The sequence below is a fragment of the Bradyrhizobium sp. WSM2254 genome, from assembly GCF_000472645.1.
Taxonomy (GTDB): Bacteria; Pseudomonadota; Alphaproteobacteria; order Rhizobiales; family Xanthobacteraceae; genus Bradyrhizobium; species Bradyrhizobium niftali.
Window position 1 is genome coordinate 169679 of record NZ_AXAB01000001.1, and the last position, 57671, is coordinate 227349.

Sequence of the window (57671 nt, forward strand, 5' to 3'; positions counted from 1 at the left end):
CTCTCCTTCTATGTCGACGAGAACGAGATCCGCGTCATCATCGGCCCCAACGGTGCCGGCAAGACCACCGTGCTCGACCTGATCTGCGGCAAGACCAAGGCAACGTCGGGCTCGATCCAGTTCCGTGGCAAGGAGCTGACGCGGATGAAGGAAAACGAGATCGTCAAGACCGGCGTCGGCCGCAAATTCCAGAACCCCTCGATCTACGACGATCTCACGGTGTTCGAGAATCTCGAGATCTCGTATCCGCGCGGCCGCTCGGTGTTCGGCGCACTGACCTTCACCCGCGACGCCGCCGTGCGCGACCGGGTGCACGAGGTCGCCGAGATGATCTTCCTGAAGGACCGGCTCAACGTGAACGCCGATCTGCTCAGTCACGGCCAGAAGCAATGGCTCGAGATCGGCATGCTGCTGATCCAGGACCCCGACCTCTTGATGCTGGACGAACCCGTCGCCGGCATGAGCGTGTCCGAGCGCGCCAAGACCGCCGAGCTTCTCAACCGCATCATCAAGAACCGTTCGGTGCTGGTGATCGAGCACGACATGAAGTTCGTCGAGGACATCGCGCACAAGGTCACCGTGCTCCACCAGGGCCAGATCCTCTCCGAGGGCACCATGGAGAAGGTGAAGAACGATCCCAAGGTCGTTGAAGTCTATCTCGGTCACTAGGAGCGCGATGATGCTGGCAATTTCCGATCTTCACGTTGCCTACGGCCAGAGCGAGGTGCTGCACGGGCTCAACGTCAGGGTCGCGCCGAACGAGATCGTCGCGATCATGGGCCGCAACGGCATGGGCAAGACCACGCTGATGAAATCGCTGATGGGCATCCTGCCCGCCAAGAGTGGCTCGGTGACCATGGACGGCGCCGAGCTCGGTGGCCTGCCGAGCTACGAGCGGGTGGCCAAGGGCCTCGCCTATGTGCCGCAGGGCCGCATGATCTTCTCCACCATGACGGTGAAGGAGAACATCGAGACCGGCCTCGTCGTCTCCGGCGGGACCGAGGTGCCTGAAGACATCTACGAACTATTCCCGGTGCTGCTGGAGATGAAGGGCCGCCGCGGCGGCAATCTCTCCGGCGGCCAGCAGCAGCAGCTCGCGATCGCGCGCGCACTCGCGACCAAGCCGAAGGTGCTGCTGCTGGATGAGCCGACCGAGGGCATCCAGCCTTCGATCATCAAGGACATGGCGCGCACCCTGAAGCGCATCCGCGACGAGAAGGGCCTGTCGATCGTCGTGTCCGAGCAGGTCCTGAGCTTCGCACTCGATATCGCCGACCGTGTGCTGGTCATCGAGAACGGCGAGATCGTCCGTGACGATCCGCGCGACAGCGTCGATGCCGCGCAGGTCTCCAAATATCTGTCCGTCTAACCAACCGTGTGAAAGGGGAGCATCTCGATGCCAGAGACACTGATCAAGGTCGATCTCACCAAGTCGGCTTACGAAAATGACATGGTGCATAACCGCTGGCACCCCGACATTCCGATCGTGGCCTGGGTCAATCCCGGCGACGATTTCATCATCGAGACCTATGACTGGACCGGCGGCTTCATCAAGAACAACGATTCCGCCGACGACGTGCGCGACATCGACCTCTCGATCGTGCACTTCCTCTCCGGTCCGATCGGCGTCAAGGGCGCCGAGCCCGGCGATCTCCTCGTCGTCGACCTGCTCGATGTCGGCCCGATGAAGGAGAGCCTTTGGGGTTTCAACGGCTTCTTCTCCAAGCAGAACGGCGGCGGCTTCCTCACCGACCATTTCCCGCTGGCGCAGAAGTCGATCTGGGACATCAAGGGCCTCTACACCTCGTCGCGCCACGTGCCCGGCGTGAATTTTGCCGGCCTGATCCATCCCGGCCTGATCGGCTGTCTGCCCGATCCGAAGATGCTGGACATGTGGAACAAGCGCGAGGCCGAGCTGATCTCGACAAATCCGACCCGCGTGCCAGGCCTCGCCAACCCGCCGTTCGCGCCGACCGCCCATGGCGGCCGCGCCAAGGGTGACGTCAAGGCCAAGATCGGCGCCGAAGGCGCGCGCACCGTGCCGCCGCGCGAGCATGGCGGCAATTGCGACATCAAGGACCTGTCGCGCGGATCGAAGATCTACTTCCCGGTCTATGTGCCCGGCGCCGGTCTGTCGATGGGTGACCTGCACTTCAGCCAGGGCGACGGCGAGATCACCTTCTGCGGCGCGATCGAGATGGCCGGCTGGCTGCATCTGAAGGTCGAGGTGATCAAGGACGGGATGGCGAAATACGGCATCAAGAATCCGATCTTCAAGCCGTCGCCGATCACGCCGAACTACAAGGACTATCTGATCTTCGAAGGCATCTCGGTGGATGAAGCCGGCAAGCAGCACTATCTCGACGTCCACATCGCCTATCGCCAGGCCTGCCTCAACGCCATCGAGTATCTGAAGAAGTTCGGCTACTCCGGCGCGCAGGCCTACTCGATCCTCGGCACCGCGCCGTGCCAGGGCCACATCTCCGGCGTGGTCGACGTGCCCAACGCCTGCGCCACGCTGTGGCTGCCGACGGAGATCTTCGACTTCGACGTGATGCCGTCGGCGGCCGGACCCATCAAGCACATCACGGGCGATATCCAGATGCCGATCTCGCCGGACAAATGACACTGCCCTCCCTCTCCCCGTTCTTACGGGGAGAGGGTTGGGGTGAGGGGCTGTCTCCGCACGAACGCCAGCAGTGAGCTTGCGGAGACTTCCCCTCACCCGGAACGCATCTTGCGATGCGTTCCGACCTCTCCCCGCAAGCGGGGCGAGGTGAAGCGGACGCTCCGCCATGACCGAACGCGAAGGGATGCATGATGCCGGTCTATGAATATCTCTGTGACGATTGCGGTCCGTTCAAGGACCTTCGCCCGATGGTGGAATGCGACGATCCGCAAAGCTGTCCGCATTGCGAGGCGATGGCGCCGCGGGTGATCCTGACGGCACCGAATTTCTTCTGCATGCCGGCGGAAAAGCGCAAGGCGCACGCCGTCAACGAGCGCAGCACGCACGCGCCGCAGACGCTCGCGCAATACAAAGCCTCGCACGGTCCCGGCTGCGGCTGCTGCTCCACGGGCAAGACGGTCAAGGACAAGGGCACGGCGGACAAGAACAAGCCCGCGCGGCTGATGACCAAGAGCAAGAGCGGCGCCAAGGGTTTTCCCACCGCGCGCCCCTGGATGATCAGCCACTGACGCCACGCGCCAACATCAAACAAGTAAATTACAGGAGCGTCCAAAATGCTTCACGGTGACATTTCCAGCAGCAACGACACCGTCGGCGTCGCAGTGGTCAACTACAAGATGCCCCGCCTTCACACCAAGGCAGAGGTGCTCGACAACGCCCGCAAGATCGCCGACATGGTGGTGGGCATGAAGGTCGGCCTGCCCGGCATGGACCTCGTGATCTTCCCCGAATATTCCACCCAGGGGATCATGTACGACTCCAAGGAGATGTATGAGACCGCTTCGGCGGTGCCCGGTGAAGAGACCGCGATCTTTGCCGAGGCCTGCCGCAAGGCGAAAGTGTGGGGCGTGTTCTCGCTGACCGGCGAGCGTCACGAGGAGCACCCGCACAAGGCGCCCTACAACACCTTGATCCTGATGAACGACAAGGGCGAGATCGTCCAGAAGTACCGCAAGATCATGCCGTGGGTGCCGATCGAGGGCTGGTATCCCGGCAACTGCACCTACGTCTCCGACGGCCCGAAAGGCCTCAAGGTCAGCCTGATCATCTGCGACGACGGCAACTACCCGGAAATCTGGCGTGACTGCGCCATGAAGGGCGCCGAGCTGATCGTGCGCTGCCAGGGCTACATGTATCCGGCCAAGGAGCAGCAGGTCCTGATCTCCAAGGCCATGGCATGGGCCAACAATGTCTATGTCGCGGTCGCCAATGCCGCCGGCTTCGACGGCGTCTATTCCTATTTCGGCCACTCCGCGATCATCGGCTTCGATGGCCGCACACTCGGCGAGTGCGGCGAAGAGGATTACGGCATCCAGTACGCCCAGCTGTCGAAACATCTGATCCGCGATGCGCGCCGCAATGGCCAGTCGCAGAACCATCTCTACAAGCTGGTCCACCGCGGCTACACCGGCATGATCAATTCCGGCGACAGCCCGCGCGGCATTGCGGCGTGTCCGTATGATTTCTACAAGAATTGGATCGCCGATCCCGAAGGCACGCGCGACATGGTCGAGGCGATGACCCGCTCGACGCCGGGGACCGACGAGTGTCCCATCGACGGCATTCCGAACGAGGCGGGGGCGTCGAATTACTAGCCATCGCCGGCGGCACAGGTTGAGCTCGATGCCTGGATGATCGGCCATGGATGTGAATGGCCGTCCATAAGCGCCGACGTTCCGAGAGGTCTGCGCATGCGCGGAATGGGAATAGTGCCCCGGCAAACCGTGGCGCGGTTGCAACATGGACGGTTGAATCTGTTCAGGTTGCTTTGCCATTGGCGGATTCTCGACGCATACCGGTTCTACCGATCATCCTCATGGCCTAAGTTCCGCGCGGTGCCGCCAGGAGCGCCGTCCGTGAGGGGAAGAGTGTGGAAGTTTGGTTGCGATCGAGCGGGCCGGGTTGCTCGCACCTGAGCACTGTCGCAATTCGCACGGCATTCTGGGTCGGCCTCACCTTGGGGGCATCTGCCGCCATGACCTCCGCCGGAGCGCAGCAATTCTTCAACGGATCGCAGACCACGCCGAACGGTGCCGTCAATGGCGGCGGCGGCGTGTGGGACACGACCACCACCAACTGGACGGATATGTCCGGTTCGACCAGCACCGCTTACGATCCGTCGTCATCCGGCACAATGTTCGGCAGCGGCGGTCCCTCGACGCCGGCCACAGGCGGCACGGTGACGGTAACGCCAGGCGGCGTGCAGCTCACCAGTCTCGTGGGCTTCGATCTCACCGGTGATGGTTCGATCTATACCATCCAGGGCGGCGACCTCAGGCTGGCCCCGGGCGGCACCACGTTCGTCACCAACGATGTCACGGGCAGCGGCGCCCCCTCGGCCGCGATTGCTTCCCGCGTCACGGGCAGCGGCGGCATCTCCGTGCAGGGGCCCGGCATCCTGGCCCTGCTCGGCGCCAACACCTATACCGGCAACACGTTCATCTGCAACTGCGGCTCGCTGCAGCTTGGCGATGCGACCCATACCGCCAGCATCATCGGCGCCGTCACCAACGAGGGCCTGTTCAAGATCGTCAATGCCGACACGTCGGGCATCACGTCGCTGCTCAACGACTTCTCCGGCACGACGACGTTTCTCAACGCGACCTCCGCGAGCGCGATGGTGATCACCAACAGAGGTCAGTTGTATTTCGGCGATCTGGCCGGCGGCGGGTCCGATACCGCGACGGCTGGCCGGGCGACCATCATCAATGATGGCGGTTTGACCAGCTTCTTTGGCCGCACCAACGCGGGCACGGCCAGTATCACCAACCAGAATGGTGGCGGCGTCGCGTTCCTCGAGCAATCTTCGGCCGGCTCGGCGACCATCGTGAACAATGATCTCAGCGGGACTGTGTTTGGTACGCTGAGTGGATCCGACACCGCGACCGCGGGCAACGCGACGATCGTCAACGAGTTCGGCGGCCGGACCAATTTCGGCGCGTTCACCACGGCCGGCAATGCCACCATCATCACCAGGGACGGTGGCAAGACCGAGTTCTTCGACAATTCCACCGGCGGCAATGCGCGGTTCGTCACCACCGGGACAGGCATCGTCGATTTCGGGGTCAGCGTTGGTCCCAACAGTGACGGCCGCATCACGGCCGGCTCGATCGAGGGCAGCGGCTTCTACTATATCGGCGGTGGCAACACCCTCGTCGTCGGTGGCAACAACCGCTCGACCGAGGTTAGCGGTGTCATCGGCGACTACGATCCCTGTAGTTGCGGTCCCGCCGGTCCGGGCTCGCTGGAAAAGGTCGGCAGCGGCACGCTGATCCTCTCAGGCACGAACACCTATACCGGCACCACCACGGTCAATGGCGGCATCCTGCAGGTCGATGGCAATATCTCGCAATCGAGCTTGACCACCGTGAACGCGGGCGGCGCGCTGTTCGGCGCCGGAATCGTCGGCAACACCGTTATCGCCAGCGGTGGCATCTATGCGCCTGGTGACGGTGGCCCCGGCTCGAGCATGCTGGTTCTGGGTGACCTCGCCTTGCAGTCCGGTGCGCTGTACCTCGTGCAGGTCGGCAGCGGAACCACCGCGAGTTTTGCAAACGTTGTTGGCAACGTTACCCTGAATGGCACCGTCGGCGTCTCGCTCTATGCCGGCAGCACCATATTGCCCCACTACAAGATCATGCAGTTTTCCGGCTCGGCTACCGACAACTTTGCCGGCGTTGCCGCGCCCGGTGGTCTCATCGGCACGACCAACGTGGATCCTGGTGGCACCGTCTATCTCAATTTCACGCTCGATTATGGCGCGAAATACGCGCTCAACATCAATCAGAAGAACGTCGCCACGACGCTTCAGAACTTCTTCAACGCCAATGGTTTCCTGCAAGCCGAACTTGCGGGCCTCGGCCCCAACGGCCTGACGCAGGCCTCCGGCGAGTCGGCGACAGGTTCGCAGCAGACGACATTCAACGCGATGAATCTGTTCCTCGGCCTGCTGACCGAAATCTACGGCTCGGGGCGCAGCGGCGCTTCAGGTGCGACGCCATATGCCGATGATGCGAGCGCAAGTGCTTATGCCGCGGCCGGCAAGACCCCGCGTGACAAGAGCGCGCGCGACGCGCTCGCCTCGATCTATCGCAAGGCACCTGCCGCGACTTTCGAGCAGCGCTGGGACGTGTGGGCGGCCGGCTACGGCGGCTCCCAGACGACCGACGGCAATGCCGGCCTCGGCTCGAACAGCACCACCAGCAGCGTCTACGGCACCGCCGTCGGACTCGACTACCGTTTCTCGCCGTCGACCATCGCCGGTTTCGCGCTTGCCGGCGGCGCTACCAGCTTCGGTGTCAACGGCCTCGGCTGGGGCCGCTCCGATCTGTTCCAGGCCGGCGCTTTCGTGCGTCATACCGCCGGACCTGCCTATATCACGGCTGCGCTGGCCTATGGCTGGCAGGATGTGACCACCAATCGCGTCGTCACCGCCGCCGGGTTCGACCAGCTGCGCGCCCAGTTCAATACCAACGCGTTTTCGGGCCGTGTCGAGGGTGGCTATCGCCACGCGATGTCATGGATCGGCGTCACGCCTTATGCGGCTCTCCAGGCCACCATGTTCAGCCTTCCGAGCTATTCGGAGTTCGCTGTGGCCGGCAGCAACGTCTTCGCCCTCAACTACACCGCCAAGGACGTGACCAGCACCCGCACCGAGCTCGGCCTGCGCGCGGACAGGACATTTGCCGCTGCCGGCGGCCTGATGATCCTGCGCGGCCGCGTCGCCTGGGCGCATGACTACAATCCGGATCGTACCGTCGGTGCGGTGTTTCAGACCCTGCCTGGATCGGCTTTCGTCGTGAATGGCGCCGCGCAGGCGCGCGATTCCGCACTGACCACGGCGTCGGTGCAGGTGAACTGGATGAACGGCTGGTCTGCGTCGGCAACCTTCGAGGGCGAGTTTTCGAACGTCACCCGGTCCTACGCCGGCAAGGGCCTCGTGCGCTACGCGTGGTAGGCGCGGCTTATCCTCCCCTCCAGGGGAGGATGAGGAAGAACGTCACTGCTTCTTCTGCGTAGGCTTGCGCGGTGGCCGCGGCGCCACGGGCGTGCCGGCCATCTTGTTGGCGGTCTCGCTGACGTCGAGCAGCGAACGGCGAATGTCCTCGATGTAGCTCGCCGACTTCTTCCTCATGGTGTCGGTCAGCTCGCGCAGCCCCTGTATCTTCTCGAACAGCTCGTCGGCCTTGCCGTCGACGAAGCCGGGCACCACGCCCTCGATCTTCGTGACCGCCTTGTCGAACCCCGCAAAGGCGCTGTCGACCTTGGCCATGACGGAATCGATTTCGCCGCCCTTGCTCCTGAGGTCGGCGCTATAGTTCTCGAATGTGCGAAGCCCTTCCTTGATCGCGGGGGCATTGCTCACGATCGTGCGGTCGACACTGTGCAGGGTGTCGACGATGGATTCGGCGTCGCTGAGATCGGCGGTCAGCACGGGAACGCCGTCCACATCCAGCGGCACCGGCGGCGCGGAAGGCGCCCCCCCGATCAGCGAGATCGCGGCGACGCCGGTCAGGCCCTGGAATTCGATGCCCGCGACGGTGTCCTTGCGGATCGGCGCGGTGTTGTCGAGCATCACTAGCGCCACGACCTTGCGAGGATTGTCCAGCTTGATCGACAGGATCTGGCCGGCGGGCACGCCGTCGAAATTGACCGGCCCGCCGCGGCGCAGGCCGCTGGCGGAACCGCCTTCGAACACCACGCGCAACTGGCTGCGACTCTGGATGGTGCGCCATTTCTGTACGCCGAGCAGGCCGCCGAACGCCACGGCGATCACCGCCAGCGTCGCCGTTCCGATCACCAGATTGCTCGCGCGTGCCATAAGCCTGAGTCTAGGGCCAAAGCGGGGAAGTTGGAAGGAGCCCGGATGCTGCTCCGGCCGCAATGGTACGTAGGGCGGGTTAGCGAAGCGTAACCCGCCACTGCTCTCCGCATTCGCCGTGCAAAATGGCGGATTACGCGGAGCCTGTCATCGGGCCGCGCATAGCGCGGACCCGGTGGCTAATCCGCCCTGCGCGACTACGGCTCTCAATGCCCGGCCGCACGCTTTGCCGCAGCATTGTTCAGTACGATCAGGGCATCGACGGCGACACCCGTCCTGGTGTTGATCAGGAACGGATTGATGTCGATCGAGGCGATCCGGTCGCCGGCATCCGCGATCAGGTTGGACAGGCCGACCAGCGCCTTCACCGCGGAGGCCTCGTGCAAGGCCGGCTTGCCGCGATAGCCGCGCATCTTGATGCCGGCCTTGGTGCGACCGATCAGGAGCCGCGCCTCGGCCTCGTCCAGCGGCGCGCCGGCGAGCGCGACGTCCTTCATCAGCTCGATGTCGATGCCGCCGGTGCCGAACAGCACGACCGGACCCATCTCGGCGTCGAGCGAGGCACCGACCACGAGTTCGAGGTCGGCCTTGACCTGCTGCGCGATCAGGATGCCGTCGAGCCTCGGCTTGCCCTTCAGCCTCTTCACCCGCGCGGTGATGTCGACGAACGCCTTCCTCACCTCGGCCGCATTGTTCAAGTTCAGCACCACGCCGCCGATGTCGGACTTGTGCAGGATCTCGGCGCTGACGACCTTTGCCACGACCGGGAAGCCGATCTGTTTCGCGATCTTCACGGCTTCCACCGCCGTCTGTGCGATCGCTTCCTTCGAGATCGGGATGCCATACGCCTTCAGGAGCTTCTTCGAGGCGACTTCGTCGAGCGCGGCGCCGTTCGCCGATGTCAGCGCCTTTTCGAGCTCGGCACGCGCGGCGGGTTTCGAGCTCGAGACGATGTCGGGGACTTCCTTGCGCAGCTTCGCATAGGCGAGCAGCGACTTGATCGCGGTCACCGCGCGATCCATGCCCTGCATGACCGCGAGATGCGGCAGCGATTTGCGCAAGCTCTTGGTGAACTCGGTGAAGCCGATCGACATCGCGCTGATGTAGATCACGGGCTTTGAGGCCCGGCTCGCCATCTCGTCGACGATGCGCAGGTTGCGCTCGCGCAGCTCGTGCGGCGCCTTTGGGAGCTCGGCATCGACGATGACGATGTCGATATCGGGGTCGTCGATCATCAGCTTGATCGACTTCATGTAGACGGAGGGGTCGACGACCGCGGCAAAGCCGGCGTCGAGCGGGTTGCCGACGATCGATCCGGGCCCGAGCATTTTCGCCAGCTCCGAGCTGACATGCGGGCTGAGCGGCGCGAAGTTCAAACCCTCGGCGTAGAACGCGTCGATCAGCATGCCGCGCTTGCCGCCGGACAGCGTGACCGCGGCGAGCCGGTCGCCTTTGGGCACGGCGGCGTGGACGAAGCATTCGGTGGTCTCGATCAACTCGTCGAGCCCGCCGACCCGGATGACACCTTCACGCGTTGCGATGGCGTCGAACGTCTCGATCGAGCCTGCGAGTGCGCCGGTGTGCGCCATCGCCGCGGCGCGGCCGCCCTCGGATGCGCCGAGCTTGAGCGCGATCACGGGCTTGCTCGCTGCGCGCGCCGCCTTGCAGGCATCGCGAAAGGCCTTGGTGTTGCGCACGCCCTCGAGGTAGACGACGATCACCTTGATGCTCGGATCCTCCGCGAAATAACGCATCAGGTCCGGCGTCTCGAGCCCGGCCTCGTTGCCGGTCGTGACCATGTAGCCGACACCGACGCCACGATCCTCCAGTGCCTGGCGGATCGCCATGACGATGGCGCCGGATTGCCCGGCGATCGCCACCGCGCCCTGCTCCATGGTGACGACACGGTCGTCGATATTGGTGAAGAGCTTTTCGCCGGCGCTTAAGTTGCCGAGGCAATTCGGGCCGGTGACGGCGAGGCCCGTCTCGCGCACCGCCGCTTGCAGTTCGGCGGCGAGCTTCTGGCTCTCGTCATCCTGCAATTCGCTGAAGCCGGAGGTGACGATGGTGGCCGAGCGCGCACCGGCCGCCGCGGCATCGCGGATCACCTGCACGGCGAAGCGCGCAGGCACCAGCACCAGGACATGATCGGGCTTTTCCGGAAGGCTCGCAAAGTCCTTGTAGCAGGGCACACCCCAGATCGTCTCGCGCTTGGCGTTGACCGGATAGAGCCCGCCCTCGAAGCCGTATTTGACCAGATTATTCCAGATGCGCTCGGCATAATTGCCGGGCTTGTCGGTCGCGCCCACCAGCACGATGTTGTGCGGGTGCAGCATGGCATGGATGCCCTTCACGATGTCGCTGGCGTCGGGCGATGGAGACCATGGGCGGGAAGAGAAGGATGCAGCAGACACCTGGGCTTCCATGGCGCAATCCTCAATTTTTATTGTTGTTGCAGCGCGTCGTTCTGTTCGATGGCGGGTTCTGGCGAGGCAATCACGAAGGACGCAATGCCGCCAGACGGAATGGGCAGGGCTTCATGCAGGAAGGCTAGCATCACCCGACTTTGGGCGAAAGTGCGAACGGCTTGCCGACGCGGCAGCCAGCGATCGTCGAGATGGCGCTCGTTCGATCGATGGCATCGACAGGAAGCATCCCGCAGGATGGAGATGGATGAGGGAACCTATTCGTCGGCGCCGATCAAGATCGCGTGCAAGATGTAGCGTTCGGGGCCCGACGTAACGGCGTCGAACGGCCAGCAGGTTGTGAGCACGAGCTCGAAACCCAGCGTCGCGGGATCGATGCCCGACGCGTCGAAACGGACCACGGCCGATGAACCCGCACGATAGCGGAAATGCTTGCCGTCGCGGCGGGTGATCTCGATCACGTCACCCATGGCAACATTCCGCAGGAAACGGAAATGTGTATCGCGATGGGCGGCATAAACGGCAACGCCGCGCTCGCCGGCATCGACCGTTTGCTGGATGTGGCCGGGTCCGAAAGCAAGTGCCTGGCCGCTCGCGCCCTCCAGCACAATGGCGCTGGCACCGATCCGCTTCACCTCGATCCTGGCGACCGGCCAGGTGTCGGCCCATGACCATGGCTTGACCGCCTGGCCCGTCGCAACGCTTCTGTCGAATGCGCGCTCCAAGAGCACCTGCGCGAGCCAGGCCTTGGCGTGGATGTAGGCGCCGTCGCCGAACAGGATGAGGCCGATCAGCGCGAGAACCAGGGGAGAGATGAGGCGGGGCATTCTATCCACGATCGTCATTGCGAGCGAAGCGAAGCAATCCAGATTCTTTCCGCGGAGGCAGTCTGGATTGCTTCGCTGCGCTCGCAATGACAGTAGGAAAAAGGCGCGCGCGGCCGTTGGGTAGGGGACGGGCGGCCGCGCGCGCTAACAGAGGAGTTCGGGGGGCTCCTCTCTCAAGCGGCGTCGGTGAGCAAGGGCCGACGCCGGTTGAACACGAACAGGATCAGGGCGAGCACGATCAGGATCAGACCTGCGATCATCTTCAGCTCGGCCGAGGTGGCGGTCTTGGGCAGGCGGATCGCATCGGGTGCGGCGGGTGTCGGCCGCCTCGCCGCCGGCTGGTTGCGCGCATCGGCATGACGTTCGCGCAGCTGCGTCGGTACCTGCTGCGGCCGTTCGCCGAAGATCTTCTCGAAATCCCAGCCGGCCGGCAGGTTGACCGGCAATTCGCTGAGCTTGAGCGGCGTGCCTTCGGGACGGCTCGGCGTCTTGTCGACCGCGACGAGGCTGGTGAGCCGCGTGACGATCTGATGGTCGAGCGCCAGTGCCAGGATCGCCTTGTCGGCCTCTTCCGGCGTCATCTCGCGCATCGTGCGCGCCACTTCGGCATCGCCGATCTTGCGCTTGGCCCAGAGTTTTGACAGGCCCTTGCCTTCGGCGGCATTTTGCAATGGCAGCGTCACCGACCACGGACGGTCGCCCACGCGTCCCTTGATCTCGAGCGAGCCTGCGAGCTTGTCGAGCCTGGCCGCCAGCACCAGGGGCTCGTCGCGATAGACGTCGGGAATGATCGCCGGCGTAACGTCGGCCGTGGCTTCGGAGAACTTTGCGCTGAGACCGGTCACTGCGGGATTTTCCAGCTTGGCGAACAGGCCGCGCATGCGCTCCTCGACCTGCTCGACGGAGCCGATATGGGTGAAGGCGCCGCGGCCGAGCTCGGAAGCGCGCGTCATCAGATGGGTGTTGGGCGCGGACCCGATGCCGACCATGAACACGCGCGAGCGGCCGCGCATCGCGGTGATCGTCTCGAACAATTGCTGCTCGTTACCGATCGCGCCGTCGGTCAGGAACACGACCTGACGAACCATGCTGGTGTCGCTGAGCTTGTCGGTCAGCGCAGCCCGCATCGCCGGCACCATCTCGGTGCCGCCACGTGCCTGCAACGCGCTGACGAACGAGGTCGCTTCGCCGACATGCGCGGCGTCCGCCGGCACGGAGGCCGGAAACAGCACGTCCATGGTATCGTCGAAGCGGATGACGTTGAAGCGGTCGGCCGGCTGGAGGCGACCGAGTGCGTAGAGCAGGCTCGCCTTGGCCTGGACCATCGAGGTGCCGCCCATCGAGCCGGAATTGTCGATCACGAACACGACCTCGCGCGGCAGCGGCTTCTGCGTCGCCTGCTCGGCGCTGGGGGGCGTGACGAAGGCGAGCAGGTAATCGGCATCGCCGACATGTTCGCGGAACAGGCCGACCGACGGTGCTTTCTGGGCCGCCGGCTTCCACGTCAGTTCGAAATCGCGGTCGGCGGGCACCGCGCCGTCGGCGAGCGTGACGATGCGCGTCGCGTTGTCCGGGCTCTCGGTCTTGACGGTGTGATGGTGGCTCTTGACCTCGCCGAGCGCAAAGCCGGCCTTCAGATGCACCGTGATGCTGGTCGGGTTAACGGGTGCATTCTTGGCGGGATCCAGCACCGTCGGGGAAATACGGTCGGGCACGGGATCGGACGTGGCGCCCCAGCCGGAGCCGTCGTTGCGGAAGTCGACACTCTGCACGATCGGCGCCGGATTGTAGCGCGGCGCGACCACCAGCGGCACGCGCAGCGAATATTCGTTACCGGATTGATGCACGGGCTCTTGATATTCGATCTGCACCAGCACGGTTTCGCCGGGACCGATATTGGCAACCGAGTTGGTGAAGATGTTGGGCCGCTCCTGCTCGGTCAGCGCGGCCTTCTGGCCGGCGCTGCGCGCCTGTTCGTAGATCACGCGCGCCTGCTGCCGCTCCTTGATGTCGCCGACGATGACGCGGTCGCCGACCACCATCTTCATCGTATCGACGGCGCCATTGGTCGCGAGCGGGTAGACATAGGTGGCCTCGACCCAGTCCTTGGTCGGATTGCGAAACGCCTGGGTGACGCGTGTGCGCAGCGTCGGGCCTGATACCGTGATATCGACATCGATGCCGAGACGGATCGCTTCGGTGTAGGCGCCATCTTCCTTCAGGAGGAGGGTGCCGGACCTGGCATCGCCGGGCTGGAGCAGGCTGGCCTGTTCGGCCGTTGCCGACCAACTCGTCCCGAAGCTCACCAGCAGGGCCACGAAGGCGACCAGCATCACCGCGATGCCCTGCGCGAGAAGGAACAATCCGAGCTTGATCAGCCGGCCCAGCAGGGGGTGCTCGTCGTGGTCGGCTGTGTCGTAGGTGTTCATTTGGCCTGCTCCCGAAGGATGTTTGCTGGCTCTCAGCATCCGCCGGGAGGGCCCGATTTCGCGAGCAGAATGATCGGCAATGTTCCGCCGCAGCCGGCCCGGGCGGGCCGCGGCCGGGTGGCCATGTGCGGTTTTGTGCTGGTTTGTCCGCCCTGCTAGAATGGTGCTCCAAAGGCAGGGTTGACGATGCAGATGCAGGCCGACAAGCAGCTTTCGGACGAGCAGAGCCGCGAGATCGCGGAGACCATTCGCGAGGAGCTCGCCAGACGCCGGATCTCCCGGCAGGCGCTGGCCGAACAGGCCAAGCTCAGCCTGTCGACGCTGGAGAAGGTGCTCGGCGGGCGCCGGCCGTTCACGCTGGCGACGACGGTCCGGCTGGAGCAGGCGCTGGGCGTATCGTTGCGCAAGAGCGCCATCGTCGTGACGCCTCCGGCCGCAAACGACGTCGCGCCCGACAGCCTCGGCTCCTATGCGCATCGCGCGGTGACCTGGCTCGAGGATGCCTACATCACGCTACGGCCGTCATTCGGCGACAAGAACGCGATCTTCGCCTACCGCACCGAGATCGTATGGGAGCCGAAAGTCTCGTCGCTGGTCTTCCGCGAGGGCGATCGGACCGATGCCGCCTATGAGCACACCGGCGAGGTCGCGGTGCCGCATCAGTCCGGCTTCATCTATCTCGTCATCATCAAGCACGGCCAGCACCGCGTGATCACGGTATCACGGCCGACGGTCGCCGGCGAGATGTACGGCATCATCTCGACGCTCCGCGCCGGTCCCGGCTCCCAGCTGACGCCGATCGCAGCGCCGATCGCCTATGTGCCGCTCAGGAATGTTCCGAAGCCGTCTTTGGGACGGGTTGCGCCTGATGATGCCAACTATGAGCTGTATCGAAAACACCTGCGCCGCACGGTGGAAGAGCCGTTCGCACTATTCCTGCCGGCATAGGTTCACCCTGGAGATCCGCGGATAAAGAGATGGCGGCCTCGTGGCCGCCATCTGCCATGCACGGACAGTTCGCCAAGAGCTAGCCGCTCGGCTCCGCGCTGATGATGGGGCCGAACAGTTCCCACTGGCCGTTCTTGAACCGCCACATCTTGAGCTGCTCGATCGGCGCGAAGTCGGTCGGCGAGGTGTTGATCTTGATTCCCGGGATCAGCGTATCAGGAGCGAAGTCCTTCAGGCTGGCGGCCTGCTTCATCACGTTCTCGCGGGTGAGATTGTCGCCCGCCTGCTTCAGCACCTGCACCATCGTCTGGGCCGCGGCATAGCCGTAGACCAGATTGGCGTCCGAGATGTTCGCGCCGGGCATGTATTTGTCGATGAAGGCCATGAACTTCTTCATGCCCTCGTCGTCTTTCCACTGCGGATCCGACGCGTCCTTCAGATAGCCGGCCGACAGCACGCCCTCGGAGGCTTCGAGGCCGGCGGGCTTCATCACCGCGCCGATGGACACCGAAACGTCCGTCATCAGGTGCATCGGCTTCCATTCCAGCTCTGCGATCTTCTTGATGGCTTGCGCCGCGAATTTCGGGGTCGAGATGTTCACGAAGACATCCGCGCCGGTGCCCTTGAGCTTGACGATGTGCGAATCGATCGATGGCTCCGAGGTCTCGTAGCTCTCTTCGGCCACGATCAGCTTCGATGCCTTGTCGCCGAACACGTCCTTGATGCCGGCGACGTAGTCCTTGCCGAAATCGTCATTGGCATAGAAGATCGCTACCTTCGCGTCCGGTTTCTCCTTCAGGATGTACTTGGCGAAGATCCGCGCCTCGACGCGATAGCTCGGCTGGAAACCCATGGTCCACGGGAAATTTTGCGGGTCGTTCCACTTGCTGGCGCCGGTGGCGAGGAAGAGCTGCGGGATCTTCTTGGCGTTGTGATATTTCTGCACGGCGGTCTGGGTCGGCGTGCCGAGCGCGTTGAACACCAGGAACACTTCGTCGCTCTCGATCAGCTTGCGGACCTGCTCCACGGTCTTCGGCGGCGAATAGCCGTCGTCATAGGAGATCCAGTTGATCTTGCGGCCGTTGATGCCGCCCTGATCGTTGATCATCTTGAAATAGGCCTCTTCGGTCTTGCCGATCACGCCGTAGGCGGAGGCGGGACCGGAATAGGCCTCGACATTGCCGATCCTGATTTCGGTGTCGGAGGCGCCGGTATCGTATTTCTTCTGCGCATGGGCGCCCTGGACCGAAAGCAATGTCAGGGCCGCTGCCGCGGCGAGCAGGGAGAGTTTCTTGTTCTTCATGGAAATTCCTTGGGTTTCTTGTGGTCTGGGGCAGGCACTTCAAAAAAGAAAAGCGCCCGCAAGGGCGCTTCGATCAGGCGTTGGCGGCTTTCCTGTCGATTTCGGAGGCCGCCGAAAACTCCTTGCGCAAGGTCGGCTTGTGGATCTTGCCCGTGGCGTTGCGCGGCAGCGCGTCGACGAAGCGAATTTGGCGTGGGCATTTGAAGCGCGCGAGATTGGCCGCGCAATGTGCGAAGACGTCGGTCTCCGTCAGCCTTTGTCCCGGCTTGACCGCGACGATGGCAAGGCCCACCTCCCCCCATTGCGGATCGGGAATGCCGATGACGGCGGCTTCGGCGATCGCGCCAAGCTGGTGCAGGACGTTCTCGACCTCGGCCGGATAGACGTTCTCGCCGCCGGAAATGTACATGTCCTTCCAGCGGTCGACGATGTAGTAGAAGCCTTCCTCGTCGACGCGCGTTGCATCGCCGGTGTGCAGCCAGCGGTCGGTAAAGGAGGATTTGTTCGCCTCCGGCCTGTTCCAGTAGCCGGGCGTGATGTTCGGTCCCTTGACCCAGAGCTCGCCAAGCTCGCCGACATCGGCGTCGCTGCCGTCGGGCCGCACGATCCGCACCTCCGTGTGCAGCACCGGCTTGCCGGCGGAGCCGGCCTTGCGCGCCGCATCCTCGCGGTCGAGCACCAGCACGGCCGGCGAGGTCTCGGTCATGCCGTAGCCCTGCTGGAGCGCGACGCCGCGCGCCTCCCAGACCTTCAGCAGCGGCACCGGCATCGGCGCGCCGCCGACACCGCCGACGATCAGCCGGGTCAGGTCAGTCGTCGCGAAGGCGGGATGCTGCGCCATGAACTGGTAGATCGCGGGGACGCCGAAGAACACGTTGATGCCCTGCGCGGAATCGTTGATCAGGCCGAGCGCCGTGCCGGGATCGAAGGCCCGCATGATCATCACGGAGCCGCCGGCATGCAGCACCGGATTGGTGTAGCAATTCAGCCCGCCGGTATGGAACAGCGGCAGCACGGTGAGCAGCACCGAGGACGGCCCGATGCAGGCGGGGCCGCCGAGATTGACGCAATTCCAGAACGTCATGCCGTGGGTGATGGTCGCGCCCTTCGGATGACCTGTGGTGCCTGACGTGTACATGATGGTCGAGACGTCATCGAGCGTGACCTCCTCGATCCGGTCGAGCGGCTTTGCGGCGGCGATGCCGGCCTCGTAGGCGCCGCCGGGACCGAGCAGCAGGCTGGTCGCGACATTGCAGAGTTTGGCAACGCTCAGCGCGGTCTCGGCGAGGTCGGCATCATGGATCATCACCTTCGGCGCACAGTCGGCGGTGATGAACTGGAGCTCGGGAACGGTAAGGCGGGTGTTCAGCGGCACGAAGATCGCCCCTAGCCGCCCGCAGGCGAACTGCACCTCCAGCGTATCGGTCGTGTTCAGCGCCAGCACCGCGACGCGGTCGCCGCGCGAGACCTTCAGCGTGTGGCGCAGGAAGGAGGCGAGACGCGAGACTCTCGCATCCATCTGCGAATAGGTGAAGCGGCGCTCGCTCGCGAGGTCGATGACCGCGACCTTGCCGGGCGTGCGGCGGCCATGATGGGCGATCCAGTCGTAGTAACGTACGGCCAAAAGTTCCTCCTTCGGCGGTCTTGTGCCGCCTGCGCCCCTATTGCCGTGCACCATGCCCGGCGTGGCCCTGGGGCCAGCCGGAGTTTGTGCACCACGTCTTTTTTTGATTTGGAGTTGGCGCGCGAGGGGCGAAAATCGTCTTGCGTTGAGTTGCTAGGTAATGACCTGCTGAATGGCCTTCCCAGGTCAGCCACTCCGCGCAAGTGAGCTGCCCAGGTTCCAGCCATGGTGCATGAGACGAATCCGTCCGCGAGGCGAGAGTGCGATGAAGAGCCCGTTCTATACCGCCGAGCACGACGCCTTCCGCGAAATGATGCGTCGCTTCGTCGAGAAGGAGATCACGCCGTTCGCCCATGAATGGGACGAGGCCGGCGAATTTCCCCGCGCGCTCTATCGCAAGGCGGCGGAGATCGGGCTGTTGGGGCTGGGATTCCCCGAGGAATATGGCGGCATTGCCGCCGACCAGTTCATGAAGATCGTGGCGAGCCAGGAACTGGCGCGGGCCGGCGCCGGCGGCGTCAGCGCCAGCCTGATGAGCCATACCATCGGCTCGCCGCCGATTGCGCGTGCGGCGCGGCCGGAGGTGAAGGCGCGCGTGCTGCCGCAGGTGCTGGCAGGCGAGAAGATCTCCGCGCTCGCGATCACCGAGCCGGGCGGCGGTTCTGATGTCGCGGGCCTCCGCACCAGGGCGCGGCGGGATGGCGATCACTACGTCGTGAGCGGCGAGAAGACCTTCATCACCTCGGGCGTGCGCGCCGACTATCTGACCGTTGCGGTGCGTACCGGCGGCGAGGGTGCCGGCGGCGTCAGCCTGCTCCTGATCGATGGCGACACGCCCGGCCTGTCGCGCACGAAATTGAAGAAGATGGGCTGGTGGGCTTCCGACACCGCGACGCTGCATTTCGACGACTGCCGCGTGCCGGCCGAAAATCTGATCGGCGAGGAGGGTCAGGGCTTCAAGATCATCATGCAGAATTTCAACAGCGAGCGCATGGGCATGGCGGCGAGCTGCACCGCGTTTGCGCGCGTCTGCCTCGACGAGGCGACCGCCTATGCCAAGGAGCGCAAGACCTTCGGCAAGCCGCTCGCCCAGCACCAGGTCATCAGGCACAAGATCGTCGACATGGCGCAGAAGGTGGCGGCGTCGCAGGCGATGCTGGAGATGCTGGCCTGGCGTCTGGAGCAGGGCGAAAGTCCGGTCGCCGAAATCTGCATGATGAAGAACCAGGCAACGCAGACCATGGCGTTCTGCGCCTCGGAAGCCGTGCAGATCTTTGGCGGCGCCGGCTTCATGCGCGGCATCAAGGCCGAGCGCATCTACCGCGAGGTCAAGGTCAACGCCATCGGCGGCGGCACCGAGGAGATCATGAAGGATCTGGCCTCGAGGCAGATGGGGCTGTGATGCACGGTGTCATTCCGGGGCGCGCGCAAGGCGCGCGAGCCCGGAATCCATCGGGCTCCAGACCCCGCAGAGGAATGGATTCCGGGCTCATCGCTTCGCGATGCCCCGGAATGACGAGAGGACAAAATGCTATTCACCGCCGACCACGACGAGATCCGCCGTTCCTTGCAAAAATTCATCGCGGGCGAGATCAATCCTCATGTCGATGAATGGGAAAAGGCCGACATCTTCCCCGCGCACGAGCTGTTCAAGAAGATGGGCAGCCTCGGCTTCCTCGGGTTGAACAAGCCGGTCGAATTCGGCGGCTCTGGGCTCGACTATTCCTATGCGCTGATGATGGCGGAGGAGCTTGGGGCCATCACCTGTGGCGGCGTGCCGATGGCGATCGGGGTGCAGACCGACATGGCGACGCCCGCGCTGGCGCGGTTCGGCTCCAACGAGGTGCGACGGGAATTCCTGGCGCCGTCGATCTCCGGTGACTATGTGGCCTGCATCGGCGTCTCCGAGCCCGGTGCAGGTTCGGACGTTGCCTCGATCAAGACCAACGCACGCTCGGACGGCGACGACTACGTCATCAATGGCGGCAAGATGTGGATCACCAACGGCACCCAGGCCGACTGGATCTGCCTGCTCGCCAACACCGGCGATGGGCCCGTTCACCGCAACAAGTCGCTGATCTGCGTGCCCATGAAGGCCAAGGGCGTCACGGTGGCGCGAAAGCTCGACAAGATGGGGATGCGCTCGTCGGACACGGCGCAGATCTTCTTCGACAATGTCCGCGTCCCCAAGCACAACCGGATCGGCGAGGAGGGCAAGGGCTTTACCTACCAGATGATCCAGTTCCAGGAGGAGCGGCTGTGGGGCGCGGCGGCCTGCCTGAAGGCGCATGAATACATCATCAACGAGACCATTGAGTACACGCGCAACCGCAAGGCTTTTGGCCAGAGCATCCTCGACAACCAGGTCGTGCACTTCAAGCTCGCGGAGATGCAGACCGAGGTCGAACTGTTGCGCGCGCTGATCTATCGCGCCGGCGAGGCGCTGGTGGCGGGCGAGGACGTGACCAGGCTCGCGACCATGGCCAAGCTCAAGGCGGGCCGGCTTGGCCGCGAGCTCACCGACGCCTGCTTGCAATACTGGGGCGGGATGGGCTTTACCAACGAGACGCCGGTCAACCGTGCCTATCGCGACAGCCGTCTGACCTCGATCGGCGGTGGCGCCGACGAGGTCATGCTGATGGTCCTGTGCAAGATGATGGGTACGCTGCCTGGCAGCAAAGGGAATGCATCATGATCACGCTCTATCACTGTGACGCCGCACGCTCGTTCCGTCCACTCTGGATGCTGGAGGAGATGAGGCTGCCGTACGAGTTGAAGATGCTGCCGTTCCCGCCGCGGGTTTTCGCCAAGGAATATCTCGCGCTCAATCCGCTCGGCACGATTCCGTTCATGATCGACGGCGAGACGAAGATGACGGAGTCCTCCGGCATCTGCCACTACCTCGGCACCAGATACGCCCCGACGCCGCTGATGGTGGACGTCGAGGATCCCGCCTATGGCGCGTTCCTGAACTGGATGTATTTCAGCGATGCCACGTTGACCTTCCCGCAGACGCTGGTGCTCAGATACACCCAGCTCGAGCCGGAAGAGCGGCGCAATCCGCAGGTCGCCGGCGATTACGCCAAATGGTTCCTCGGCCGACTGCGCGCCGTTGAGGCAGCGACCGCGAATGCCGAAACCTTGTGCGCCGGCCGTTTTACCGCCGCCGACATCGTGATCGGCTACGCGCTCCGCCTCGCCGACAATATCGGCCTCGCCAAGGACTTTGGGCCAAATGTCGCAGCCTATTGGGCACGATTGCAGCAACGCGAGGGCTTCAAACGCGCGGTTGCTGCAGAGCAGAAGGCCGGCGTCGAGCAGAATGTCGCGCCAAGGGCGAGGGCGTAAGCTCCATTGTCGTCCCGGCGAAGGCCGGGACCCATACCGCGGAATTTGTCGATCGCGGATGGTCGTCGTACCGAACGACGAGTCTTCGCCAAACTGTGTGCGGTGGTTATGGGTCCCGGCCTGCGCCGGGACGACGGTGAAGGAGAGAGTTCCGGGCTCGTCCTTCGGTCGTCCCGGAATGACACCCTTTTATTGCGCGCCGTGACAGCGCTATCCCGTCGTGACAGCGCCCAAATTTCCGCTAAGGTGACCTCCGTCCGCAGCGGCCAGAGAGCCGCGCGAGGAGGACCCCAATGGAAGATATCGGTCGCGAATCCGACCATCTGATGCTCATCACACCGGAACGGGTATTCTATGCCGGCCTGCTCGGCCGCCCCCGCAAGCGGACCCCCGGTTGCTGCCATGTCTATGTGGCGGTCAAGGGCAACCTGCACCTGACGATCGACGACGTCCTCGCCACCGGCGAGCTGTTCGTCACCCTGCCGAACCAGCGGCATTCCATTGCCAGCGACTACCGCACCGCAATCAGCGTGACGCTCGAGCCGGAAAGCATGCCGGACGGCGTGATCGAGGCTTTGGCCGAGCGGCTGACCGGGCCGGACCGGGCCGTCTATGCCCGCAAGATCCTCGCCGCCTACGCGCTGCTGCGCCAGCGCCGCTACGGCGACATCACCACCGCCGAATTCGACGAGATGTGCTTCGGCGAGGCGCTGCCGCGCCGTGTGCTCGATCCGCGGGTGATGCGTGCGGTCGCGCGCATCGGACGCTTCTCCGGCGAACCGGTGACGGCGGATACATGCGCGGCCGAAGCAGGCCTCTCCGCCTCGCGTTTTCTGCACCTGTTCAAGGAGGAGACCGGCATCTCGTTCCGCTCCTTCCGCGCCTGGAAGCGCGCGCGGCACCTGCTGCACTTCGCCAATCAGGACCTCAACCTCGCTCATCTCGCGCAGGACATCGGCTATCCCGACTCGACCCATTTCAGCCATTCGATCCGCCGCTTCTACGGATTGAAGCCGCGCGCGATCTTCGTCGGCTCGCGCGATCTTGCGATCTATCGCAGCACCGAGACGGTGAGGCTCGCGGAAGCGAGCTAGGCTCGCCCTCGTAGGGTGGGCAAAGCGAAGCGTGCCCACCACCTTCGCCAAGCGTCGAGAAAGCGTGGGCACGGCGCGAGAGCGCCTTTGCCCACCCTACGCAGCTACAACTCGCCCTTTTCCAGCTTCTCCGCGCAAGAAGCCGCATGCCGCCCGTCACATGATCGCAAGCGTTGAATTCTCAACCTGCGAGACATCCAAGCCATGAGCGTCACGGCATGAGCGACAAGGCCGTCATCACCTGCGCGCTGAACGGCGTGCTCACCGACCCCAAGCAGCACAACGTGCCTGTGACGCCCGAGCAGATGGCACGCGAGGCCAAGGCTGCGTTCGACGCCGGCGCCAGCATCATGCACATCCATCTGCGCCAGCAGGCGCCCAACAAGGGACACCTGCCGTCCTGGGAGGTCAGCGTCAGCAAGGAGATCCAGCAGGCGATCCGGGAGGCCTGCCCGGGCGTGATCATCAACCACACCTCGGGCGTATCAGGTCCGAACTACAGCGGCGCGCTCGACTGCATCCGTGAGACGAAGCCGGAGATCGCCGCCTGCAACGCCGGCTCGCTGAATTATCTGAAAGTGAAGGCCGACAACACCTGGGCCTGGCCGCCGATGATGTTCGACAACGCCGTCGAGAAGGTGAAGGACTATCTCGACGTCATGAACGCGGTCGGCACCATCCCCGAATTCGAGTGCTTCGACGTCGGCATCGTGCGCTGCGTCGGCATGTACACTCAGGTCGGCATGTACAAGGGCCCGCTCGAATATAACTTCGTGATGGGCGTCGCCTCCGGCATGCCGTCGGACCCCGACCTGCTGCCGATCCTGGTCAAGCTGAAGCGCCCCGAAGCGCATTGGCAGGTCACGGCGATCGGACGCGAAGAGATCTGGCCGCTGCACCAGCGCTGCGCCGAACTCGGCGGCCATTTGCGTACCGGTCTCGAAGACACCTTCTATCTCGCCGACGGCACAAAGGTGACGTCGAACGGCCAGCTGATCGAAGCCGTCGCCGCCTGTGCAAGGCGTGCGGGCCGCGAGATCGCAAGCCCCGCCGAGGCGCGGAAGATTTTTGGGACGAATCGGTAAGGTATCACCTCACCTGTCATTGCGAGCGAAGCGAAGCAATCCAGAATTTCTCCGCAGAAACAGTCTGGATTGCTTCGTCGCTTCGCTCCTCGCAATGACGAGCAGGATCAGGTTATGTCCATCATCGAAAACACCATTTCCCCCGGCAGCGCCGCCTATCACGCCAACGGCGACGGCATGCTGGGTTTGATCGACCGCATGCGCGCGCTGGAAGAGCGCACGCGGGCCGCATCCGCCGCGGCAAAGGACCGCTTCCACAAGCGCGGCCAGCTGCTGCCGCGCGAACGCGTGGCGCTGGTGCTCGATCCTGGCGCACCCTTCATCGAGCTGTCGACGCTCGCCGGTTACATGTTCGACGTGCCGGATGCGAACAAGAGCGTGCCGGGCGGCGGCGTCATCGCCGGCATCGGTTTCGTCTCGGGCATCCGCTGCATGGTCAGCGCCAGCGATTCCGGCATCGATGCCGGCGCGCTGCAGCCTTTCGGCCTCGACAAGACGCTGCGGGTGCAGGAGCTCGCGCTGGAGAACAAGCTGCCTTACGTGCAGCTGGTCGAAAGCGCCGGCGCCAATTTGCTGCGCTACCGCGTCGAGGATTTCGTTCGCGGCGGCAACATCTTTCGCAATCTTGCGCGGCTCTCGGCGGCGGGACTGCCGGTCGTGACCGTCACGCACGGATCGTCCACCGCGGGCGGTGCCTATCAAACGGGCCTGTCCGACTACATCGTCATGGTGCGTGGCCGCACCCGCGCCTTCCTCGCAGGTCCCCCGCTGCTGAAAGCCGCAACCGGCGAGATCGCGACCGAGGAAGAGCTCGGCGGCGCCGAGATGCATACCCAGATCTCCGGCCTCGGTGACTACCTCGCCGAGGATGATCGCGACGCGCTGCGCATCGCACGCGAGATCATGGCGGCGCTGGAGTGGGAGCGGCCGGGCAGGGCGGCTCTTCAATTCAAGCCGCCGCGCTACGACCAGGACGAGCTGCTCGGCATCATGCCGATGGACCACAAGCGCCCCGTGGACATGAAGCAGGTGATCGCGCGCATCGTCGACGATTCCGACTTCACCGAGATGGCGCCGAATTACGGTCCCGCCACCGTCTGCGGCCATGCCCGCATCGAGGGCCAGGCCATCGGCATCATCACCAACAACGGTCCGCTCGATCCCGCCGGCGCCAACAAGGCGACGCACTTCATCCAGGCCTGCTGCCAGACCCGCACGCCGATCCTCTATCTGAACAACACCACCGGCTACATGGTCGGCAAGGCCTATGAAGAAGCCGGCATGATCAAGCACGGCTCCAAGATGATCCAGGCGGTGACGTCGGCGACGGTGCCGCAGATCACCATCTATTGCGGCGCCTCGTTCGGCGCCGGCAATTACGGCATGTGCGGACGCGGCTTCCATCCGCGCTTCTGCTTCTCCTGGCCCAACGCCAAAACCGCGGTGATGGGCGGCGAGCAGGCCGCCGAGACGATGGCCATCGTGACGGAAGCCGCCGCCGCGCGGCGCGGCAAGCCGATCGAGAAGGACAAGCTCGATGCCATGAAGGCGCAGATCGTCGGCGTGTTCGACGGCCAGATGGACGTGTTCTCGACCAGCGCGCGCGTGCTCGACGACGGCGTGATCGATCCGCGCGACACCCGGGCGGTCCTGTCCGAAGTGCTCGCGATCTGCCGCGAGGGCGACGCACGCACGCCCCAGCGCATGCAGTTTTCGGTGGCCCGGCCATGAGGAACGGATCAGTGCAGCACCGGCCGTTCTTCAAGGTCCTGATAGCCAACCGCGGCGAGATCGCGCTGCGGGTGATGCGCAGCGCGCGGAAGCTCGGCCTCGGCGTCGTCGCAGTCTATTCGGATGCGGATCGCGATGCGCTGCATGTGCGGCAGGCCGATCAGGCCGTGCGCATCGGCGAAGCCTTGCCGGCGCAATCCTATCTCAACATCCCCGCGATCATTGCCGCGGCGAAAGTCAGCGGCGCGGATGCCGTCCACCCCGGCTACGGTTTCCTCGCCGAGAACGAGGACTTTGCGCAGGCCTGCAAGGACGCCGGTCTCGTCTTCATCGGCCCGTCGCCCCAGGCGATCCAGGCGATGGGCAACAAGGCCGGCGCCAAGGAGATCATGCGGAAGGCCGGTGTGCCCTGCGTGCCCGGCTATCAGGGCACCGAGCAGGGCGACGAGGTCATGCTCGCGGAAGCCAAGAAGATCGGCGTCCCCGTGATGATCAAGGCGGTCGCCGGTGGCGGCGGCCGCGGCATGCGGCTCGTGACCGATGCGGCGTCGTTCCCCGATGCATTGCGCAGCGCACGATCGGAGGCGAAGGCTGCGTTCGGCGATCCCACGGTCATCCTCGAGCGCGCGATCCAGAATCCCCGGCACATCGAAATCCAGGTGTTCGGCGACAGCCACGGCAACGCCATCCATCTCGGCGAGCGTGACTGCTCGGTGCAGCGCCGGCACCAGAAGCTGATCGAGGAAGCGCCGTCGCCCGCGGTGACACCTGAACTGCGCGCGAAGATGGGCGAGGTCGCCGTCGCCGCGGTCAAGGCATTGCGTTACGAGGGTGCCGGCACGCTGGAGTTCCTGCTCGATGCGAGCGGCGAGTTCTACTTCATGGAGATGAACACGCGCCTCCAGGTCGAGCATCCCGTGACCGAAGCCATCACCGGGCTCGATCTCGTCGAATTGCAGCTGCGCGTCGCGCGCGGCGAGCCGCTGCCGGTGAAGCAGCAGGATATCCGCTTCGCAGGTCACGCCATCGAGGTTCGGCTGTGCTCGGAAGATGCCGCGCACGATTTCATGCCGCAGTCCGGCCGCATGGCGCGCTGGCAGGTGCCTGACGGCATCCGCGTCGAGCATGCGCTGCAATCGGGCGCGGAGATCCCGCCGTTCTACGATTCGATGATCGCCAAGGTGGTCAGCCATGGTGCCACGCGCGAGGAGGCGAGGGGACGGCTGATCGTCGGCCTGGAGCAGCTCACCGCCTTCGGCGTGACCACCAACCAGGCTTTCCTGATGGCGTGCCTGCGTCACCCCGGCTTTGCCAAGGGCGAGGCGACGACGGCGTTCATCGGTACGCATCGCGACGAACTGTTGGCGCCATCGGCGAATGCTGCATTCGATACGGCGCTGGCGGGCCTGCTGCTCTACGTCACCAATCCGCGCGCGCCGTCATGGAGAGGGGGGCGGAGCCTGTCGGCAACGTTCCCCCTTCCTGCGAAAATCGAGATCGCCGGCCACGGGCATGAGCTTGAAGTCACCCGCGAGCGCGACGGCGGCTACACCGTCGCCATCGACGGCCGGCAGGACAGGTTCGAGATCGATCAGCTCGATCCCGACGCCATCCGCTTCCGCCACGATGGTGTGATGGACAGCGCCAAATTCCTGCGCGAGGGTGACCGGCTCTATCTCCAGCACCGCGGCATCCCGCTCGCGGTGACTGATCTCACCCTCGCCGCGCCGAAGGCCGCTGCGGCCAACGGCGGCGACGGCAAGGTTCGCGCCGCCCTGAACGGCCGCGTCGTCGCCGTGCTGGTCAAGCCCGGCGACCGCGTCGCCGCCGGCCAGCCGGTGCTGACTCTGGAAGCGATGAAGATGGAGCACATCCACAAGGCCGGCATCGACGGCGTGGTCGCCGCGATCGACGTTGCCGAAGGCGAGCAGGTCACGACGGGACGGATCGTGGTGGAGATTGGGGCGGGGTAGCGCGGCAAGTTCGTCATTGCGAGCGCAGCGAAGCAATCCAGGAATCTCTCCGCGGCGATAGTCTGGATTGCTTCGCTGCGCTCGCAATGACGATGTGGAAGCGGTTTCGCCTCAAACCCAACCCGTCGTCCCGGCGAAGGCCGGGACCCATAACCACAGGATTGGGTTTGGCGAAGACTCGGAGTTGCCAGCTCGCGCGGCAACTTCTCCCTGGGGTTATGGGTCCGACGGCGGAATTATTGTCCTCGCCCCGTCCCCTCATTCAGCAAACACGCCACCTGATGTCCGGCGCCCGCAACCATCAGCGCCGGCCGCTCGATCTTGCATCGGTCCATCGCAAACCGGCAGCGGGTGTGGAACGCGCAGCCTGACGGTGGATTGACCGGGCTCGGCACGTCGCCATCGACCAGCGGCGCGAGCTTCTTCGCGAGCGGGTTGGCAACCGGCACGGAGGCGAGCAGGGCCTGCGTGTAGGGATGCCGCGGATTCCTGAACAGCTCGTCCTTGCTGGCGATCTCGACGATGCGGCCGAGATACATCACGGCGACGCGATGGCTGATATGGGCGACCACGGCGAGGTCGTGGGCGATGAAGAGGTAGGAGAAGCCGTGCTGGCGCTGGAGATCGATCAGCAGATTGATCACCTGCGCCTGGATCGAGACGTCGAGCGCGGAGACTGGCTCGTCGCAGACGATCAGGCGCGGCCCCAGCGCCAGCGCCCGTGCGATGCAGATGCGCTGGCGCTGGCCGCCGGAGAACTGATGCGGGAAATTGCGCATCTGGTCGGGCCGCAGGCCCACCTGCTCGAACAGTTTTGCGGTGCGCGCCTCCAGCGCCTTGCCGGTCGCAAGCCCATGCACGGCCAGCGGCTCGCCGACGATGTCGCCCGCGGTCATGCGTGGATTGAGCGAGGCGAACGGGTCCTGGAACACGATCTGCATCGAGCGGCGGTGCGGGCGCAGCGCCGCCTTGGAAAGATGCGTGATGTCCTCGCCCCCGAGACGGATCTGTCCGGAGGTCGGTTCGACTAGCCGCAGCACGCTGCGCGCCACCGTCGACTTGCCGCAGCCGGATTCGCCGACCAGCCCCAGTGTTTCGCCGACACCAACCGCGAACGAGACGCCGTCCACCGCGTGCACGGTGCCGACCTGCCTGCGCAACACGCCGGCGCGCACCGGGTAATGCTTCGTGAGGTCGGTGACTTCGAGCAGCGCTTCGGTCATGCGACCTCCGCGACGTCAGCCGCGCGCCAGCAGGCGGCAAGATGCCCTCCGCCCCAATCCATGAGCGGCGGATATTCGTCCTGGCAGCGCTTCACCGCGAGCTTGCAGCGCGGCGCGAAAGCGCAGCCTGGCGGCAGCCGCACCAGCGACGGCACCGTGCCGGGAATTTCGTTGAGCCGCGCCTGCGTCGCGGCGCCGGACGCCGGCACCGACGGAATCGAGGCCATCAGCCCGCGCGTATAGGGGTGTCTGGGATCGGCGAACAGCGCCTCGACGCTGGCTTCCTCGACCTTCCGGCCCGCATACATCACGATCACGCGCTGCGCGGTCTGCGCGACGACGCCGAGATCATGGGTGATCAGCACGAGCCCGGTGCCGAGCTCCTTCTGGAGGTCGAGGATCAGCGCCAGGATCTGCGCCTGGATGGTGACGTCCAGCGCAGTGGTCGGCTCGTCCGCGATCAGCAGCGCGGGCCGGCAGGCCAGCGCCATCGCGATCATCGCGCGCTGGCGCATGCCGCCGGACAATTGGTGCGGATATTCCCGCGCGCGCCGCGCCGGTTCCGGAATCCGCACCAGCCGCAGCATCTCGACTGCGATGTTCCAGGCTTCTTTGGCCGACATCGCCCGGTGCAGCCGCACGGCTTCGACGATCTGGTCGCCGATCCGCATGACGGGATTGAGCGACGTCATCGGCTCCTGGAAGATCATGGAGATGCGGTTACCCCTGACGGCGCGCATCTGTGCCTCATCCAGCGCCAGCAGGTCGGTGCCCTCGAGCGTGACGGTGCCGCCGACGATGCGGCCGGGAGGATCGGGCACCAGCCGCATCAGCGACAGCGCGGTGACGCTCTTGCCGCAGCCGGACTCGCCGACGATCGCCAGCGTCTCGCCGCGCTTGACCGTGAAGGAGACGTCGTCGACGGCCTTGAAGAGACCGGAGTTCGTGAAGAACACCGTCTTCAGGTTCTTCACTTCGAGCACGAGATCGGATTTATCAGCCATCAACTGCGCTGCCGGGGATCGAGGATGTCGCGGAGGGCGTCGCCGAACAGATTGGCGCCGAACACGGCGAGGCTGATGGCGATGCCCGGGAAGATCACCAGCCACGGCGCGGTGCGGGCATATTCGGCCGCGGATTCCGACAGCATGCGGCCCCAGGACGGATAAGGCTCGGGAATGCCGAGGCCGAGGAAGGAGAGCGAGGCTTCGGTCAGGATCGTCGAGCCGAGCTGCGCGGTGGCGAGCACGATCAGTGGCGCCAGCGTGTTCGGCAGCACATGGCGGAGCGCGATGCGCACGTCGCTCATGCCGATCGACCTGGCAGATTCGATAAAGGGCAGTTCGCGCAGCGCCAGCGTGTTGGCGCGAATGACGCGCGACACGGTCGGGATCAGCGGAATGGCGATGGCGATGATGACGTTCGGCAAGGACGGACCAAGTGCGGCAGTCATGATCAGTGCCAGGACCAGCAATGGAAGCGCCTGAAGAACGTCAGAGACACGCTGGAACACCAGATCGACCCAGCCGGAGAGATAACCGGACGTCAGCCCGACGATGACGCCGATCGTGCCGCCGAGCGCGGTCGAGCCGATGCCGACGGCAAGGGAGATGCGTGCACCATGGATGATGCGGCTGAAGACGTCGCGGCCGAAGGAATCCGTACCCATCCAGTGCGTCAGGCTCGGGCGGGCCAGCGCGCGGGCGGAGTCGATCGTCAGCGGATCGTAGCGTGCGATGAAATCGGCGAAGATCGCCGTGAGGACGAACGCCGTCATGATGACGAGCCCCGCAGCGCCCAGCACATGCCGCTGCGCCAGAAACAGCACGCGCCGCCACCCCCCGGTCGCATGCACGCCGGCACGTCTGAGTTCAAGATCATAGTCGATCGTGGCCATGCAAGCTCTATCTCCCCCCTCTCCCCGCCTGCGGGGAGAGGGTTGGGGTGAGGGGGGCTTTCAGCGGGGGAGGTGACAGCGAGACTCGCGGAGGCTCCCTCTCACCCGAACGCGCGAACGCTGTATGAGTGATGATCATGCGACTAATCCGTGTACCGGATACGCGGGTCGAACACCGCATACAGCATGTCGACGATGAAATTCGCGCTCACCACCACGACGGCGATCAGCATCACGAGGTTCTGCACGATCGGATAATCGCGCCAGCGGATCGCCTCGACCAGGAAGCGTGCGACGCCGGGGATGTTGAACACGGTCTCGGTGACGATCAGGCCGCCGATCAGGAACGCCGCCTCGATGCCGATCACGGTGATGACGGGCAGGATCGCGTTCTTCAGCGCATGCTGGTAGTTCACCGCGGCATCGGATGCGCCCTTGGCGCGCGCGGTGCGGATGTAATCCTGCCGCAGCACCTCCAGCATCGAGGAGCGGGTGATGCGCATGGTCAGTGCCGAACTGCGGAATCCGACCACCATCGCCGGGATGCAATAGGTTGCGACCGCCTCGCCAAAACTCTGGGGATTCGGATTGAAGAGCGGCATCTGGCCGAACATCGCCACCGACGCCGTGAGGACCAGCAGCCCGAGCCAGAATGACGGCAGCGACAGGCCGGACAGACTCACGACCCGCAGCGCGTAGTCGAGCCGCGTTCCCTGCTTCACCGCGCTGATGACGCCCAGGGGAATGCCGATGGACGCCGAAAACAGCAGCGCCAGGCCGGCGAGCCGCGCCGTGATCGGGATCCGCGGCAGGATCTCCTGAAGCGCCGGCTTCTCGGAGACATAGGAGTAGCCGAAATCGCCGCGCAGGAAGCCGCTGATCCAGTGCCAATATTGCACCACCAGCGGCTGGTCGATGCCGAGCTCCTTCTCCAGATTGGCCTTGTCGGCGGGATCGACATAGCCGGCCGCGGCAAACAGGATGTCGACGATGTTGCCGGGCACGATGCGCAGCAGGAAGAAGATGACGACCGAGATCCCGAACAGGGTCACGAGCATCAGAAACAGGCGCCGCACCAGATAGGCAAACATTTTGCGCTCTCCCGTCGAGCCGTTAGCCGCCCGTCGGCCGCGCTACTTGTCGAGCCACACGTCCTCGTAGCGGTAGCCGTTGTAGGAGCTGTTCGACATCACGGTGACGCCCTTGACATAGGGCTGCCAGCAGGTGCCCGCGCGCGCATGGAAGATGATCGGGCGCGCGACGTCCTCCTGCAACTTCTTGTCGATGTCCCACACCAGTTTCTTTCGCTTGGCGATGTCGGTCTCCTGCGACTGCACCTCGAACAGCTTTTCGATCTCCTTGTTGCAATAGTTGGTGTAGTTCCGCTCGGAACCGCAGGAATAGTTCTCGTAGAACGACTGGTCGGGATCGTCCACGGCGTTGCCGGTCAGGTTGAGGCCGAGCATGTAGTCCTTGCGTGCGACTTTCGGGAACCAGTTCGCCGTCTCGACGACGTCGAGCTCGCCGTCGATATAGATGCTCTTGAGCTGGTCGATCAGGATCACCGCGGGATCGCGATATTCGGCGAGGTTGCGGGTCGAGACCTTGACCGCGAGATGCTTGTCCGGACCGTAGCCCGCCTTCTGCATCAGCTTGCGCGCCTCCTCGCGGTTGGCGTTCACGTCGGGACCATAGCCCGGAATGCTCTCCAGCATCTCCTTCGGCATGCCCCACAGCCCGTTCGGCGCCGGCAGCATGGTGCCGCCGATGTCGGCCTGGCCCTCGAACAGGATCGATACGAAGGCCTTGCGGTCGAGCGACATCGCCATGGCGCGGCGGATTTCGATATTGTCGAACGGCGGCGCGGTCGAATTGACGATGATGTTGGTCGAGACATTGGTAGGCTCGACCTTGCAAACGGCATTTGCTGCCTGGGATTTCACATCCTTCAGCAGCGGGATGGTGATGTGCGTCGGGAATGTCATGTCGAACTTGCCGGCGACGAAAGCGAGGATCGCCGTCGAGCGGTTCGGGATGATGGTGAACTCGATGCCGTCGAGATAGGGCCGGCCCTCGCGCCAATAGTCGGGATTGCGGGTCAGCTTGATCGATTCATTGGCCTTGAACTCGACGAATTTGAACGGGCCGGTTCCGATCGGATGCGTGCGCATGTCACCGGGCGAGACGTGGCACGGGTACACGGGCGTATAGCCCGAGGCGAGCAGCGCCAGCAGTGACGGCTGCGGCCGCTTCAGATTGAACGAGACCTCGAGATCGCCGTTGGTCGAGATGTCGCTGACCTGGTCGTACCAGGATTTTCGGGGATTCTGCCGGAACTTCTGCTGCGACTTGCCCATCAGCATGTCGAAGGTACATTTGACGTCCGCCGAGGTGAACGGCTTGCCGTCGTGCCATTTGACGCCCTGGCGCAGCTTGAAGGTCAGCGTCTTGTTGTCGTTCACCCAGGCCCAGCTCTCCGCGAGCTCCGGCACGATGGTATCCATGCTGTTCTGCGCCACGTCCTGCTTGTAGATGACGAGGTTGTTGAACACGGGCATGAAGGGAACGTTGAGCGAGTAGGTCGCGCCTTCGTGGATCGAGGCGTTGCCGGGGCTGTCGCGGTGATACATCCGCAGAATTCCGCCCTGCTTGGGCCCGCCGGCCAATGCGATGGTCGAAAACGCCAGCAAAGATAGCGCCGCCGTTGCGGCGAGCGCCCGCACGCTCCGCATCCTCGTCCTCCCTGGACAACAGCCTTTTTCGGCCTGTTTGAAGCGACGATAGCGAGGCCCTCGCAGCGAGGCAACCGGCAAGGGTGGCGGCGCTCTCGACAATTCGGATGACGGAAGGCCGCAGGGGCTTTTCTCTCACGATGTGAAAGTAGGGGCGCCGGTTCCTGCGCAGGCGTTGGGCTCGACTATCGCAACAAACTCCGCCGTCGTCCCGGCGAAGGCCGGGACCCATATCCCCAGGGAACAGTTTGGCGAAGAAAGTTGTTCGGTACTGCTACCTATCACAATCGATAGATCACGCGGTATGGGTCCCGGCTTTCGCCGGGACGACGGCGAGTGCGTACGATTGCTGAAGGCCTCACACAATCCGCGACGCCTTGTTCCCCCAGTACCGGTCCCTTAGCAACCGCTTGTACAGTTTGCCCGTCGGCAGGCGCGGCAGTTCCTTCTCGAAATCGACCGAGCGCGGCACCTTCTGCCGCGACAGCGACGCCCCGCAGAAGGCGATTAGCTCCTCGGCGAGGGTTTCGCCCGGCACCACGCCCGGCATCGGCTGCACCACCGCCTTCACCTCTTCGCCGAGATCGGGATTGGGCACGCCGAACACGGCGGCATCGGCGACCTTCGGGTGGGTGATCAGCAGATTTTCGCATTCCTGCGGATAGATGTTCACGCCGCCCGAGATGATCATGAAGGTGGCGCGGTCGGTGAGGTAGAGGAAGCGATCGGCATCGACATAGCCGACGTCGCCGACCGTGCTCATGCTGCCGTCGGCGGAGCGCGCCTCCCTGGTCTTCTCCGGATCGTTGAAATATTCGAAGGGCGAGGCGGTCTTGAACCACACCTGGCCGGGCGTGCCGGTCGGGCATTCCCGCATGTTCTCATCGAGAATGTGGAGGTCGCCCAGCAGCACCTTGCCGACGGTGCCGCGATGGGCGAGCCACTCCTCGCTGTCGCAGGCGGTGAAGCCGAGGCCCTCGGTCGCGCCGTAATATTCGTGGATGATCGGCCCCCACCATTTGATGACGTCGTCCTTGACGAGGGCCGGGCAGGGCGCCGCGGCGTGGATCGCGATCTCGAGCGAGGACAGGTCGTAGCGCTTTCGCACCTCCTCAGGCAGCTTCAGCATGCGCGAGAACATCGTCGGCACCAGCTGGGTGTGCGTGATGCCCCACCGCTCGACGAGCTCGAGATAGCGCTCGGGGTCGAACGTCTCCATGATGATGACGGTGCCGCCCATGCGGATCGTGAGGTTCACGGCGGCTTGCGGCGCGGAGTGATAGAGCGGCGCCGGCGACAGATAGACCATGCCCTCGCGGTAGTGCCAGAGCTTCGTCAGGAAATCGAACAGCGGCAGATTGTGTTTCGGCGGCTCCTCCGGCAGCGGCCGCAGGATGCCCTTCGGCCGTCCCGTCGTGCCGGACGAGTAGAGCATGGCCGTGCCCAGCCATTCATCCGCGATCGGCGCCTTCGGCAGATCGGCGGTCACCTCGGCAAGGCCGACGATGCGGTCACTCTCACCGGGGCCGTCGGCGACGATACAGAGCTTGATATCGGGGCAGGCCTTGATCGCCTCGCGCGCGATGTCGAGCTTCGCCACGGAGGTGATCAGGATCTTGGACTGGCTGTTGACGAGGAGATAGGCGAACTCGCCCGGCGTCAGGAAGGAGTTGATGCAGGTGTAGTACAGCCCGGACCGCTCGCCGGCGCCGCAGGCCTCGAGATAGCGGGAATTGTTCTCCATGAAGATCGAATAATGGTCGAGCCGCTTCAAGCCGTGCTTGCGGAACAGATGCGCCAGGCGGTTGCTACGCGCCTCCAGCTCGCGATAGGTGACGGTCTCGCCGGTCGCGGCCATGATGAAGGCGGGCTGGAGCGGACGCAGGCGGGCATGGTGACCAGTGTACATCGATCCTCCGGCTTGAGGTTATGCGGCGAGAAGCAGGATTTCGCGCAACTGCGCGGGGCCGTCGATCTTGCGCGGGTTGCGGGGCACCCAGGGCGTGCGCATCGCCTGTTCGGCGATGGCGTCGAAATGCTCCGGAGAGACGCGCACGTCCGCAAGGCTCCGCGGCATGCCGAGCGAGCGGATGAAGGCATCGAGCACATCGGCGGCGTTGTGGCCGGGAAAGCCCATGGCGGCAGCCACGATCATCTGGCGCTCGGCATTGTCGCGCGCGTTCCAGCGCATCACCGCCGGCAGCATGATGCAGGAGGTGTAGCCGTGCGGCACGTCGAAGGCCGCGCCCAGCACGTAGCCGATGCCATGGCTCGCACCCATCGGCACGCCGGCCGCAAGCGCACCCATCGACAGCCAGGTGCCGATCTGCGCATCCATCCGCGCGTCGAGGTCGGCAGGATCGGCCTTCACCCGCGGCAGCGCGTCGGCGAGCATGGCAAGACCCTTGACCGATTGCGCGTCGGCATAAGGGTGCGTCTCGCGCGAGCAGATCGCCTCGACGCAATGGTCCACGGCGCGGATGCCGGTGGACAGGAACAGCCATTCCGGCGTGTGCACGGTGATGGCGGGATCGAGAATGGTCGCGCGCGGCACGGTGAGCGGATGCCGCAGCATCTGTTTCACATGCGTGCTGCGGTCGGTCACGCCCGCGATCGAGCTGAATTCGCCGCCGGCAATGGTCGTCGGCACGCTGATCTGGCGCACGGCCGGCGCGTTCATCTCCGGTGCGACGCCCTTGTGCACGCGGATGCGCTCGATGCCGTCGATATCGTCGATGCCGTTGGCAAGGCAGAGCTGCACCGCCTTGGCCCCGTCGGTGATCGAGCCGCCGCCGACCGTGACGATCAGATCGGCGCCCACCTCGCGCGCCGCATTGGTGGCTGCGATCACCGCCTCGCGCGGCGTGTGCGCCGGCATGGCGTCGAACACGCCCGCACAGCGTGCGCCCAGCGCCTCTCTGATCTTCTCGATTTCGTCGGTCTGCCGGTTCAGCGTGCCGGAGACCATCAGGAAGGCACGGCGCGTCCCGAGCCGGTCCATCTGCGCGACGATGGCGCCTGCCGCAGGATGGCCAAAGACGACCTCCTCGATCGCGCCGTAAACGACACGTCCCTTGTGCACGCCTGTCCTCCCGGACAATTCGTCTTGTTCTTGTAGCGTAATCTAGCCGAGCGGCCGGCATCCGTCATGTGCGAAGACGCTGGCGCAACTCTTATCCTTCCCCTCCAGGGAGGGCTGCATGTGACTTCTTGGCGGGGGGGCCTGAGCGCACGCCTCGTCCTTCGAGACGACCGCTCCGCGGTCTCCTCAGGATGAGGCTGAGCGGCATCTTTGCCGGTCGAAATTGCTGCCGCGCACTCCGTCCTCGTCCTGAGGGCCCGCCAAAGGCGGGCGTCTCGAAGGATGGGCCGCAGAGCAACGGCCTTAAATGCGATTGCCCTGCCCTCCAGGGGAGGGTGGGAACGTCGCTCCTTCATCACCAGTCTTACGCGAGCTCAATCCGACCCTCGCGCCTGCTGCCATCTCTCCCTGTCAACCCATCATCCGGCTAGGTCCTCTCGCCGAGCATTGCGTGAGCCATCGTCTTGAAGATTTCATTATGGCAGCCCATCTTGTGTCCCCCGCGGGTAGGCGCGTACCCTGCGTTTTCTGCGGCTTTTATGCGAGGACCTGGGATGAGCGAACCGGATGGAAGCGAGCAATTTGTCAAAACGCACGATTTCGTTCGGCCGCGGCCTTACGCCATCGCCGGCCTTCTCGCCGCGGCGTTCGCGCTCACCGGTTGCGGACAGCCGGCCTCGCAAGCCTCCGCGCCGCCGCCTCCGCCGGTGACGGTCGCGCAGCCGGTCAAGCGCACCGTCACCGATTGGGACGAATTCACCGGCCGCTTCGAGGCGGTCGAGGAGGTGCAGGTGCGTCCCCGCGTCGGCGGCTTCGTCAACTCCGTCGAATTCCAGGACGGCGCCATCGTGCACCAGGGCGATCTGCTCTATGTCATCGACCCGCGTCCGTTCGAGGCGGTGGCGGAGCAGGCGGACGGCCAACTCTCCGATGCGCGCGCCAAGGTGGAGCTTGCCAAGCGCGAGCTCGACCGCGGCCTCAACCTGGTGCAGACCAGCGCCGTCTCCGAGCAGGTCGTCGACCAGCGCCGGCAGGCCCTGCAGGCCGCGCACGCGGCGGAAGTGCAGGCCGCGGGCGCGCTGAAGGCTGCCAAGCTCAACATCGAATTCACCCATGTGACCGCGCCCCTCACGGGCCGCGTCGGCCGCCATCTCGTCAGCCCCGGCAATCTCGTGCAGGGCAGCGATACCGGCACCTCGACGCTGCTCACCTCGATCGTCGCGCTCGATCCGATCTACGTCTATTTCGACATGGATGAGACGACGTTCATCAAATACAGCAAGCTGTGGTTCGAAGGTAAGCGCCCGAGCTCGCGCGATACGGCGAATCCTGTGCAGGTGACGCTGGCCGGCGAAACCAAGCCCTCGCATGAGGGCACCATCAACTTCCTCGACAACCGCCTCGATGTCTCCACCGGGACCCTGCGCAGCCGCGCCGTGATCAAGAACACCGATCTGTCGATCCTGCCCGGCCAGTTCGGCCGCGTCCGGCTGATCGGCAGCGCGCCCTATGAGGCGCTGCTGATCCCGGATGTCGCCGTTGCGACCGACCAGTCCCGCAAGATCGTGTTCGTGGTCAAGCCTGATGACACCGTGGAAGCGCGTCCCGTGGTGCTTGGGCCGATCGACGACGGCCTGCGCGTGATCCGCGAAGGCTTGAAGGCGGACGACCGCGTCATCGTCAACGGCATCCAGCGCGCCCGCGTCGGCGCCAAGGTGGCGCCGTCTCCCGCGCCAGCGCCGGCCGGCGGCAAGCCCGGTGACAAGTCATGAATCTTGGCCGTCTCTCCATCAACCAGCCCATCCTGGCGATGGTGCTGTCGATCGTGCTGCTGATCGTCGGTGCGCTGGCCTACACCACGCTGCCGGTCTCCGAATATCCGCAAGTGGTGCCGCCGACGGTCGTCGTCACCACGCAATATCCCGGCGCCTCCGCGCAGACCGTGTCCGACACGGTCGCAGCTCCGATCGAGCAGCAGATCAACGGCGTCGAGGACATGCTGTATCTCTACAGCCAGGCGACCTCGAACGGACAGCTGACGATCACCGTCACCTTCAAGCTCGGCACCGACCTCGACAAGGCGCAGGTGCTGGTGCAGAACCGCGTCGCGATCGCACAGCCGCAATTGCCGGACGAAGTGCAGCGCAACGGCGTCGTCACCCGCAAGAACTCGCCCGACATCCTGATGGTCGTGTTCATGCTGTCGCCCGACGACAGCTTCGACCAGCTCTACATCTCCAACTACGCGCTGCTCCAGGTCCGTGACCAGCTGCTCCGGATCGACGGCGTCGGCGACATCCAGATCTTTGGTGCGCGCGACTATTCGATGCGGCTGTGGCTCGATCCGGACCGGATCGCCAATCTCGGCCTGACCTCGACCGAGGTGCTGGCGGCAATACGTGCCCAGAACGTGCAGATCGCGGGCGGCCAGATCGCCGAGCCGCCGATCGCCGACCGCGCCTTCCAGCCCAATCTCGTTTTCACCGGCCGCCTGAAGGACCAGAAGCAGTTCGAGGACATTCTGATCAAGGCCGGCTCCGACGGCCGCACGGTGCGCCTGCGCGACGTCGCCCGCATCGAGCTCGGGGCGCTGGCGTATTCCACCAACAGTTTCCTGTTGCGCAAGTCGGCGGTCGCGATGCTGGTGACGCAGCGGCCGGGATCGAACGCGCTCGCGACGGCCAAACACATCTCCGACACGATGACGAGGCTCAAGGAGAGTTTTCCGAAAGGCCTCGATTACAATATCGGCTACAACCCGACCGAATTCATCGCGCAGTCCGTCCATGAGCTGATCAAGACCATCTACGAGGCCATGCTGCTCGTGGTCGTCGTGGTGCTGGTGTTCCTGCAGGGATGGCGACCCGCGATCATTCCGATCATCGCGATCCCGGTGTCGCTGGTCGGCACCTTCGCGGTGATGGCGGCGCTGGGCTTCTCCATCAACAACCTCACGCTGTTCGGCCTCGTGCTCGCGGTCGGTATCGTGGTCGACGACGCCATCGTGGTGGTGGAGAATGTGGAGCGCCATCTCGAGCACGGCCTGAGCCGGCGCGATGCCGCGCTCAAGACCATGGAAGAGGTCGGCGGCGCGCTGGTCTCGATCGCGCTGGTGCTGTGCGCGGTGTTCGTTCCGACTGCATTCATCGGTGGCCTTTCCGGGCAGTTCTTCCAGCAATTTGCCGTCACCATTGCGGTCGCGACCGCGATCTCCTGCTTCTGCTCGCTGACGCTGTCGCCGGCGCTGGCCTCGCAGATTCTCACCCCGCATGAAGAGAAGCGGCCGCCGGCGAGCTGGAATGTTATCGCGCGCGGCTGGAATGCCTTCACCGGTGTGTTCAACCGCGTGTTCGACCGGCTGGCGCATAGCTATGCCGGCCTTGCGAATTTCGTGATCCGGCACTCGGTGGTGATGATCCTGATCTATGTCGTGCTGATCGGCAGTGCGGGCTGGCTGATCGTGACCACGCCGCAGGGCTTCATCCCGGCGCAGGATCGCGGCTACGTCATCATCTCCGTGCAATTGCCCGGCGCGGCCTCGCTGGCGCGCACCACGGAGGTCGTGCGCGAGATCGAACGGATCTCGCTGGATACACCGGGCATCATCCGCGTCGCTGCTTTCGCCGGCTTCTCCGGCGCCACGCGTACGCAGTCCGGCAATGCGGCCGCGCTGTTCCCGGTGTTCGACGAGCCCGAGGTGCGGCTGAAGAAGGGGCTGACCGCAAATGCCATCACCGGCGAGCTGCGCAAGCGCCTCGCCGTGATCCAGGGTGCCTTCATCATCGTGATTCCGCCGCCGGCCGTGCCCGGCATCGGCACCGGCGGCGGCTTCACCATCCGAATCCAGGACCGCCAGGGTCGCGGGCCTGAACTGCTCGCCGCGGCCACCGACGAGCTCGTCGCCGCGGCCCGCAAATCGCCCTTGCTGCTCGCTCCGACGGTGTTCTCGCCGTTCTCAGCCAACACGCCGCAGCTGTTCGTCGACATCGACCGCACCAAGGCACAGAAGCTCGGCGTGCCCATCGCCAACATCAACGACACGATCCAGACCTATTTCGGATCGACCTATGTCAACGACTTCAACCTGTTCGGCCGTACCTATCACGTCACCGCGCAGGCCGATTTCCCGTTCCGCAAGGAGCCCAGCGATCTCTCGCGGCTGCGCACGCGCAATGCCTCGGGCGACATGGTGATGCTCGGCAGCGTCGTCGAGTTCAAGGACGTCTCCGGCCCCGATCGCGTCGCGCGCTACAATCTCTATGCCGCGTCCGAGCTCCAGGGCGAGCCGGCGCCGGGCGTGAGCTCGACCACGGCGCTCAACACCGTCAAGAAGCTCGCGGACGATACCTTGCCGAGCGGCTTCACCTTCGAATGGACCGACCTCTCCTACCAGCAAATCACCGGCGGCAATGCCGGCCTGCTGGTGTTCCCGATCTGCGTGCTGTTCGTCTACCTCGTGCTCGCCGCGCAATATGGCAGCTGGACCCTGCCGTTCGCGGTGATCCTGATCGTGCCGATGTGCCTGCTCGCGGCGACCATCGGCGTGCGCATCATGGGCCAGGACGTCAACATCCTCACCCAGATCGGCTTCGTCGTGCTGGTAGGCTTGGCGGCGAAGAACGCGATCCTCATCGTGGAGTTCGCGCGCGACATCGAGCTCGAAGGCAAACCGCGGCTCGAGGCCGTGATCGACGCTTGTCGATTGCGCCTGCGGCCGATCCTGATGACGTCCTTCGCCTTCATCCTCGGCGTGCTGCCGCTGGTGATCTCGAGCGGCTCCGGCTCGGAGATGCGCCAGGCCGTCGGCGTCGCCGTGTTCTTCGGCATGATCGGCGTCACCCTGTTCGGCCTTCTGTTCACGCCGATCTTCTATGTGGTGGTGCGGAACCTGGCCGAGGGGAAGAACGACGGGAAGCCGAAGGCCGTTGGCTGACGGTAGTTCGTGTGGCCACCAGCGCATCAACACCCCTGGTGTCGTCCCGGCGAACGCCGGGACCCATAACCCCAGGGAGTAGTTGTGGCGCGAACCCGGCAACCACGAGTCTTCGCAAAACCCAATCCTGTGGCTATGGGTCACGGCGTTCGCCGGGACGACACCATTTGTTCGGTACGCACCGCCCCTTCATACTAACGACCAACACGCAATGGATGGGCATTGCCGGGGTTCTTCACTAGTATCCGCGAGATTTCAAAACAGAACACTGCTGGAGCCAACACATGAAATCAGCCCTTCTCGCCGCCGTCGCAGCCTCGGCCCTGTTGCTGGCAGCGCCGGCCTCCGCGCAAGGCGTCAAGATCGGCATCCTCAACGACCAGTCCGGCGTCTATGCCGATTACGGCGGCAAATGGTCGGTCGAAGCCGCCAAGATGGCGATCGAGGACTTTGGCGGCGAGGTGCTCGGCCAGAAGATCGAGCTCGTCACCGCCGACCACCAGAACAAGCCGGATCTGGCGAGCTCGATCGCGCGGCGCTGGTACGACGTCGAGAACGTCGACATGATCACGGAGCTGACGACCTCTTCCGTCGCGCTCGCGATCCACGAGCTCTCCAAGGAAAAGAAGAAGATCGACATCGTGGTGGGCGCCGCGACCTCGCGCCTCACCGGCGATGCCTGCCAGCCCTACGGATTCCACTGGGCCTATGACACGCACGCGCTCGGCGTCGGCACCGGCGGTGCGCTGACCAAGGCCGGCGGCGACACCTGGTTCTTCCTCACCGCGGACTACGCCTTCGGCTACGCGCTGGAGAAGGACACCAGCGAGATCGTCGTGGCCAATGGCGGCAAGGTGGTCGGCTCCGTGCGCGTGCCGCTCAATTCCTCGGACTTCTCCTCCTTCCTGCTGCAGGCGCAGAGCTCCAAGGCGAAGATCGTCGGCCTTGCCAATGCCGGTCTCGACACCACCAACTCGATCAAGCAGGCATCCGAGTTCGGCATCGTCGCCAGCGGCCAGAAGCTCGCCGGCCTCCTGATGACGCTCGCCGAGGTGAACGGCCTCGGCCTGCAGGCCGCGCAAGGCCTGGTGCTGACCGAGGGCTATTACTGGGATCTCAACGACAAGACCCGCAATCTCGGCGAACGCTTCCTCAAGCGCACCGGACGGATGCCGAGCATGATCCACGCCGGCACCTATTCGGCGACGCTCAGCTATCTCAAGGCGGTCAAGGCCGCCGGCACCAAGGATCCGGAAGCCGTCGCCAAGAAGCTGAAGGAGCTGCCTGTTGACGACGACTTCGCGCAAGGCGGCAAGGTGCTCGCGAACGGCCGCATGGTCCACGACATGTATCTGTTCGAGGTCAAGAAGCCCGCGGAGTCGAAGAAGCCCTGGGACTATTACAAGCTGCTCGCCACCGTCCCCGGCGACAAGGCGTTCTTTACCGCCAAGGACAGCGGCTGCCCGCTGACGAAGTGAGGCGGGGACCGCGCCAATAACTCAGTGTCGTCCCGGACAAGCGCAGCGAAGCGGAGCGCAGATCCGGGACCCATAGCCACAGGCCGACATGGCTACGGGGACTCGGAGTTACCAGCTTGCGCCAAACCACTCCCTGTGGTTATGGGTCCCGGATCGGCGCGCGCCTAGGGCGCGCTTGTCCGGGACGACAGCGGAATTTATGGCCGCAGCCCCGACCTCACACTATCCGCAACACCACCGCCCCAATCGCCCCCACCCACAGCGCAATGGCTGCGATGCCCTGGATCAGGAAGCCCGGGCCGCGCTTTGCGGCGGCCTTCGAATAGCCGATGAAATAGACGATGCGGCCGATGATCCAGATCGCGCCGATCCCGGCTGCGACGGCGTCGCTGATGTAGATCGCGAACAGCCAGAGCGAGGGCAGGACAATCGGCATCCATTCCAGCGTGTTCATCTGGATACGGAAGGCGCGCTCGAAATCCGGATGGCCCGACATCGCCGGCACCTTGACGCCGGTCTTGGTGCGCGAGCTTGACACGTTGATGCAGGTGAAGAGGTAAAATGCAATCGCCAGCAGCGTGACGAGGGCGGTGAGGTGATACATCGCTCGCTTCCTTGAAGAGGTCGCGCTTCAATACCCGGTCAGCTCGAGATAGCCAACACCGTCATGCGTGCCGGCAAAGCTGATCGGCCCTTCCCAATAGGAGAAGCCAGTCCCCATCCAGGCCCCTGGATTGAGCGGCTTGCAGGAAATCGAGAACGAGCGCGAGGGGATCGCGATCTGCCACTCCACCGGCAGCTTGCGTCCCGCGACCTCCGCCGTTGCCTTCGGAATCATCTGGATGTCGCTACCCGCGATCATCTGCGTGCTGCCGGTAGCGGTGATCCAGTTGCCGAACGGATAGTCCTTGCCGTCCTTCTGCCGCAGCCGGTACAGCATCAGCTTGTCGCCGGATGCAAGATGCAGCGACAGCCAATCCCAGCCGGTCTGGTCGGCGTCGAGCGGCTGGCTGCTCCACTCGCGGTCCATCCAGGCCTGCCCCGACACATCGACCGGCTTGTCGTCGATGGCGAGCGTGCCGCGCGCGCGGTAGAACGGCTGGCTGTAATAGTAGGAGGCCTGGCCGCGCTCGGACTTGCGGCTGAAGCCGCCATCGCCCTGCAATGCGACCGCACGATCGGCTTCCAACGTGAGCGCATAACTGAAATCGGGGCCGGAGGCCTTCAGCGTCAGCGGCGCCAGTGTGCGATCGTCGGTGCGCTCAAGACCCTTCATCTCCCAATCGTCGATCCACGCCGCGAACGGCTGTGCCGTGACGCCGGCCTGCCCGATCCCGCCGCGCGAAAACAGCTCGTTGAAGCGATGGGTGTCGGCGCGCGTCACCGCCGCATGCGCCATCCAGATTTGCTGATTGGCCCAGCCTTCCCCTTGCGGTCCCGGCTGCGCCGCCTGGCGGAACAGCGTCCATTGCAGGCCGCAAGCCGCGCCTCGGCTATCGACGAGGTTCGCCGTGAGATACCACCACTCGATGCGAAACTCCGGATGCGGTCCGTGATCGGCGGGAAACGTGAACGTCTTCCCCGGCGTGACCTTCGCAAAGCCGTCGGCGGTCTCGCCGAGCCCGGCATAACCCTGCGCGCCGGCGCGGCGCGCAAGAGCGAGCGCGGCAATGCCGCCGGCAAACGCGCGCCGCGAGATCTTGTCAGCGCTCATTGGCAAACACCTTGACGAGGTTTGCCGGCTGCATCCGCGCCAGCCGCGCGACCGGCAGCGCTGCGGCAAGCAGCGAGGCGACCAGCGCGACCGCGACCAGCTCGACGATTTGCAGCGGAAACACATGGAACGGCAGCCGCCAGCCGAACGCCTTCACATTGACGATCGCGATCAGGCACCACGCCACGAGCAGCCCGAGCGGCACGGCCAATAGTGATGTGAACAGCGCTACCGATAGCGTCTTGGTCAATTCGATCGCGGCGAGGCGTGGCCGCGTGATGCCGACCGCCCACAGCGGCGCGAGTTGCGGCAGGCGGGAGTTGGCCAGCGTCAAGAGGCTGGTCAGCAGCGCGATGCCGGCCACACCGAGCGTGAAGGCATTCAGCGCCGATGTCACCGCAAAGGTGCGGTTGAAGATGCGGATCGACTCCGCCTTCACCGTCGCCTGGTCGGCGACGCTGCGGTCGTCGAGCGCAAACTGCTTCTGCAAGGCCGCGATCAGGCCCGGAATCTTGTCTCGTGGGACAATGAGCCCGATCCGCGTCTGCGGCGTCTGCGGGAATTGCCGGATCAGCGCCGCGACATTCACGGCGAGCTGTCCCTTGGGATTGCCGTAATCGGCATAGATGCCGACGATGTCGAGCTCCCAGGTGCCGCCCGGCGCGGGCACCTCGACGACGTCGCCGACGCGAACATTCAGGCGGCGGCTCAGCTGCTCGCTGATGAAGGCGGCATTGCCAGGCACGAGCCGGGTCCAGGCGCGCGGCGCGGTCTCCAGCAGCGGCCAGCGCTCGCGATAGAGTGCGTGATCGGGCAGGCCGAACAGCTCCACCGGCTGGCCCTGAACTTGCGTCTCGGCGCGGCCGCCCGAGAGAATGGCTTGAACCTCGCTGCGCTCCTTCAGCCAGTTCCTGATCGCGACGCCTTGCGCATTGTCGGAGGCGCTGATGTAGACGTCGGCCGCGAGCCGTCCGTTGAGCCAGCCGACAAAAGTGCGGCTGAACGTTTCCACCATGGTGGAGACGCCGACATTGACGGCGAGGGCGAGCAACAACGCCATCAGCGCCAGCGACAGCCCGGAGAGCTGCTGCCGGCTGTCCGCCCAGAACCACAGAGCGAGCGGTCCTCGCGCTGCGCGCTGGCCCACGCGCAGGATGATGTCGAGGAAGGCCGGCAGGATCAGTGCCGCGCCCAGCATCAGCGCCGCCAGCACGCCAAAGCCTGCGATCAGCGACTCGCCATAGTGAAGCAGCAGCAGCGCGACCGCGAACACCATGCACGCCGCAATGCTTTGCAGGATCAGCCAGCGGCGCTGCCTCTGCTGCCAGGCGTACGGCTGCGCCGTGGCCAGCACCGGCATCCGGATCGCCTTGATCAGGCTGGTCGCCGCCGCAACAAGCGCGCCGGCAACGCTGATGCCAATGCCGGCGAGCCACCATTCGGGCCGCAGCGTGAGCTGCCCAGGGATCTGCGCGCCATAAAGCCCGCGCAGCGACGCCGCGACGTCGGGCAACAGCGCAGCCGCGATGAAATAGCCGCAGACGAGCCCGATCAGTCCGGCGAACAGCGCCAGCGCCACCAGCTCGATCACCAGCACCGTATTGACCAGGCGCGCCGAGGCGCCGCAGGCCCGCAACGTGCGCAGCATCGGCAACCGCTGCTCGAAGGCGAGCCCGACGGCCGAGTTGACGATGAAGAGGCCGACGAAGAACGACAACAGGCCGAAGGCGGTGAGGTTGAGATGAAAACTGTCGGTGAGGCGCTCCAGCTCCGTCTCTGCATTCGGCTCGACGCGTTGCAGCCGGTCGCCGACGACGCTCGCCAGCGGCGCGGGCTTGCCCTTCGGCTTGCCGATCAGGAGGCGAGACACCTGGTCCGGCTTGTTCAGCAGCTTCTGCGCGACGCCGATATCTACGACCAGTACGCCGGGCACGAGTTGCGGCTGCACGTGCAGTGGCGGCAGCTTAGCGCCGCTGCTGATCGGCGGCGCCGCGCCTTCCTGCTCCTGCAAATCGCTCAGCGTCTCCTTCGCCACCAGCGTCCGGCCGGGCGGCGCGACGAAGCTGCTCAAATCCGAGGCACCAAGGCGTGGCGCATTGCCGACATCCACCGGCAGCGTGACCGGCTCGATGCCGAGCAGCCGCACCGAGCGTCCGTTGATCTGGACGCGGCCTTCCAGCACCGGCGAGACCGGCCAGCCCGCGCGGCGGAGCTTGACGAACAGGTCTTGCGAAAAGGTCGCGGCATCAGGCGCGACCAGCATCGCCGTGCGCACGCCGCCGAACGTCGCCGCGGCGCGGTCATAGGCATTGCGGGCCTGCTGGTTGATCGCCTGCACGCCGCTCCACAGCGCGGTCGCGGCGATCAGCCCGATCAGAAGCGTCGCGAACTGCATCCGGTGCCGCCGCCAGTGGCTCAGGAGCACCGCGAGGACCCACAGCGCGCGCTTCATGTGATCCGCCCCGCATGCAGAGTGAGGTGGCGGTCGAGCGTAGCGGCCAGATGCAGGCTGTGCGTCACCATCAGGAAGCCGCAGCCGGTGCGCGTGACGAGGTCGCGCGTCAGCGCCAGCACGTCCTCGGCGGTCGCTTCATCCAGATTGCCGGTCGGCTCGTCCGCGAGCAGCAGCGAGGGTTTTGTCGCCAGCGCCCGGCCGATCGCGACGCGCTGCTGCTGGCCGCCGGACAGTTGCTCGGGATAGCGCGTCAGGAGGGTGCCGAGGCCGAGCCGTTCGACCAGCTCCCTGGACCAGGCCGCGTCATGCCGGCCGGCGATCCGCGCCTGGAAAGCCAGATTGTCCGCGACCGACAGGCTCGGGATCAGGTTGTACTGCTGGAACACGAGGCCGATCCGGTCGCGCCGCAAGCTCGCGCGCCCCGCGTCCGACAGCTTGGTGACCTCGGTGTCCTCCAGCCGGATCGAGCCGCCGTCGGCGGCATCGAGCCCGGCGATCAGGTGCAGCAGCGTGCTCTTGCCGCTGCCGGATTCGCCGGTCAGCGCGACGCGTTCGCCGGCCTTGAGGTCAAGGTCGACGCCGCGCAGCACATGGACCGGTTCGGCGGCCGCGGAGAACGTCTTGGAGAGATTTCGGATGCTCAGCACGATGAATGGCGCCGGACGGAATTAACGGAAATGCTGCGTAGCACACCTGCCGCGGAAATGCCGGGGTTGCGTTGCCGTCGAAGCCGTTGTTAGCTCCAACAACGGCCAAATCAAAAAACTGCCAAAAAGACACGGGGAGAACGATGAGCGCTCAGGGAACGCCCATGGTGGCGGGCAAGACGACGACATCCGGGGAAACACCGAAGGGCGCCTGGACGGTCACCTTTCTGCTGTTTCTCTTCATGCTGGTGAACTTCGCCGACAAGATCGTCGTCGGCCTCGCCGGTGTGCCGATCATGGCGGACCTCAAGCTCACTCCGGAGCAGTTCGGCCTGCTCGGCTCCTCGTTCTTCTTCCTGTTCTCGATCTCGGCCATCGTGGTCGGCTTCATCGTCAACAAGGTGCCGACGCGCTGGGTGCTGCTGTCGCTCGCGGTGGTCTGGGCGCTGGCACAGTTTCCGATGGTCGGCACGGTCTCCTTCACCACGCTGCTGATCTGCCGCATCGTGCTGGGCGCCGGCGAAGGCCCGGCGGCTTCGGTGGCGATGCACGCCATCTACAAATGGTTCCCCGACGAGAAGCGCACGCTGCCGACCGCGATCCTGTCGCAAGGCTCGGCCTTCGGCGTCATCCTGGCGGTACCCGCGCTGAACTGGATCATCGTCAATCATTCCTGGCACTATGCCTTCGGCGCGCTCGGCGTCGTCGGCCTGATTTGGGTCGCGGCCTGGCTCGCGCTCGGCAAGGAAGGTCCGCTGGAGGACACGCGAGCCCTTGCCGCCACCGAGGCGAAAATTCCCTATCTTCAGCTTCTCACCTCGCGCACCTTCATCGGCTGCGTCGCGGCGACCTTCGGGGCTTATTGGGCGCTGTCGCTCGGGCTGACCTGGTTCACGGCCTTCATCATCAAGGGCCTCGGCTTCTCGCAGAGCCAGGCCGGCTGGATTTCGACCCTGCCCTGGGTGTTCGGCGCGACCATCGTCATCCTGACGGGCTGGATCTCGCAACTGATGATGGCCCGCGGCTCGACCACGCGCGTCGCCCGCGGCGTGCTCGGCTCGGTCCCGTTGATGGTCGGCGGCCTGATCCTGGCGGCGATGCCGCATGTTCAGGGCGCCGCCCTCCAGCTCGCCTTGCTCGTGGTCGGAACGGGCCTGTGCGGCGCGATCTACGTCGTCTGTCCGCCTATGCTCGGCGAGTTCACGCCGTCGTCGCAGCGCGGCGCGATCCTGGCGATCTACGGCGCGCTCTACACGCTCTCGGGCATCATCGCGCCCGCCGTGATGGGCACCGTGATCCAGCGCGCCGGCAGCATGCTCGACGGCTACATGACCGGCTTCACCATCAACGCCGTGATCATGGTCGGCTCCGGCCTGCTCGGCCTGCTCCTGCTCTGGCCGAACACGGAAAAGGCCAGGCTGACGCGCGGTGCCGCCCCGAAGGCAGCGGCGCTGAAGGGTGTGGTGTCGCCGACGTAAGGTTGGCTGGCGCGCGCTGCCCGCCCCAACCACAACTGTCGTCCCGGCGAAGGCCGGGACCCATAACCACAGGGAGTGGTTTGGGGCGAAGCGGGTAACTCCGAGTCTTCGCAAAACTATTGCTGCGGCGTATGGGTCCCGGCCTTCGCCGGGACGACACTGGGATTGAGGCGCGGGTTTCGCGCCTCAGATAAGGCAACGTCGCGCTAGCTAGCCACTCCCTGCGCGCCACGAATCAGCTTCCCCGGCCGGCGGCCCGTTGCCTCGCCCTGCCGCCGCGTCACCACGCCCGACACGATGGTCGCCTCATAGCCGTCGACGTCCTGCAACAGCCGCCGTCCGCCGACCGGCAGATCGTAATGCACCTTCGGCGGATGCAGATGTAGGCGGTCATAGTCGATCACGTTGACGTCGGCCTTGTAGCCGGGCGCGATCAATCCGCGATCGGTGAGGCCGACCGAGAGCGCGGTCTTGCGTGACTGCACCGCGACCACGAACGGGATCGTGAGCTTCTCGCCGCGCGTGCGGTCGCGCGTCCAGTGCGTCAGCAGATAGGTCGGGAAGCTCGCATCGCAGATGATGCCGCAATGCGCGCCGCCGTCGGACAGGCCCGGCACCGATTGCGGATCGATCAGCATTTCGCGCGTCGCATCGAGATTGCCGTCGGCATAGTTGAGGAACGGCACGTAGAGCATGCCGCGGCCTTCGTCCGACAGCATCGCGTCGTAGGCGAGCTCCTCGGGCCGCCGTCCCTGCTTGCGCGCCTGCGGGCCGAGCGCGTTCTCCGGCGGCTGCTCGTAATCGGGGGGATCGCCGAGCAGGAACATCTTGTCGTAGTTGGGCCGGAAGAACAGCGGATCGTCGGTCGCGGTCGCCGTCTCGCTCAGGATCGCCTGGCGCACCTCGCTCCGATGCAGCCGCGCCAGCCGCTCCTTCAGCGGCAGATGCGCGATGCGCGCGTAGCTCGGATGGGTCTGGAACGGATTGCGCGACAGCTCGAGGCCGAGCAGCAGGCCGACCGGGCGCGCCGCGATCTGCGCGGTGATGGAGAGGCCGCGCTTGGCCGCGGCATTGATCTCGTCCAGCGTCTGGCGCCAGCGCTGCGGCGCCTTGTCGTTCTGCGTGATCGAGAAGGAGATCGGGCACTTCGTGGCATCAGCCACCCGCAGCATCATCGGCAGGTCTTCGTGGATGGTGGAGAGATCGAGCACGAATTGCAGCACGCTGCGGCCCTCGGCATGCATCGCGCCTGCAATCGCGGTGAGCTCGTCCTCGCCGGCCTTCAAGGTCGGCGTGAAGTCGCCGGTCGAGGTGCGGTGATTGAGCGTGCGCGAGGTCGAGAAGCCGAGCGCGCCGGAACGCACCGCCTCGCCCGCGAGCTTGGCCATCGCGGCATTGTCCTCCGCGGTCGAGGGATCACGGCGCGCGCCGCGCTCGCCCATCACATAGACCCGCAGCGCCGCATGCGGCAATTGCGCGCCGACATCGATGTCGAAATCGCGTTTGGACAGCCAGTTCATGTAGTCCGGAAAACTCTCCCAGGCCCAGGGAATGCCGGCGCTCAGCACCGGCTCGGGAATGTCCTCGACGCCTTCCATCAGCTGGATCAGGCGGGTGTGGTCGGCAGGCTTGCATGGCGCAAAGCCGACGCCGCAATTGCCCATGATCGCAGTGGTGACGCCGTTTTGCGACGACGGCGTGATGTCCTGGCTCCAGGTGACCTGCCCGTCGTAATGGGTGTGGACGTCGACGAAGCCCGGCGTCACCAGCTTGCCGCGCGCGTCGATTTCCTCGTTGCCTTTGCCGGAGACCTTCCCGACCTCCGTGATCCTGCCGGCGGTGATGGCGACATCGGCTTCGAACAATTCGCCGCCGCTTCCATCCGCGACGGTGCCGCCGCGGATCACGAGATCAGGATTGGTCATGAGGTTTCTTCCCGGTTTGTTATTGTTACGCACAGTTCTCTCTACTCGTCGTCCCGGCGAAGGCCGGGACCCATAACCACGACCTTTAGTTTGGCGGAGACTGGCAATGACCAACTCGCGCCCACAACTACTTTCGGTGGCTATGGGTCCCGGCCTTCGCCGGGACGACGATTGAGTTTGTGGCGCGGCCGCCGCTCAAGCTACGCCTTCGCAGGCTTCCGTTCCGTGAACGGCGACAGCACCACGGTCGCCACCATGAAGATCACGGACGCCCCGAACACCCAGTGCGGCGCGCTCTGGTCCATGATCCAGCCGAACAGCAGCGGGCTGACGATGCCGCCGAGATTGAAGCCGGTGGAGACGATGCCGAAGGCGCGGCCGGCCGCTCCGGCAGGAGCCGCGTTGCGCACCAGCATGTCCCGCGAGGGCGCGATCACGCCGGAGAGAAAGCCCGCCGCCATCATCGTCGCGGTCAAAGCCCAGCCGGGCAGCGTCACCAGTGCGATCAAGAGCACGATCGCCGCGTTCGCGGCAAAGCAGGCGGCGGCGACATAGCCGTGACGCTCGGTGTGGTCGGCGAGGAAGCCGCCCGCGAGCACGCCCGCGGCGCTGGCGGCGAGGAACGCGGTCAGTGCGACGTTGGCGATCGAATAGGAGGCGCCGTAGCCGCTCATCAGCGCCACCACGCCAAAATTGTTGATGCCGGCGACCGAAAGGCTGAGCATCATGAACAGCGCAGTCAGCGTGATCAGCGCCGGCGTGATCACGGCCTGCTTCGGCGCGGTTTCGTTGCCCGGCTTTTTCTTGTGTGCGCCGGCCTCGGGGATGCCCATGGCCACCAGCAGCAGCGCCACCAGAATGGCGATCGCGCCCGATGCGATCAATGCACCGACGCCGCCGGAGATTGTGACCAGCGCGGCGACGATCGCCGGCGTCACGGCGCCGCCGAGATAGCCGGCAAAGGTGTGGATCGAGAAGGCGCGGCCCATCCGCGCTTCGTCCATGTGCTCGGCGAGGATCGCATAGTCGGCGGGGTGATAGACGCTGTTGGCGAGCCCGAGCAGCACGGCGCAGGCGATCAGCGAGGCGTAGCTCAGATGCAGGCCGAGCAGGATCAGCGCGAGGCCGCCAAGCGTGAGCCCGATCAGCAAGATCCTGCGCGCGCCAAAATGGTCGACGAGATAGCCGGTCGGCGCCTGCGTCAGGCCCGATACGACGGCAAGCGTGGTCAGCGCGAAGCCGAGCTCGACATAGCCGACGCCGAGCCGGTCCTTCAGGAACGGGAACAGCATCGGCAGGACCAGCAGATGGAAATGGCTGACCCAATGCGCGATCGAGATTCCCGTCAGCGTGCGCAGCGCGCTGTCCGCCTTGCCTTGCTGCGGTGCGGCGAGAACGTCGACCATTGCGGTAGTTTCACTCCCTTGGGGAGCGCAAACTATCGGGGACAGCGGTTATTTGTCCATGAACGCAGGCGCATGGCAGATAGTGCGGGCGGGGGTGAAGAACCACAGGGTGTCCCCACATCGTCGTCCCGGCGAAGGCCGGGACCCATAACCACAGGGCGTAGTTTGGCGAAGATTCGTCGTTCGGTATTGCGACCGATCACAATCGAGGGATCACGCGGTATGGGTCCCGGCCTTCGCCGGGACGACGGCGGAGGATTGTGCGCGAGCGTGCAGCCAAACGCACGCCGACCGGCCCCTCACAACGGCTCGTCATCGGGACCGTACCGGTCACGCTTCGGTGTTGCGATGTCGCCGTCTTCGTAATCGTCGTCGTCGAGATCGCGCGGCAGCGGCTTCTTCGCCTTGTTGTCCGCCAGCTTCTCGCTGGCAGTCTTGGGCGGCTCGCTCGGCTTGGCGGTCTTGTTGGCGATCTTGGCCATGGCTGCTCCCGGATGGTGATGCTGCATCCGATCCTAGTCGCAATATGTGGGCAGTGCCCGACTTATCTCAAGACTGGCGCGCCGGGCCGTCAGTGCACCACCGGCCCGCCCGCCTTCTTCCAGGCATCGATGCCGCCGGCGATATGGGCGGTATTGGCGAGGCCTGCTTCCTTTGCCGCCGCGACGGCCATCGCCGAGCGTTCGCCGAAGGCGCAGAAGAACACGACGCGGCGGCCGGTGGCGGCCGCGACCTCGCGCAGCATGCCGCCGGGCTTCAGGCTCTCCTCGACGGACGGATAGGGCGTGTGCAGCGCGCCTTCGAGCATGCCGTGCTTGGCGCGCTCGTTGGTCTCGCGCAGATCGACCAGCAGGATGTCGGGCCGGCCGAGGATGCGGATCGCCTCGCCAGCGCTCAGCGCGCGGCCCTCCTTCTCCAGCTCCTCCTGATGCAGGCCGACGCGCATGTTGGCGGGCACCGCCACGTCCATCATCTTCGGATTGGGCAGCTTCAGGTTCGCCATCAGCTCGATATATTCGTCGACCGAGCGCACCTGGAGCCGCGGATTGTAGCGCTTCTCCTCGCCGATGGTGGAGACGGTGTCGCCCTTGTAGTCATGCGCCGGGAACACCATCGTCTCGTCCGGCAGCTTGAGCAGGCGGTTGAAGATCGAATCGTACTGTGCGCGCGAGGAGCCGTTCTGGAAATCGGTGCGGCCGGTGCCGCGGATCAGCAGCGTGTCGCCGGTGAAGACGCGGTCGCCCATCAGGTAGGAATAGGAATCGTCGGTGTGGCCGGGCGTGTACATCACGTCGAGCGACAGCCCCTCGATCGTCACCTTGTCGCCGTCGGCGACCCGCATCGCCACCACGTCGGCCTTGGTCTGGTCGCCCATCACGGTCATGCAATGGGTGCGGTCGCGCAGCTCGCCGAGCCCGGTGACGTGGTCGGCATGAAGGTGGGTGTCGACCGCCTTGACCAGCTTGAGGTCGAGCTCGCGCAGCAATTGGCAATAGCGGTCAACCTTCTCCAGCACGGGATCGAGGATCAGCGCCTCGCCGCCGGGGCGGCTGGCAAGGACGTAGCTGTAGGTACCCGAAACACTGTCGAAGAGTTGGCGGAAGATCATGGCAAGACCCCGGCGTGGAGCTGATTGCAAATTCTACTACGGTTCGGGGCGAAAAGAGAAGTAATCCACTGTGAGTATGAGAAAATTTAGAAAATTCATATTGCGAGGTAATCGACCCTCGGCTGCCCGCCGCATACTCCCTGTCATCGCCCGCGAAGGCGGGCGATCCAGTATTCCGAGACGGCGAGGGGGACGGAGAAGCCGCGGCGTACTGGATTCCCCGCCTGCGCGGGGAATGACGGCGAGCGTGCCGCGACGACGCGCCGCGAACTCAGGACTCGTTTCCTCGCCTGTCCTGGACGACGGGGGAAGGGTGTTGCGAGCGCCCTACGGCCGCACCACCGTGTACCCATTCTCCGCCAGGAACAGGATCTGCCCGACCCCGACCTGCACCGGGGTGGCGGCGGGGATGAACTCGGGCCGCTTGCCCGTCTCCCGCTCGATCGTGTCGACGGTGTTGAGACAGATGTCGAAGCGCACGCCTTGCGCGATCAGGCTCTCGACCTGCTTGCGGCGTTCGCTGCCCGGCAGCAGCAGGTCGATGCCGGGGCCGAACGCCACCACCTCGATCGCGACCTTGTCGGGGTCGTAGGCCTTCAGCAGATTGTTGGCGACGCTCAGCACCAGCGCCTGCTTCCTGGCATCGCCGTCGGAGAGCTGGAGCACGATCCTGTGCTCGGCGAACGGCTTGTCCTGAAGCGGCACCTGCTGCGCCAGAGCCGGCGGCGTCGCGGTCCAGGCGAGCAGCGCCAGCATCAGCGCGCGAAACATTTGCAAGCGCGTCATCCCTGTCCTGCAATCCCGGGATTGTCCTCGACGCCCTTCAGCGTGACGCCGGAGCCGAGCCGTTCCTGAAGCATCCGGCCCGAGCGCAGATATCTGGCCACCACGTCCCACACCGGCGCGCCCTGCTGGCCGTTGACCGAGGCCCAGCCCGCGACCTTGTAGCGGTGGTCGGCGCTGATCGCCTTGCCGTTGTTGAGCTTCAGCTCCGAGATGCGGCCGCCGATCGCGCCCGCCGGCGTGCAGGTGTAGCTGAGGCCGCCGGCGCGCACCATGTCGCCGCCCTGCTGGTAGTAGGGATCGGCGTTGAAGAGATTGTCGCAAATGTCTTCGAGCACGTCCTTGATCTGCGCGCCGGTCATCTCCTGCACATAGGTCTCGGGATAGCTGATCGCGGTTTCCGCGAGCACATCCTCCATGGTCAGCGCCTGGCCGGACAGCGCGGTGACGCCCCAGCGGAAGCCCGGCGACAATGCGATCTCGGCATCGAGCTCGGTGCGCAGCGCCGAGCAGATCAGCTCGTCGACTGGTCCGGTGAAATTGCCGCGGCGATAGAGCAGCCGGTCGGGCGTTGCGATCTTCTCCGACCAGTCGGCCACGTGCGGCGCACGAACCCGGCCGATCAGCTCGGCCATCGCAGGATCAGGCTTCAGCAGCTCGGAATAGACCGGGAGCAGATGATATTTGACGTCGCTGACCTTGCCCTTGTCGAGCGCGAGATCGAGCACGCCCAGGAATTTCCCGTTGGAGCCGGCATTGGTGACGAGCGTCGTGCCGCTGGCGTTCTTTACGGGAATCGGCTGCGGCACGGCATCATGGGTGTGGCCGCCGAGGATGACGTCGATGCCGGTGACGCGGCTTGCGAGCTTGAGGTCGACGTCCATGCCGTTGTGCGAAAGCAGGATGACGGCATCGACCTTCTCGGCGTTGCGCAAGGCATCGACATGCTTCTGAAGCTCTTCCTCGCGGATGCCAAAGGTCCAGTCCGGCGTGAACCGTTTTGGATGCGCGATCGGCACGTAAGGGAAGGCCTGGCCGACGATCGCGACGCGGTGACCGCCGAGCTCCTTGATGACGGAGGGCTTGAAGACGCGCCCTGTGGCCTTGTCGAAGGCGGAGGCGTCGTTGAACGCGGCTTCCTCGGTCAGGAATACGTTCTGCGCCAGGAAATCGCCCTTGAAGCGTTCGAGATTGTCGCGTAGCGCCTGCTCGCCATAGGTGAATTCCCAATGCCCGGTCATCGCCTCGATGCCGAGCAGATTGGCGACCTCGACCATGTCGCGGCCCTGCATGACGTTGGCGAGTCCCGTGCCCTGCCAGAGGTCGCCGCCATCGACGAGCAGCGAGTGGTTTTCGCCGACGTCGCCGCGCAAGCGGTCGATCAGCGTCTTGAGATGAGCAAAGCCGCCGAGCTTGCCGAAGCGGCCCGCGGATTTCTCGAACTCGAAGCAGGTGAAGGCGTAGGCATCGGCGCTGTCGGGCCGGATGTTGAAGCGCTCCAGGAAGGCCCGCCCGACCAGATGCGGCGGCCGCCCCGCCATCTCGCCGATGCCGATATTGACGCTCGGCTCGCGGAAATACACCGGGTTGAGCTGCGCATGCGTATCGGTGATGTGCAGGATCCGCGCACGGCCGAAACGCTCGATGTCGTAGATGCTCGCCGCTTCAGTGCCGCGCGCGAGCCGCGGCAGGCTGAGCGATGCCGCTGCAACGCCTGCACTCTTCAGGAAATCACGGCGGCGGATCGCCATCCAGAATCCTCCGCGCCTCATCGGCAGTTCAGTTGAGGTCCAGTCTAGCGGATTTCCATCGCCTTCCAGGCGTCTTTTTCGGACGTGGCCTGGAAGATCGACGCCTTCGCCAGCGCCTCGGCCTCCTGGGCCGCGGCCACGGCGCGGTCGAAATCGCCGCCGTCGGCCGCCTTCTTCGCCGCCGCCAGCGTCGAGACGGTCACGGTCCACTGATTGCGCATGCCGGCTGCCTCCTTGGAGGCGGCTTCGGCGGCGGCATAGGCCGCCTTGTAATCCGCCTCATTTGCCGCGCGCGCCGCTGGCGCGAGGCTAAGGGCGAGCAGCATGGTGAGAGGAAGTGACCGCTTCATGGCCGCGCTCCCGGCCCTGATATCGGCAGGCCATTGGCGACGTAGGAGAGGAAATATTCGACGTCGCGATATTCATCCGCCTGCGGCTCCAGCGGAACCGCCCGGGTCTGGCTGTTGCAGGTGACGAAGCGGCGGCTGGTCGTGCCCATGCCGCTCCATTCGGAGCGGTAGATCGGCATCGCGTTCAGAATGCCGAGCGCCGGCGCCAGGATCTCGGCGCGGATGCGCTCCCCCGGGCTCTGCACATGGCAGCTCGCGCAGGAGAAATTCATCTGGCCGCGCCTTGTGTAGAAATAGCGCTTGCCGTTCTCGAACGCGGCGAGCGCGCGGGGATCGTCGGGGATCTTGATGTCCATCGGCTTGCCGCGCGAGGTGAAGGCCATATAGGCGGTCAGCGAGGCCATCTCGTCCTTGACGTAGGAATACGGCGCTTCGCCATTGGCCTCGCGGCAGCGGTTGAGCGCGAGCTCCAGCGTGACGACCTTGCCTTCCCCAGTGTCGAAGTAAGGATAGTTCTGGCGGATGCCGATGCCGCCATTCGGAAAGCAGTCGGCATAGGTCTTGCCGTTCTTGAACGGGGTGGCGAACATTTCCTTGCCGGCGTCGAGCGCGAACTCGTAAGGCGGGAATTCTTCCTTCTCCTGCCACTGCCGCTTCATGTCCTCGTTCATGGAATAAGGACCGTTGACGAAATCCTCGTGCTTCACATCGGGAAATTTCTGGAAGTAGAAATTCTGGAACGCCTTTGCGTCGGCAACGGGATCGACCTTGTCGGCCGCGATTACACGTGGAGAGGTGAGGGCGAACGCGACAAGCGCGGCGCCCAACGCGCCAAGCAGGAGGGCAGACCGGGCCTTCATCACGCGATCTTCGCGGTCGTCGTGTCCGACCCGCCCTTGTTGTCGGTCCA

At 65.0% G+C, this 57671-nt stretch carries 44 protein-coding genes (2 of these 44 running past the window's edge); 18 read left to right on the top strand and 26 right to left on the bottom strand.

Annotated elements, in window-relative coordinates; translation table 11 throughout:
• The 6 genes from urtD to A3M7_RS0100805 form a co-directional block, all read left to right on the top strand.
• A protein-coding gene (gene urtD, locus A3M7_RS0100780) for an urea ABC transporter ATP-binding protein UrtD (RefSeq protein ID WP_011083791.1) crosses the window boundary here: on the top strand, nucleotides 1-669 show its 3' portion. The gene continues 87 nt to the left of window position 1, outside the view; the window shows 669 of its 756 coding nt (coding positions 88-756); the start codon falls outside the window, past its left edge; it ends in the stop codon at nucleotides 667-669.
• Nucleotides 670-679: 10 nt separating this feature from the next.
• Nucleotides 680-1369 carry an urea ABC transporter ATP-binding subunit UrtE gene (gene urtE / locus A3M7_RS0100785; RefSeq protein WP_027542197.1) on the top strand — a complete coding sequence of 230 codons (690 nt, stop codon included), beginning with the start codon at nucleotides 680-682 and terminating at the stop codon, nucleotides 1367-1369.
• A 27-nt stretch (nucleotides 1370-1396) separates the two neighbouring features.
• Nucleotides 1397-2626: a formamidase gene (gene fmdA / locus A3M7_RS0100790; RefSeq protein WP_027542198.1), complete on the top strand. Its 1230-nt coding sequence runs from the start codon at nucleotides 1397-1399 to the stop codon at nucleotides 2624-2626.
• A gap of 194 nt (nucleotides 2627-2820) precedes the next feature.
• The gene (locus tag A3M7_RS0100795) at nucleotides 2821-3198 is read left to right on the top strand and encodes a zinc ribbon domain-containing protein (protein ID WP_027542199.1); all 378 of its coding nucleotides are present in this window, start codon (nucleotides 2821-2823) and stop codon (nucleotides 3196-3198) included.
• A gap of 45 nt (nucleotides 3199-3243) precedes the next feature.
• Complete coding sequence (locus A3M7_RS0100800; protein ID WP_027542200.1) at nucleotides 3244-4284, top strand: aliphatic amidase; 1041 nt, start codon at nucleotides 3244-3246, stop codon at nucleotides 4282-4284.
• Between the two features lie 380 nt (nucleotides 4285-4664).
• Entirely contained in the window at nucleotides 4665-7646 is a 2982-nt protein-coding gene (locus A3M7_RS0100805; RefSeq protein ID WP_156936800.1) for an autotransporter domain-containing protein, read from the top strand.
• 42 nt (nucleotides 7647-7688) lie between these two features.
• Here A3M7_RS0100805 and A3M7_RS0100810 read toward each other — a convergent pair whose 3' ends face one another.
• The 4 genes from A3M7_RS0100810 to A3M7_RS0100835 all read right to left on the bottom strand — a co-directional run bounded on the left by A3M7_RS0100810 (nucleotide 7689) and on the right by A3M7_RS0100835 (nucleotide 14192).
• Nucleotides 7689-8510 (bottom strand): MlaD family protein, encoded by an 822-nt coding sequence (locus tag A3M7_RS0100810; RefSeq protein ID WP_027542202.1) that lies wholly within the window; start codon nucleotides 8508-8510, stop codon nucleotides 7689-7691.
• Nucleotides 8511-8716: 206 nt separating this feature from the next.
• Entirely contained in the window at nucleotides 8717-10936 is a 2220-nt protein-coding gene (locus A3M7_RS0100815) for an acetate--CoA ligase family protein (RefSeq protein WP_027542203.1), read from the bottom strand.
• Nucleotides 10937-11193: 257 nt separating this feature from the next.
• Entirely contained in the window at nucleotides 11194-11763 is a 570-nt protein-coding gene (locus tag A3M7_RS0100830; RefSeq protein ID WP_027542204.1) for a class GN sortase, read from the bottom strand.
• Nucleotides 11764-11936: 173 nt separating this feature from the next.
• Nucleotides 11937-14192: a marine proteobacterial sortase target protein gene (locus tag A3M7_RS0100835; protein WP_027542205.1), complete on the bottom strand. Its 2256-nt coding sequence runs from the start codon at nucleotides 14190-14192 to the stop codon at nucleotides 11937-11939.
• A gap of 186 nt (nucleotides 14193-14378) precedes the next feature.
• Between A3M7_RS0100835 and A3M7_RS0100840 the strand changes: the two genes are divergently transcribed.
• On the top strand, nucleotides 14379-15140 hold the full coding sequence (locus tag A3M7_RS0100840) for a helix-turn-helix transcriptional regulator (RefSeq protein WP_027542206.1): 762 nt from the start codon (nucleotides 14379-14381) through the stop codon (nucleotides 15138-15140).
• A gap of 79 nt (nucleotides 15141-15219) precedes the next feature.
• Here A3M7_RS0100840 and A3M7_RS0100845 read toward each other — a convergent pair whose 3' ends face one another.
• Both A3M7_RS0100845 and A3M7_RS0100850 read right to left on the bottom strand, forming a co-directional pair.
• The gene (locus A3M7_RS0100845) at nucleotides 15220-16443 is read right to left on the bottom strand and encodes an ABC transporter substrate-binding protein (protein ID WP_027542207.1); all 1224 of its coding nucleotides are present in this window, start codon (nucleotides 16441-16443) and stop codon (nucleotides 15220-15222) included.
• Between the two features lie 73 nt (nucleotides 16444-16516).
• On the bottom strand, nucleotides 16517-18067 hold the full coding sequence (locus A3M7_RS0100850) for a long-chain fatty acid--CoA ligase (protein ID WP_027542208.1): 1551 nt from the start codon (nucleotides 18065-18067) through the stop codon (nucleotides 16517-16519).
• A gap of 265 nt (nucleotides 18068-18332) precedes the next feature.
• Between A3M7_RS0100850 and A3M7_RS0100855 the strand changes: the two genes are divergently transcribed.
• The 7 genes from A3M7_RS0100855 to A3M7_RS0100885 all read left to right on the top strand — a co-directional run bounded on the left by A3M7_RS0100855 (nucleotide 18333) and on the right by A3M7_RS0100885 (nucleotide 27298).
• On the top strand, nucleotides 18333-19469 hold the full coding sequence (locus A3M7_RS0100855; protein ID WP_027542209.1) for an acyl-CoA dehydrogenase family protein: 1137 nt from the start codon (nucleotides 18333-18335) through the stop codon (nucleotides 19467-19469).
• 126 nt (nucleotides 19470-19595) lie between these two features.
• Nucleotides 19596-20762 (top strand): acyl-CoA dehydrogenase family protein, encoded by a 1167-nt coding sequence (locus A3M7_RS0100860; protein ID WP_027542210.1) that lies wholly within the window; start codon nucleotides 19596-19598, stop codon nucleotides 20760-20762.
• A complete protein-coding gene (locus tag A3M7_RS0100865) occupies nucleotides 20759-21415 on the top strand; it encodes a glutathione S-transferase family protein (protein WP_027542211.1) in 657 nt (218 codons plus the stop codon). The genes A3M7_RS0100860 and A3M7_RS0100865 overlap by 4 nt, the downstream gene beginning before the upstream one ends.
• A gap of 293 nt (nucleotides 21416-21708) precedes the next feature.
• Entirely contained in the window at nucleotides 21709-22509 is an 801-nt protein-coding gene (locus A3M7_RS0100870) for an AraC family transcriptional regulator (protein ID WP_027542212.1), read from the top strand.
• A gap of 218 nt (nucleotides 22510-22727) precedes the next feature.
• Nucleotides 22728-23594: a 3-keto-5-aminohexanoate cleavage protein gene (locus A3M7_RS0100875; protein ID WP_027542213.1), complete on the top strand. Its 867-nt coding sequence runs from the start codon at nucleotides 22728-22730 to the stop codon at nucleotides 23592-23594.
• 114 nt (nucleotides 23595-23708) lie between these two features.
• On the top strand, nucleotides 23709-25325 hold the full coding sequence (locus tag A3M7_RS0100880; protein WP_027542214.1) for an acyl-CoA carboxylase subunit beta: 1617 nt from the start codon (nucleotides 23709-23711) through the stop codon (nucleotides 25323-25325).
• A complete protein-coding gene (locus A3M7_RS0100885; RefSeq protein ID WP_027542215.1) occupies nucleotides 25322-27298 on the top strand; it encodes an acetyl-CoA carboxylase biotin carboxylase subunit in 1977 nt (658 codons plus the stop codon). The genes A3M7_RS0100880 and A3M7_RS0100885 overlap by 4 nt, the downstream gene beginning before the upstream one ends.
• A 236-nt stretch (nucleotides 27299-27534) precedes the next feature.
• On the opposite strand, the gene A3M7_RS0100890 is transcribed toward A3M7_RS0100885, so the two are convergent.
• From A3M7_RS0100890 to A3M7_RS0100920, 7 genes are all read right to left on the bottom strand, one after another.
• Nucleotides 27535-28521 (bottom strand): ABC transporter ATP-binding protein, encoded by a 987-nt coding sequence (locus A3M7_RS0100890; protein WP_027542216.1) that lies wholly within the window; start codon nucleotides 28519-28521, stop codon nucleotides 27535-27537.
• Nucleotides 28518-29525, bottom strand: coding sequence for an ABC transporter ATP-binding protein (locus A3M7_RS0100895; RefSeq protein WP_027542217.1), 1008 nt, complete (start codon nucleotides 29523-29525; stop codon nucleotides 28518-28520). Before A3M7_RS0100895 ends, A3M7_RS0100890 begins: the two co-directional genes overlap by 4 nt.
• Nucleotides 29525-30418 carry an ABC transporter permease gene (locus tag A3M7_RS0100900; protein ID WP_027542218.1) on the bottom strand — a complete coding sequence of 298 codons (894 nt, stop codon included), beginning with the start codon at nucleotides 30416-30418 and terminating at the stop codon, nucleotides 29525-29527. Before A3M7_RS0100900 ends, A3M7_RS0100895 begins: the two co-directional genes overlap by 1 nt.
• Before the next feature lie 143 nt (nucleotides 30419-30561).
• On the bottom strand, nucleotides 30562-31509 hold the full coding sequence (locus tag A3M7_RS0100905; protein WP_011083812.1) for an ABC transporter permease: 948 nt from the start codon (nucleotides 31507-31509) through the stop codon (nucleotides 30562-30564).
• A gap of 42 nt (nucleotides 31510-31551) precedes the next feature.
• A complete protein-coding gene (locus tag A3M7_RS0100910) occupies nucleotides 31552-33150 on the bottom strand; it encodes an ABC transporter substrate-binding protein (RefSeq protein ID WP_027542219.1) in 1599 nt (532 codons plus the stop codon).
• 358 nt (nucleotides 33151-33508) lie between these two features.
• A complete protein-coding gene (locus A3M7_RS0100915) occupies nucleotides 33509-35059 on the bottom strand; it encodes an AMP-binding protein (RefSeq protein ID WP_027542220.1) in 1551 nt (516 codons plus the stop codon).
• A gap of 18 nt (nucleotides 35060-35077) precedes the next feature.
• Nucleotides 35078-36232: an iron-containing alcohol dehydrogenase gene (locus A3M7_RS0100920; protein WP_027542221.1), complete on the bottom strand. Its 1155-nt coding sequence runs from the start codon at nucleotides 36230-36232 to the stop codon at nucleotides 35078-35080.
• 554 nt (nucleotides 36233-36786) lie between these two features.
• Here A3M7_RS0100920 and A3M7_RS0100925 point away from each other — a divergent pair.
• From A3M7_RS0100925 to A3M7_RS0100935, 3 genes are all read left to right on the top strand, one after another.
• Nucleotides 36787-38004, top strand: a complete 1218-nt coding sequence (locus tag A3M7_RS0100925) for an efflux RND transporter periplasmic adaptor subunit (protein WP_027542222.1) — start codon at nucleotides 36787-36789, stop codon at nucleotides 38002-38004.
• Entirely contained in the window at nucleotides 38001-41165 is a 3165-nt protein-coding gene (locus A3M7_RS0100930; protein ID WP_027542223.1) for an efflux RND transporter permease subunit, read from the top strand. The genes A3M7_RS0100925 and A3M7_RS0100930 overlap by 4 nt, the downstream gene beginning before the upstream one ends.
• 284 nt (nucleotides 41166-41449) lie before the next feature.
• The gene (locus tag A3M7_RS0100935) at nucleotides 41450-42643 is read left to right on the top strand and encodes an ABC transporter substrate-binding protein (RefSeq protein WP_027542224.1); all 1194 of its coding nucleotides are present in this window, start codon (nucleotides 41450-41452) and stop codon (nucleotides 42641-42643) included.
• A gap of 217 nt (nucleotides 42644-42860) precedes the next feature.
• Here A3M7_RS0100935 and A3M7_RS0100940 read toward each other — a convergent pair whose 3' ends face one another.
• From A3M7_RS0100940 to A3M7_RS0100955, 4 genes are read right to left on the bottom strand one after another with little or no spacing between them, the layout of a single operon-like run.
• Entirely contained in the window at nucleotides 42861-43247 is a 387-nt protein-coding gene (locus A3M7_RS0100940; protein WP_027542225.1) for an MAPEG family protein, read from the bottom strand.
• A 27-nt stretch (nucleotides 43248-43274) separates the two neighbouring features.
• A complete protein-coding gene (locus A3M7_RS0100945) occupies nucleotides 43275-44357 on the bottom strand; it encodes a lipocalin-like domain-containing protein (protein ID WP_027542226.1) in 1083 nt (360 codons plus the stop codon).
• Entirely contained in the window at nucleotides 44347-46809 is a 2463-nt protein-coding gene (locus A3M7_RS0100950; RefSeq protein WP_027542227.1) for an FtsX-like permease family protein, read from the bottom strand. Before A3M7_RS0100950 ends, A3M7_RS0100945 begins: the two co-directional genes overlap by 11 nt.
• Nucleotides 46806-47459 carry an ABC transporter ATP-binding protein gene (locus A3M7_RS0100955; protein WP_027542228.1) on the bottom strand — a complete coding sequence of 218 codons (654 nt, stop codon included), beginning with the start codon at nucleotides 47457-47459 and terminating at the stop codon, nucleotides 46806-46808. Before A3M7_RS0100955 ends, A3M7_RS0100950 begins: the two co-directional genes overlap by 4 nt.
• A gap of 143 nt (nucleotides 47460-47602) precedes the next feature.
• Between A3M7_RS0100955 and A3M7_RS0100960 the strand changes: the two genes are divergently transcribed.
• Complete coding sequence (locus A3M7_RS0100960) at nucleotides 47603-48937, top strand: MFS transporter (protein ID WP_027542229.1); 1335 nt, start codon at nucleotides 47603-47605, stop codon at nucleotides 48935-48937.
• Between the two features lie 206 nt (nucleotides 48938-49143).
• Here A3M7_RS0100960 and A3M7_RS0100965 read toward each other — a convergent pair whose 3' ends face one another.
• The 9 genes from A3M7_RS0100965 to soxZ form a co-directional block, all read right to left on the bottom strand.
• On the bottom strand, nucleotides 49144-50862 hold the full coding sequence (locus A3M7_RS0100965; RefSeq protein ID WP_027542230.1) for an amidohydrolase family protein: 1719 nt from the start codon (nucleotides 50860-50862) through the stop codon (nucleotides 49144-49146).
• 200 nt (nucleotides 50863-51062) lie between these two features.
• Nucleotides 51063-52268 carry an MFS transporter gene (locus tag A3M7_RS0100970; protein ID WP_027542231.1) on the bottom strand — a complete coding sequence of 402 codons (1206 nt, stop codon included), beginning with the start codon at nucleotides 52266-52268 and terminating at the stop codon, nucleotides 51063-51065.
• A 299-nt stretch (nucleotides 52269-52567) separates the two neighbouring features.
• A complete protein-coding gene (locus tag A3M7_RS0100975) occupies nucleotides 52568-52750 on the bottom strand; it encodes a hypothetical protein (protein ID WP_027542232.1) in 183 nt (60 codons plus the stop codon).
• A gap of 89 nt (nucleotides 52751-52839) precedes the next feature.
• Nucleotides 52840-53877, bottom strand: a complete 1038-nt coding sequence (locus tag A3M7_RS0100980) for an MBL fold metallo-hydrolase (protein WP_027542233.1) — start codon at nucleotides 53875-53877, stop codon at nucleotides 52840-52842.
• Between the two features lie 327 nt (nucleotides 53878-54204).
• The gene (locus tag A3M7_RS0100985) at nucleotides 54205-54663 is read right to left on the bottom strand and encodes a hypothetical protein (protein ID WP_027542234.1); all 459 of its coding nucleotides are present in this window, start codon (nucleotides 54661-54663) and stop codon (nucleotides 54205-54207) included.
• The gene (soxB, locus tag A3M7_RS0100990; RefSeq protein WP_027542235.1) at nucleotides 54660-56411 is read right to left on the bottom strand and encodes a thiosulfohydrolase SoxB; all 1752 of its coding nucleotides are present in this window, start codon (nucleotides 56409-56411) and stop codon (nucleotides 54660-54662) included. Before soxB ends, A3M7_RS0100985 begins: the two co-directional genes overlap by 4 nt.
• 44 nt (nucleotides 56412-56455) lie before the next feature.
• Nucleotides 56456-56761, bottom strand: coding sequence for a hypothetical protein (locus A3M7_RS0100995; protein ID WP_027542236.1), 306 nt, complete (start codon nucleotides 56759-56761; stop codon nucleotides 56456-56458).
• Nucleotides 56758-57621, bottom strand: a complete 864-nt coding sequence (soxA, locus tag A3M7_RS0101000) for a sulfur oxidation c-type cytochrome SoxA (RefSeq protein ID WP_027542237.1) — start codon at nucleotides 57619-57621, stop codon at nucleotides 56758-56760. Before soxA ends, A3M7_RS0100995 begins: the two co-directional genes overlap by 4 nt.
• Nucleotides 57621-57671, bottom strand: the final stretch of a protein-coding gene (soxZ, locus tag A3M7_RS0101005; RefSeq protein ID WP_027542238.1) for a thiosulfate oxidation carrier complex protein SoxZ. 261 nt of this gene lie beyond the right edge of the window; only the last 51 of its 312 coding nucleotides appear in the window; its start codon lies off the right edge, out of view; the stop codon is at nucleotides 57621-57623. The genes soxA and soxZ overlap by 1 nt, the downstream gene beginning before the upstream one ends.

Excerpts from the sequence above, each read along its gene's own strand:
- urtE (WP_027542197.1), top strand. The coding sequence starts at position 680 with ATGCTGGCAATTTCCGATCTTCACGTTGCCTACGGCCAGAGCGAGGTG.
- fmdA (WP_027542198.1), top strand. The coding sequence starts at position 1,397 with ATGCCAGAGACACTGATCAAGGTCGATCTCACCAAGTCGGCTTACGAA.
- A3M7_RS0100795 (WP_027542199.1), top strand. The coding sequence starts at position 2,821 with ATGCCGGTCTATGAATATCTCTGTGACGATTGCGGTCCGTTCAAGGAC.
- A3M7_RS0100800 (WP_027542200.1), top strand. The coding sequence starts at position 3,244 with ATGCTTCACGGTGACATTTCCAGCAGCAACGACACCGTCGGCGTCGCA.
- A3M7_RS0100805 (WP_156936800.1), top strand. The coding sequence starts at position 4,665 with ATGACCTCCGCCGGAGCGCAGCAATTCTTCAACGGATCGCAGACCACG.
- A3M7_RS0100810 (WP_027542202.1), bottom strand. The coding sequence starts at position 8,510 with ATGGCACGCGCGAGCAATCTGGTGATCGGAACGGCGACGCTGGCGGTG.
- A3M7_RS0100815 (WP_027542203.1), bottom strand. The coding sequence starts at position 10,936 with ATGGAAGCCCAGGTGTCTGCTGCATCCTTCTCTTCCCGCCCATGGTCT.
- A3M7_RS0100830 (WP_027542204.1), bottom strand. The coding sequence starts at position 11,763 with ATGCCCCGCCTCATCTCTCCCCTGGTTCTCGCGCTGATCGGCCTCATC.
- A3M7_RS0100835 (WP_027542205.1), bottom strand. The coding sequence starts at position 14,192 with ATGAACACCTACGACACAGCCGACCACGACGAGCACCCCCTGCTGGGC.
- A3M7_RS0100840 (WP_027542206.1), top strand. The coding sequence starts at position 14,379 with ATGCAGATGCAGGCCGACAAGCAGCTTTCGGACGAGCAGAGCCGCGAG.
- A3M7_RS0100845 (WP_027542207.1), bottom strand. The coding sequence starts at position 16,443 with ATGAAGAACAAGAAACTCTCCCTGCTCGCCGCGGCAGCGGCCCTGACA.
- A3M7_RS0100855 (WP_027542209.1), top strand. The coding sequence starts at position 18,333 with ATGAAGAGCCCGTTCTATACCGCCGAGCACGACGCCTTCCGCGAAATG.
- A3M7_RS0100860 (WP_027542210.1), top strand. The coding sequence starts at position 19,596 with ATGCTATTCACCGCCGACCACGACGAGATCCGCCGTTCCTTGCAAAAA.
- A3M7_RS0100865 (WP_027542211.1), top strand. The coding sequence starts at position 20,759 with ATGATCACGCTCTATCACTGTGACGCCGCACGCTCGTTCCGTCCACTC.
- A3M7_RS0100870 (WP_027542212.1), top strand. The coding sequence starts at position 21,709 with ATGGAAGATATCGGTCGCGAATCCGACCATCTGATGCTCATCACACCG.
- A3M7_RS0100875 (WP_027542213.1), top strand. The coding sequence starts at position 22,728 with ATGAGCGACAAGGCCGTCATCACCTGCGCGCTGAACGGCGTGCTCACC.
- A3M7_RS0100880 (WP_027542214.1), top strand. The coding sequence starts at position 23,709 with ATGTCCATCATCGAAAACACCATTTCCCCCGGCAGCGCCGCCTATCAC.
- A3M7_RS0100885 (WP_027542215.1), top strand. The coding sequence starts at position 25,322 with ATGAGGAACGGATCAGTGCAGCACCGGCCGTTCTTCAAGGTCCTGATA.
- A3M7_RS0100890 (WP_027542216.1), bottom strand. The coding sequence starts at position 28,521 with ATGACCGAAGCGCTGCTCGAAGTCACCGACCTCACGAAGCATTACCCG.
- A3M7_RS0100895 (WP_027542217.1), bottom strand. The coding sequence starts at position 29,525 with ATGGCTGATAAATCCGATCTCGTGCTCGAAGTGAAGAACCTGAAGACG.
- A3M7_RS0100900 (WP_027542218.1), bottom strand. The coding sequence starts at position 30,418 with ATGGCCACGATCGACTATGATCTTGAACTCAGACGTGCCGGCGTGCAT.
- A3M7_RS0100905 (WP_011083812.1), bottom strand. The coding sequence starts at position 31,509 with ATGTTTGCCTATCTGGTGCGGCGCCTGTTTCTGATGCTCGTGACCCTG.
- A3M7_RS0100910 (WP_027542219.1), bottom strand. The coding sequence starts at position 33,150 with ATGCGGAGCGTGCGGGCGCTCGCCGCAACGGCGGCGCTATCTTTGCTG.
- A3M7_RS0100915 (WP_027542220.1), bottom strand. The coding sequence starts at position 35,059 with ATGTACACTGGTCACCATGCCCGCCTGCGTCCGCTCCAGCCCGCCTTC.
- A3M7_RS0100925 (WP_027542222.1), top strand. The coding sequence starts at position 36,787 with ATGAGCGAACCGGATGGAAGCGAGCAATTTGTCAAAACGCACGATTTC.
- A3M7_RS0100930 (WP_027542223.1), top strand. The coding sequence starts at position 38,001 with ATGAATCTTGGCCGTCTCTCCATCAACCAGCCCATCCTGGCGATGGTG.
- A3M7_RS0100935 (WP_027542224.1), top strand. The coding sequence starts at position 41,450 with ATGAAATCAGCCCTTCTCGCCGCCGTCGCAGCCTCGGCCCTGTTGCTG.
- A3M7_RS0100940 (WP_027542225.1), bottom strand. The coding sequence starts at position 43,247 with ATGTATCACCTCACCGCCCTCGTCACGCTGCTGGCGATTGCATTTTAC.
- A3M7_RS0100945 (WP_027542226.1), bottom strand. The coding sequence starts at position 44,357 with ATGAGCGCTGACAAGATCTCGCGGCGCGCGTTTGCCGGCGGCATTGCC.
- A3M7_RS0100950 (WP_027542227.1), bottom strand. The coding sequence starts at position 46,809 with ATGAAGCGCGCGCTGTGGGTCCTCGCGGTGCTCCTGAGCCACTGGCGG.
- A3M7_RS0100960 (WP_027542229.1), top strand. The coding sequence starts at position 47,603 with ATGAGCGCTCAGGGAACGCCCATGGTGGCGGGCAAGACGACGACATCC.
- A3M7_RS0100965 (WP_027542230.1), bottom strand. The coding sequence starts at position 50,862 with ATGACCAATCCTGATCTCGTGATCCGCGGCGGCACCGTCGCGGATGGA.
- A3M7_RS0100970 (WP_027542231.1), bottom strand. The coding sequence starts at position 52,268 with ATGGTCGACGTTCTCGCCGCACCGCAGCAAGGCAAGGCGGACAGCGCG.
- A3M7_RS0100975 (WP_027542232.1), bottom strand. The coding sequence starts at position 52,750 with ATGGCCAAGATCGCCAACAAGACCGCCAAGCCGAGCGAGCCGCCCAAG.
- A3M7_RS0100980 (WP_027542233.1), bottom strand. The coding sequence starts at position 53,877 with ATGATCTTCCGCCAACTCTTCGACAGTGTTTCGGGTACCTACAGCTAC.
- A3M7_RS0100985 (WP_027542234.1), bottom strand. The coding sequence starts at position 54,663 with ATGACGCGCTTGCAAATGTTTCGCGCGCTGATGCTGGCGCTGCTCGCC.
- soxB (WP_027542235.1), bottom strand. The coding sequence starts at position 56,411 with ATGGCGATCCGCCGCCGTGATTTCCTGAAGAGTGCAGGCGTTGCAGCG.
- A3M7_RS0100995 (WP_027542236.1), bottom strand. The coding sequence starts at position 56,761 with ATGAAGCGGTCACTTCCTCTCACCATGCTGCTCGCCCTTAGCCTCGCG.
- soxA (WP_027542237.1), bottom strand. The coding sequence starts at position 57,621 with ATGAAGGCCCGGTCTGCCCTCCTGCTTGGCGCGTTGGGCGCCGCGCTT.